Here is a 57,671-nt window from a genome sequence, read left to right as displayed (position 1 = left end):
CCAAAAGAGCAATCACGATTAAGATAAGAGCTAGGAAAACAAGTACCATGGCAATCGGACGACGCAACTCTGCCTTTACCTTCAATTTAACTAAGTACTGTTCAATTTTTTTCATGGGAACATTGAGCACAAAAGCAATAACAGCACCATAAATCAAGGTTGATATTACATCAAAGAGAGAGATTGCTCCTGATATAAAGCTCGATGCATTCAGAATTACAAGAGCAACCAGCCCTATAAAAAGTATTAACGGGGTGTATTTTTTTACTAAGTTCATAAATTCTCCTTAATAAACATGTTTAGATACGACTATACTATTTGGTTTTTCAAACTCTCGATTAAGGTAGGCTTGGTAAGTTCCTGGAGCGATAAATCCTTTGGGTGAGAGGATATCGGTGCCAGCCTGACCGACTATGGTATCAGCCAAGAGCACACAGTTTGTAGATAAGACAAAGTAGGATTTAAACTTAGATTTGATAAATTTATAAAGTTCCCCATCCGTCTCATGTCTGATTTTATAAGCGTAGGTGTAGTCTTCCTTACCATCTTCCGTTTTAATTTTATCTGCGCTTGGCTCCCAAGGAATCGTTAGTTGTTTTAATTCAGCTAATTTTTCCTGAACCGCTTCTTCCATTTCCGGTGTCAAATCTATTCCGTAACCAAATAGCGTTTTTTGACTCTCCCGTTTACATAAGTCAATGTACTTATCACGGTCGCAAAAATATAAAACACCATCTCCAACCATACCAAATAAGGTCTCAGATGACGGATCATAGTTTCCATAAGAAATCACACGTCCTTGATAACAAAGGTCCACATGACCAATAGCTGAAAATAGAGAAGTCTCCGCTGTATGAACGAAAATTTCAAGATCTGCTGTCTTACCAAACTTCACCATTCCAAGATAGATTTCCTCTTCCTCATCAGCATTTTCCTGCATGAATTTATTGATTTTTGCTAAAGTACTTGCAGGGATGAGAGCGGCTAGGGCAATAGGTAAGCTCATTCTGACACGACGTTTGAGATGGTTTTTCCCAATTTCCTTTTCAAATAAGAAACCGTCACGGATATTGGACACACCATAAAGGCAAAAATAAGCCCCTAAAACAAAGAGTTGAAAGACAGAATTTCCCGTAGAGGACAAAAGACTAGTCCCACCAAGAAAAACTAGTACGAGACCATCTAGTAAGAAACGAAAACGAGGTCGAATTTTGTTTTTGCGGTAGAGAACATAGGTGACAAGGTTGATACTAGCATGAAAAATCTGAGAAATTCCAATCACAAGAGCCAAAATATAAATTGGCACATCAGTAGCAAGATTCGAGCCTAGCAAATATCCCATCACTAACAATTTAACCAGTGCAACTCCCAAGGTGTCCGTTGACTGACTTTTTTTGAAAATACGTAATACTAAATCTAAGACCGTTGCTATCCAAGCTAAAAACAGAACCAGTCGAATAACCGTCACTGGCAACCAAGTTCCCGTGACCATCAAGATAAGACCTAGCAGAACAAACAAGAAACCCTGAACAAGTAATTTCTTACCTGTCAGACCTAAAGAAAGAATTTTTTCCATAAAAGACCTTTCAAAAATAATAATTAAGCCCTTTGATCAAATTGACTGGTAAATAGCTGACGGCACAAACAGCCTGTGCCAGCAAGACATGGCGACTGACTGTAGCAATGTCACCATCTTGTCTTTTGCACTTCTGAAATTTGTTTTATTGATTCGAAAACAGAGCTTATAAAAACTAGCTAAACTTGAGAGATAAGTACAATTGAGACGAAAAAATGTCTAACCAATACTACTTGTAAAGGTAAGAAAATATTATTTCTATTCTATTAATGATTTATATACTATCTATTATGACACAATACTCACTATAGTTCAACTTTTTACCTATTTAAAACCATAAAGCCTACATAACTCTTTGAAGAGAACAAAAATCTGAATGTAATAAGATAGTACCCATTACCCATATTATAATTAGATTATGAATTGAAGCTTTTTGGAACTAAAATTAGGAATAATTGAGAAAGTAGGGAGGGAAATTTTGCTTTTACCCCATTTTGAAATAATTTCATTTTAGATTTTTCTAAGTTTCTTTCAAAGAGCCTGCAGGGGGCATCTAAACAACAGGAAAAAGCCTTGATTTACAAGGCTTTTTTGTTTTTCTAAAAGATTTTCTCTAGATATTTAGCAGAATCCCAAGATAGTTTCTCAATGTTCCACTTCTTCCTTAAATCGTACTTTTCCTTGGCTGTATAATCTCATAATCTTCACAAAGCGAACTGGATTGTTTTGGTTATACAAAAGAAATACTGAAAAGAATAACAAGCCAGCAAACCACAAACCATAGCCTTCATCACCAATCGGTTGGCCAAATTTTAGAGGAAGAATCAAGAAATACAAAAAGTAATAGATAGACACTATATTTACTACAAAGCGGGCAAATCGATAAGGTAAAGCAGACAGTTGTCTAGGATCAAACTGGTTTTTTACAAACAAATTATGAGATGCTGCAAAGAAAAAGACTTTCTCTGTCGTTGGCTGGGCCTTTCGAACATTTTTATAAAGTGCTCGTTCAAGTATAGCAACCAACAAGGAAAACTGCATCAACCAAAATAGAAGAATACAGGCTAGACTGAACCAGTTATAGACACCAATAAACTTGAGGGAAAAGAAGCCCGAAATTGCAGGTCCACCTACTAGTAAGAGAATTACCAATTCAGGAATAAAAGAATTCGTTTCACCAGCTTTTTCAGTATTGAGCAACTTACTCTTTGGAGCAGCTAAAGCCTCTCCTGTCTTTTGGTCATAATAAACAGCCTGACCATTGCATTCGCCAATAAAGACACGACGGCGTCCGAGAAAAAACATACATACCTCTTTCTATTTATGAAAACAGATTCTCAAAGTTTGGAATTTTATTATCCTAGTATACCACAAACCATATGTATCAGCTCTGGTCAATCCACAAAAAAACCACCGCGAGGGTGGTTCTTTCTTTATCAATCGTCAAACACTCCGCCTGTGAGTTGGTACATGAGGTAAATGTGCTCCAGAACTTTGACTTTATCCATGTGTTCCACATCTTTAAACCCTCCTAATGCCAGGAGTGGAACAAAACCGAAACATTGGTCATAAGACAGAGTACCATGGTTTGACACAGCTTGTCTATATAAATCAAGTTCAAATTTTTTTGTAATATATTCGTTATCTAAATATTGAACGAATAAATCCATTCCCTTACAAATAATATCCAAATCTTGAATATTGTATTGAACAATTCCCACAAAGGCATTCTTTTCCCAAGTTACAATATCTCCAAATGCTGTTACGAACATAGGAAAAGCGATATCTCCTCTGAAATAGCTATCTCGGAGAAGTTCAAGATAGTCATCTGGATTGATGACTTTTAGATAACCATCTAAGAAGGTTCCTAAACCATCTTCCTGCCAAATTTGAACTAACTCAGCTGGTACTTGATCCTTGTATTTTTCAATCACTTCTTGGGGCATATCTGCCACTTTTACAAAGTTTTCTATCATTTTATCCTCCTTTTTTGAGTTCATAGACAAGACTATTAGATGTCATTCGTCATTCACTAGCTAGAAAATATAAAATAGGTTGCTTTTCTGTACCAAATAAAGTGACTATCTTTACGAAGCGGAAAAAATTTCCTCATCTTGTTCATTCAGAATCGCTTGAACTTCTCCACCATTAACCACTACTAAATAGTCCACTGGTAGAATCAAAGATTTTATTAGTTTTGGATTCTTTTTCAATATTTCAAAAGCATACATAGCAACAAAATCATCTGTATCTTGATTTTGATAGCCAATAAACCAGCCCGAATCACCTTTTCGATCAGTGTCTTGTCTCTGCAAATAATAATGTTGACTCTCAAAGACATCTTTGGCTAACACTATTTTCTCATCAAATCTAATATCAGAAACTTCAAAATCGAACTCTTTAACCAGTCTACTTTGTTCAGCCTGAATCCAAAGAGCCAAGGTTAAATCATCAGTAAACTCTTTAAAAGGATTTGTCTCATAGTTGACTGACATTATCCTAAATTGGTCCATATTTAATTGAACAAGTTTATATATACTAAAACCAATTTGTAATAGCAGACCATCTCGTATTCTTTCCTTTGAAGGCAGGACATTTACAATTTTAAGCCATTCCTCAAAGAAACCTTCTGAGAATGTCCCGTAAAAGAGTAAACCATTCTTCTCTACTTTTATATCAAGCACTTCAGTCATTTTTTCAACCTCCTTAAAATTTCATTTTGTAGCTTCGTTCTAGCTTCACGCTCCAAAGCTATCATTAATTTGCTTTTCCATTTTATCCTCCGATTTACTTGTATCCTTGTTTTCATTATAATCCTAGTATACCACATTCCATATGCTAGTTCATAGGATAACTAAGGTTGGAAGATTGCTAAAAGGTTGACAGAACTTCGCTCCATAGGATATGATGGGAATACCTAGAATTTTATCTCTGCACGACCTATACGCCTTCTACTGAGCGTTGGTGAGTTCAATTCTATATTTGGAGGTTTTATGAAAATCTATTATTCAAAATTTGTCGGTGTCGGCTATCTAGTCTTTGCGGCGGGTGTATTCTTTCAATTTTTCTTTTTCCTCGCGCATGGATTGATCGACTTTTCCCAGCTTAGTCTTCTTACTGTGGTTCCAACCATCCTCTTTTTCGCTGCTATCTATTCAACGATTGCAGGCATCAAAAGACTTTCTAGTCGTAGGCTCTCCTTTGAATTCACCTTTGAAGGTATTTATGTCTATCCTGGGTTATTCTTCTCAAAAGAAATTTTCATCCCAAAAGAAGAATTGTTGCGAGCATCGTATGTTGAAGTGGATGTCAGTGACCCCGACCATGTCAACAGCAAGGCTTGCTATTTAGATTTTGACCTGAGAGAGGTGACCCAGCTAGAAGATATTTCTAAGTCAAACGTCATCATCGATACAAGTGTTCTGATATTGCGACTCGCTCTTAGCCTCTGTCGATTTAGAGAGGAAGAAAAAGCCGAGTTGGCGACCTATCTAAAAGAAAACTACGGAATTGATTTCTTATATTAGCAAGTAAAGAAAGCCCTGATGTAGGGCTTTTTTGATATTATCCTTATTATCTTTCACTTTAAAGTGGACTTGTTCATTATCCAACTTAAACGTCATGTATAGTTGAATGATAAAAAATTTATGCTTTGAGAACATAGAAAAGCAAGGACATTTCACCACCCTTACTTCTGATTGATGTTCTTAGTTACGGTAAAACTGGTTATCTTTGTCGCTTACAGATTGACCGATAGACAAGACATCTTGACTGCCATCTGTACCTGTCACTTCGTTTTGGACTCCAGCTGGGGTAAAGATCAGTCGTGCCCCTTGCCCACCACCGACAAGATGAATACCTGTTGAGTAGTAGCCGTCTTTTTCCTCTACTTGCCCCATCTCGTATTTAAAGGTTCCATTTGAACTTTGGATCGTTACAATTCCATCTGCTGTGACTGTTGCAGTTATTCCCGCGTAGTTTTCCCAAGTCCCTACAAACTTAGCGTAAGCCTCTTGTGATTTTTGCTTATCTTCCTTTTGTTCTGCTTGAGTGGTTGTAGCTTCTGCCGCACTATTTGTTTCTGACTTCTGCTCCTCTTTTTGGCCTGCTTCAGTTTTACTTGCGGACTCTGTAATCACCTTGCTTGTTGTCTCCTTTTGGTTTGAAGATGACGTGTTCTTGTCAGTCTTTCCTCCACAAGCAGCTAATGTTAAGACCGCCAGCAAAGCAAGAGCTGAAAGACTAGTGTAACGCAATGTTTTGTTTTTCATAAAAATCTCCTTTTGAAATGGTGACCCAGTTTAGTCTGAATCTAAAATGGCTAGTCCGAAATTACATATATTTTTGACGGCTAACCTGTAGTTTTCAGTGTATCATTTATTTCCATATAATTCAATAGCTATTTTGGTAACTTTGTGTAAGATCAAGCAAAAAACTGATCCAAGAATGAATCAGTCTCTCTTTATATCTTCTTTGATTTTTCAATAGCTTTAATAGATAAACATGGCATCGCCAAAGCTAAAGAAACGATATTTTTGGTCAATAGCATGCTGGTAGGCTTCGAGGACCAATTCACGTCCTGCAAAGGCTGAAACGAGCATGACCAGTGTTGACTTAGGCAAGTGGAAATTAGTAGAAAAAGCATCCACAACCTTCCAGTCATAACCTGGCTTGATAAAGATATTGGTCCAGCCAGAGTCTGCTTGAATTTGACCGTCAAACTTGCTTCCGATAGTTTCTAGCGTACGGATTGAGGTTGTCCCCACGGCAATCACGCGACCTCCATTTTCCTTGACCTGACGCAAGGTCGCTGCAGCTTCCTCAGACAATTGGTAAAACTCTGAGTGCATCTCGTGCTCATCTAGATTGTCGACTGAAACAGGTCTAAAGGTACCAAGACCAACATGCAAGGTCAAGTAGACAAGGTGAACACCTTTTTGCTGGATTTCTTCTAGTAACTCCTTGGTAAAATGCAAACCTGCAGTCGGAGCAGCCGCTGAACCACTCTCCTTGGCATAGACGGTCTGGTAACGTTCACGGTCATCCAACTTTTCGTGGATATAAGGAGGCAAAGGCATTTCTCCAAGGCTTTCAAGCACTTCAAGGAAAATCCCCTCATACTCAAAGCGAACAATACGACCTCCATGGGTTAATTCCTCGGTCACAACTGCGCTTAGACGACCATCACCAAAGATAACGCGGGTGCCGACCTTGAGACGTTTAGCTGGTTTAGCCAGTACTTCCCACTCATCTCCTGCTGTATTTTTCAAAAGCAAGAGTTCAACATGGCCTCCTGTTTCTTCTTTTTGGCCATGAAGTCGAGCTGGCAGAACGCGTGTGTCATTCATAACCAGGGCATCCCCTGGCTCTAGCATTTCAATAATAGAGTGAAAATGGCGATCTTGAAATTCCCCTGTTTTGCGATTGACTATCAAGAGTTTAGAGGCATCGCGCTTTTCCAGAGGTGTTTGTGCAATCAATTCCTCTGGCAAGTGGAAATCAAAATCATTGGTATTCATTGGTGTCATTTTTCCTTTTCTTTTCTAATAGAATTCATTAGCTGTCAAAGCGAACTTCTTCAAGTAGGTATTCAATGAAGCGTTCACCCATCTTAGACAAGCTAGTTTTCTCATGCTGGATATAAACCAGTTCAATGGGATCATCAATATCAAGTGGAATCGAGACAATATTGTCTCCATTAAGATTACTATTAAGGATACCAGTCGCGATGGTATAGCCGTCCAAACCAATCAAGAGATTGAACAAGGTCGCACGGTCACTAACCACGATGGATTTCTTGTGGTGTTCCTGTGACAAAATCTCTTCTGAGAAGTAGAAGGAATTATGGGTTCCTTGGTCATAGCTCAAATATGGGAAGTCTTCTAGGTCTGCCAACTGCACCTTGTCTCTTTTAGCAAGAGGGTTAGTCTTGCTGACAAAGATATGGGGTTGGGCTGTAAAGAGATGGTGGGCAACTAGATGGTTGTCATCCAACATCTTCGAAAGAACATCTCGGTTATAGCTATTTAAAAAGAGAACCCCCACTTCACTTCGGAAGTTCTTGACATCATCGATAATCTCCCAAGTTCTCGTCTCACGCAAAAAAAGCTCGTACTTTTCCATATCGCTTTTCTTGAGCAAGGAAACAAAGGCATTAACTACAAAGGCATAGTGCTGCGAAGACACACTAAAAAGCTCGCGATGAGCGATTGGGTTCTTATAGCGTTCTTCTAGAAGTTGCGTTTGCTCGACAACCTGACGTGCATAGGATAAAAACTCCATCCCATCACGTGTAAGGGTAATTCCTTTAGGATTTCGGATAAAAATCTCAATTCCCATCTCATTTTCTAGGTCACGAACGGCATTTGATAGAGAAGGCTGAGTAATGAAAAGTTGCTTGGCAGCCTCATTCATCGAACCAGTCTCTACGATTTTGATAATATAGTGTAATTGTTGAATTCTCATGTTTTTATTGTACCATACTTGAGGCAATATAAAAAGAACCAGTAACTGAAAGCCAAGCTAGTCGCATATCAGTCTTTTTGCAGCTCATAAAAAAGAGGTTAGAAGATTTCCAACCTCTTTTTCTGTTCTAGCAAGTTAAAACTAGCTGTCTTTTCTCCAAAAGATGGCTAATAAAATCATGGCTCCCAAAACTGATGGGATAATAGCCGTATCAGCTAAGATAGGCCCCCAAGTTCCAAAAAGCATTTGACCCAGGAAAGCACCAATCCAACCCAGGAACATTTTCCCGAAGCATCCCATCCGTTCTCCACGATTGGTGATAGCTCCTGCTAATAGTCCGATCAAAAGACCGACAAACATACTTCCAATCATAGTTTCTCCTTAAATTGCCCAATCTCCATTGCGGAAGAGTGGTACGCGTGTTCCATCCTCACGGATACCATCGATATCCATTTGGTTCGAACCAATCATAAAGTCAACGTGGACGTCTGAACGGTTAAGTCCTGCAGCTTCAAGCTCTTCTTCACTCATCTCTGCTCCACCAACGACGCTCGTTGCATAGGCTGCACCAATAGCCAAGTGGTTAGAAGCATTTTCATCGAAAAGGGTGTTAAAGAAGGTAATGCCTGACTGTGAAATTGGGCTTGGATCTGGTACCAAGGCACATTCGCCCAAGGCACGCGCACCAGCATTCTTAAAGACAAGGTCCTTCATTACTTGATCACCCTTCTCAGCCGAAATATCAACAATTTGACCATTTTCAAAGGTCACCTTGATACCTTCGATGATGTTTCCATTGTAGCTAAGAGGTTTTGTAGAAGTGACATAACCATCTGCGCGACGGAAGTCAGGGGCTGTAAAGACCTCTTCTGTTGGCATATTTGGCAAGAAACCTTCGCCTTGGGCATTGATCGCTCCGGCAGATTCCCAAACGTGGTTCTTAGGCAAGCCAAGTGTCAAGTCTGTTCCAGGAGCAGTGTAGTGAAGAGCTGAAAATTGCTCTTTGTTGAGCATTTCCGCCTTGCTCTTCAAGATAGCTGCATGTTTTTCCCAAGCCTTAACTGGATCTTCTTCGTAGACACGGCAAGTCTTGAAGATTTGGTCCCAAAGGAGATCGACTGCTTCTTCGTCGCTTGCAGCATTTGGAAAGACCTTCTTAGCCCACTCAAGTCCAGCAGCAGCTGCTACAGTCCAGCTAACCTTGTTAGATTGAGTTGCGATACGCATTGGCTTCATTGCAATTCCCATAGCTTTTGCATAAGCTGAGAGCTTTTCAGCATCTACTCCATTCAAGGCACCCGGGTCAGAAGAACGAACACCGAGACGACTCGCTTTGTTTTCAAGAAGGTAATTCATCTCAGCAATCTTGTATTCTGGTACATTGTCCAAACGCTCCATTGGCGCGTGGAGGAATTTCTCACGGTTTACAAAGTCATCTGCCCATTGAACAATAACTTCGTGCGCTCCAAGTGCATAGGCTTCTTTGACGATCAAGTGAGCCAACTCGCGTTGCTCCACATCGATAGAGAGAGCCAAGGTATGACCAGGTTGCACGTTCACTCCGTTTGCAACCAAAAGCTTAGCGTATTTTTCTAGATTTTCTTTAAAATTTGGTAAAACCATCTTGTTTCTCTTTTCTATTTTTATTTCAAAGCAGAAAGTAGCCCTGCTAGTGCAATAGTACCTGACAAGAGTGCTGTCGATAGAAGGATTGTCTGATCAGCAAGTTCCAATTGGTACTCAAAGACTTTTTCAGCTGGCTTGTCTTCCGCAAAAATTCTTAGTTTCATGAAATGTCCTTTCTTATTCTTCGTACTCTCCTAGATAGAGATGTCGTGCCTCTGGACTATTTGTAAGGATATCTATATAGGTTTCATAGTCATCAAGCAGAGGCTTTCCTAAAGAGATATCTTGTTCTGGATTTATATTTTTTCCATAAAGAAAGCAAAGATAGAGGCGTTCGTTGAGTGTTGGAAATACTTCAATAGACATAAGTTCAGCCTGACCTACCCGATCCCAATCTTTTTCTTTGATATCTGGTATGATATAGGCTTGGAAAAGTCCCATAAGTGGATTATCTTCTGGTTGTCCACTGTCCTTATCCGCCAGAACCAAAGAACAGCGTTGACCAAAACCAACTACTTGGCGCTCCCTTCCCTTTACCGAAATAGTAATATTATGCCCTCCAATATGACTATAAATCCATTCTTTAGGCAGTTCATAATCTAACAGGGGGGTAACTTCTTTGACAATCGCTACAGGACTATAGCGTAGAAACTGGCGAGTAACAGCCTTGCAAAAGAGGATATCCTCCTCTTTCAAGGTCACTCCCTTCCAATTATTTTCCTCGTCAAAATGGTTGAAAAATACCAGATAGGGATCACGCACCATTTGTGCTAATACATAAACGCCATTTCGCAAACGTATGGAAATAACTTTCCCTGGTTTCCAGGGTGTTGCTCTTTTTTTCTTTTCCATCATGATACAACCTCAAACCTACACAAGACATTTCAAACTATTAAAACAAATCATCAAACAAACTCAACTGATTATCCTCTGGCATATTGCCGAGAATTCCCATTTCATCCATCTTTTCAACCAAGGTTGATGAGAGTCCACCACGCTTGCGGAGTTCAGTTTTAGAGAGGAACTCACCTTCTTGACGAGCTCGCACCAATTGCTTGGCAACGTTCTCTCCTAGTCCATCCATAGCGACAAACGGTGGGATGAGAGTATCTCCATCGATGATGAATTCAGTCGCATCACTGCGATATAGGTCCAATTTACCAAACTTAAAGCCACGTTCCCACATCTCATTGACGATTTCAAGTGTTGTGTAAAGGTCAATTTCTACATTAGAAGCTTCATTGTTCTTGCGTTTTTCAGCAATTTCTTGCATCTTACGTTTGATAGCATCCAAGCCTGCACCCATGGTCTTGATATCAAAGGCCTTGGCACGGATGGAGAAGTAAGCACAATAATAATAAATCGGGTGGTGAACCTTGAAGTAAGCCACACGAAGGGCCATCATAACGTAGGCTGCCGCATGGGCTTTAGGGAACATGTACTTGATTTTTCCACAAGATTCGATATACCACTCAGGCACATTATTGGCCTTCATGGCTTCGATATAACCATTGCGCTCTTCTTCTGATATTTTGAGCCACAATCCCTTACGCACTCGCTCCATGATGGTAAAGGCCATCTTAGGATCTAAACCTGCGTGCATGAGGTAAACCATGATGTCATCCCGACATCCGATAACGGTTGATAGGTCCGCTATTCCAGCCTTAATCAAATCTTGGGCATTTCCCAACCAAACGTCAGTACCGTGAGACAGACCAGAAAGCTGAAGCAACTCCGCAAAGGTCGTCGGATGGGTTTCATCCACCATCCCTCGAACAAAGTTAGTACCAAACTCTGGAATACCAAGCATACCAGTTGAAGTCCCGATTTGATCAGGGGTCACTCCAAGGATATCTGTACCTGAGAAAAGGTCCATGACACCAGGATCATCCATAGGAATATCATTTGGATCAATGCCTGACAAGTCCTGGAGTTTGCGAATCATGGTCGGATCATCGTGTCCCAGGACATCGAGTTTGAGGACGTTCTCATCGATATCGTGGAAGTTAAAGTGAGTGGTCTGCCATTCAGCAGTTACATCATCTGCAGGATACTGCACTGGAGTAAAGTCATAGACGTCCATATAGTTTGGAATAACAACGATTCCTCCTGGGTGTTGACCGGTCGTCCGTTTAACACCAGCAGCTCCTTGGGCTAGGCGCTCCACTTCAGCTTCTCGGTAGAATTTGCCATAATCACGCTCGTAACCCTTGACAAATCCATAGGCTGTTTTAGCAGCCACCGTACCAACCGTTCCTGCACGGAAGGCATATTCTTCCCCAAAGATATCACGAACATCCAAGTGGGCGCTTGGCTGGTCTTCACCTGAGAAGTTCAAATCGATATCAGGTACCTTATCCCCATCAAAACCAAGGAAGGTCTCGAAAGGAATGTCCTGTCCATTCTTGCTGAGTTTATGGCCACATTTTGGACAGTCTTTATTTGGCATATCAAATCCTGAACCGTAGGAACCATCCGTGATAAATTCACTGTACTGACACTGACCACAGACATAGTGAGGAGAAAGCGGATTAACCTCGGTAATTCCAATCATGGTCGCAACGAAACTGGATCCAACAGACCCACGTGAACCAACCAAGTAGCCTCGTTCGTTTGAACGGTGTACTAACATTTGCGAAGCCAGATAAATCACGGCGAATCCATTCCCCAGAATAGAGGTTAGTTCCTTTTCAATCCGCAAATCAACGATATCTGGCAGTGGATTTCCATAGATTTCAAAGGCTTTTTTATAGGTTAACTCGGCGACCGTTTCTTCAGCCTTGTCAATGAAAGGCGTGTACAAATCACCCTTTACAACCTCCACAGGCTCAAAGATTTCTGCCAAGGCATTGGTATTTTCAATAACAATTTTGCGAGCCAAGTCTTCCCCTAGAAAGGCAAATTCATCCAACATTTCATTAGTTGTTCTAAAGTGTGCCTTTGGTAGCGGAGCAGGCTGGGCAGCTTCTCCATGGCCGATCGTTCGGTTAATCATGGCACCCTGACCGAGACTTCGCACGATAATCTCGCGATAAATCTCATCCTCAGGTTCGATATAGTGGACGTTTCCTGTCGCAAGAACTGGCTTACCGAGACGGTCTCCGACCTCAATCAAGCTCTTGATAATGGTCTGGAGTTCCTCCATATCCTTGACCTGCTCTTTGGCAATCAGAGGTGCATAGATAGCCGGAGGCATCACCTCGATAAAATCATAGTATTTAGCTACTTCGACTGCCGCATCTACCCCTTGTGATACGACTGCATCAAAGACTTCCCCTTCCGTACAGGCTGAACCTAAGATCAAACCTTCTCGATGGGCATCCAGCACCGTACGTGGAATCCGTGGAACTCCTTCAAAATACTGGGTATTAGAGAGGGACACCAGCTTAAAGATATTTTTCAAGCCCACCTGATTTTTCACATAGATTGTCGCATGCTTGACACGAGCTTTTTTATATGAATCTGGACTGATTAAATCAAGGTTTAATCGTGCTAAGTCCGTCACACCGTGTTTTTCTGCTACTTCTTTGATAAAGATAAAGAGCAGACGGCCAGTTGCTTCCGCATCATAGTTGGCCATATGGTGGTGTTCTAGGGCTACACCAAAACGTTTGGTCAATGGTCCGAGACCATGGCGTTTGTACTCAGGATAGAGATTTCTAGCGAACTCTAGCGTATCGATGACAGGTTGACTAATTTTTGGTAGGCCATGACGCTCATAGTTAGCATTCATAAAGCCAACGTCAAAGCTTGCATTATGGGCGACAAGAACGGTATCTTTACAGAATTCTTGGAATTCTTTCAGAACTTGAACCAAAGGTTTAGCATTTTTTACATGGTCATCAGTAATCCCAGTCAATTCAGTTGTAAAAGCTGACAAGGGATGCCCTGGATTGATAAATTCATCAAACTCAGCGATGATATTGCCCTTATACATCTTGGAAGCCGCCACCTGAATCAAATCATTATAGATAGCTGATAGACCTGTCGTTTCCACGTCAAAGACCACATAGGTAGCTTCAGAAAGGTCCATCTCCACTTCGTTATAAACGATAGGAACACGATCTTCAACGATATTGGCTTCCATACCATAGATGAGCTGAATACCAGCTTTCTTGGCGGCCTTACAGCCGTGAGGGAAAGATTGAACATTGCCATGATCTGTGATAGCTACTGCTTTGTGACCCCATTTGGCAGCTGTCGCAACGATTTCTTCCACCTCAGGAAGAGCATCCATAGTCGACATATTAGTATGGGCATGAAACTCAACGCGACGCTCACCTTCTGGCATCAAGTCTTTCCGTTCATAATGAACTACTTCCTGCACATCTTGCACATTCATGGTCAAATCTCGTGTGAAATTATTGACCTCGACATTTCCACGAACACGGAGCCATGAATTTTTCTTAATGATATCAAACTTCTGAGCTTCCTCTTCGTTTCGGACCCATTTTTGCATAGAGAAACTAGATGTATAGTCAGTCATCTTGAAATTAATCAAGACACGACCCGTTCTAGTCACTTTATGCTCCACATCAAAGACAACCCCTTCAAAAACCAATCGATTTTCTTCGGTATTGACCTCAATCATTGGAGTAATCTCAGCCTTGTCGAGTTTAGGCTTAGCAGCTGCCTTCTTGGCTTGGAAATCAAAGACAGGTTTATCCTCAACTGGAGGAGGCGGTGCCATCTGTTCTAACTGTTCCATAGCTCGAAGGGTCTCATCATTGGCAGCCTGAACAATCATTTGATTTTCAGAATGGAAAGCTTCCTGCTCTTCCTTTGTCAAATCTTCATTTTTCTCTAAATGGCATGTAAACTTAGGAAAACCAAAGAGCTCAAGTTGTTTGCTAAGATTTGGCAAATGGTTTTTTCTGAAATGCTCTGTATCTGCTGCTTCAGAGGCCTCAATAATCAATTGATCATTTTCAAATCGAACCTGAAAATCCTGATACATGGTCCGAAATCCTTGGCTAGAACAAGGCCCATCTGAAAAAGCCTCCCGATAGTAGGCCTGTAAAAGCTCTCTTGAAAAATCTTGATCTTTCGTTTTAATCTCGAAAGTCGCTTGATTTCCCGTTTTTGAAAATTCTTCTTTCAATCCCTTCTTCAATGCTAAAAAGAGTTCAAAGGGGAGGATATTCTCAAATACAAAACGAAACTCCCAAATGTTACTTTGTTTGTGTACAATAACTTGTTCAATTTCAGCCCGGGAGAAGGCCTCATAATTTCTTATCTCAGCAGGGATACCCAACTGATTCATTAAAATTTCAAAAGTGGTTGACATCCATTTTCCTCACAATATACTCCTTCTATTTTACCATATTTGAGGCAATTTTAGCTATTTCTACCAAACAGAAAAAGAAGCCACAAAGTGACTTCTTTTAAAGTGACGGTGAATTATTCTTCACCTTTGTTTTTCTTAATGATTTCTTCTTGTACTGACTTAGGTACATCTTCGTAGTGGTCGAATACCATCATGAATGTACCACGTCCTTGTGATGCAGAACGAAGAACTGTTGCGTAACCAAACATTTCAGCAAGTGGAACGTAAGCACGAACGATTTGGCTGTTACCGTGTGCTTCCATACCATCTACACGTCCACGACGAGCAGTTACGTGACCCATAACATCACCAAGGTTTTCTTCTGGAACAGTGATTGTTACAAGCATCATTGGCTCAAGGATAGCTGGTTGTGCAGTCTTAGCAGCTTCTTTAAGTGCAAGAGATGCAGCGATCTTGAAGGCAGTTTCAGATGAGTCGACATCGTGGTATGAACCATCGTAAAGCTTAGCTTTAACGTCAACCATTGGGTAACCAGCAAGAACACCGTTAGCCATAGATTCTACCAAACCTTTTTCAACCGCTGGGATAAATTCACGAGGAACCACACCACCGACGATTGCGTTTTCGAATTCGAATCCTTTACCTTCTTCGTTTGGAGTAAATTCAATCCATACATCACCGAATTGACCTTTACCACCAGACTGACGTTTGAAGAATCCACGTGCTTGAGTAGAAGCGCGGAATGTTTCACGGTAAGATACTTGAGGAGCACCTACGTTCGCTTCAACTTTGAACTCACGACGCATACGGTCAACAAGGACGTCAAGGTGAAGCTCACCCATACCAGAGATAACTGTTTCACCAGTTTCAACGTTAGTTTCAACGCGGAATGTTGGATCTTCTTCAGCCAATTTTTGAAGGGCGATACCCATCTTGTCTTGGTCTGCTTTAGATTTAGGCTCAACCATCAATTGGATAACTGGTTCTGGAACGTTGATTGACTCAAGGATGATTTTAGCTTTTTCATCTGTCAATGAGTCACCAGTTGTAGTGTCTTTCAAACCAACGGCAGCAGCGATATCACCTGAGTAAACAGTGTCGATTTCTTGACGGCTGTTAGCGTGCATTTGAAGGATACGTCCGATACGTTCACGTTTACCTTTAGAAGTATTCAATACGTAAGAACCTGATTGAAGAACACCTGAGTAAACACGGAAGAATGTCAAACGACCTACGAATGGGTCAGTCATGATCTTGAAGGCAAGAGCTGCAAATGGCTCTTCATCAGATGCTGGTCGAGTTTCTTCTTCTTCAGTATCTGGGTTGATACCTTTGATCGCAGGGATATCAAGTGGGCTTGGAAGGTAGTCGATAACCGCATCAAGCATCAATTGAACACCCTTGTTCTTGAAGGCAGAACCACAAAGTACTGGGTAGAATTCAACGTTGATAGTCGCTTTACGGATACCAGCTTTCAATTCTTCGTTAGTGATTTCTTCACCTTCGAGATATTTCATCATCAATTCTTCATCAGTTTCAGCAACTGCTTCAACCAATTTTTCACGGTATTCTTGAGCTTGGTCAAGGTATTCAGCTGGAATATCTTCTTCAAGGATATCTGTACCAAGGTCGTTAGTATAGATTTCAGCTTTCATCTTGATCAAGTCGATGATTCCACGGAAGTCATCTTCAGCACCGATTGGCAATTGAATTGGGTGTGCATTTGCTTGAAGACGATCGTGAAGTGTGCTTACTGAGTAAAGGAAGTCAGCACCGATTTTGTCCATTTTATTGGCAAATACGATACGTGGAACCCCGTACTCAGTTGCTTGACGCCAAACTGTTTCAGTTTGAGGCTCAACACCTGATTGTGAGTCAAGAACTGTAACCGCACCGTCCAATACACGAAGAGAACGTTGTACTTCGATTGTGAAGTCCACGTGTCCTGGTGTGTCGATGATGTTTACGCGGTGGTTGTTCCATTGAGCTGTTGTCGCAGCAGATGTGATAGTGATACCACGTTCTTGCTCTTGCTCCATCCAGTCCATTTGTGACGCACCTTCGTGAGTTTCACCGATTTTGTGGATTTTACCAGTGTAGTAAAGAATACGCTCAGTTGTAGTTGTTTTACCAGCATCGACGTGGGCCATGATACCGATATTACGAGTTTTTTCAAGTGAAAATTCGCGTGCCATGAGGTTTATTTCTCCTATATTTTTTATTTCTATTCTATTATAACACGATTTCAATAAAAACGGATAGGCAGGACCCACCCGTTCTCAATGTTTATCTTGTTTAGTTGGTTTCAACTTGTGAGATGGGAAGTTGAATTGTACTTAAGAACGGACCGAGCTCAATTGAACCCGGGCTAAAAGCTCAAGTTAACTGATTTGAACCCGAGCGAGGCCCGGTGCAAAAAAGATAAACTGCTTTGTGTTCACGGAACACTGCATCAGTTTCCTATTTTTGCCTTGGGCCTTTGCCGCTCTTGGTATCATTTTCTTACCAACGGAAGTGTGCGAAGGCACGGTTAGCTTCAGCCATACGGTGAGTGTCTTCACGTTTCTTAACTGCTGCACCAGTGTTGTTAGCAGCATCCAAGATTTCTTTTGCAAGACGGTCTTGCATTGTGTGTTCACCACGAAGGCGAGCGATTGTTACCAACCAACGAAGTCCAAGTGTTGTACGACGTTCTGGACGAACTTCAACTGGGACTTGGTAGTTTGATCCACCAACACGACGTGCACGTACTTCAAGTACAGGCATGATGTTTTCCATAGCTGTTTCAAATACTTCAAGTGCATCGTTACCAGTAGCTTCTTTGATTTGCTCAAAAGCACCGTAAACGATTGAAGCAGCTGTACCACGTTTACCATCAAGCATAACGCGGTTGATAAGACGAGTAACTAATTGTGAATTGTAAAGCGGATCTGGCAATACTTCACGTTTTGGAGCTCTATTTTTACGACTCATTTCTCTTTATCCCCTTTCCTTATGCTTTTGGACGTTTAGTACCGTATTTAGAACGGCCTTGTTTACGATCGTTAACACCTGCAGTATCAAGTGCACCACGGACGATATGGTAACGTACCCCTGGAAGGTCCTTTACACGCCCACCACGAAGAAGCACCACGCTGTGCTCTTGCAAGTTGTGTCCGATACCTGGGATGTAGGCAGTAACTTCGATAAGGTTGCTCAAACGTACACGAGCAAATTTACGAAGGGCAGAGTTAGGTTTTTTAGGTGTCATAGTTCCAACACGAGTTGCTACACCACGTTTTTGTGGTGAAGAAACGTTTGTTTGAACTTTTTTATGACTGTTGTAACCAACGTTCAAAGCTGGTGATTTAGATTTTTCTACTTTTGATTTACGCGGTTTGCGAACCAATTGGTTAATTGTAGGCATCTACATTCTCCTGTGTTTTTTTATTTTTGGTGATGATACACTTGGTGACAGCTATCATCTGTGTGTACTTTTGCAACATTTGTCAGCACGTCCCTGTACACTCTTGAGAGACCAAAAGTAAAAAGTACCGTCTAACATTGTACCACTTTTTTTCTATTTTTGTCAATATATTTCTTCTTATTTTTTGACTTCTTTACTCTAAAATCTCTTTGAAAACGGTCACCTACCAGATAGACTCTTCAACCGACCACATAGACAGAGCTTCTTGTATTTGTCGACAAAATGGTGTTTAATAGATTTGTAAGTAAGAGATCTCTATTACAACTTTATAAAGGAGAAATTATGAAACTCAGACTTGATATTGATCAGCAATACACCGAAGAGCAAATCATCATAGAGGCACCGACCTTGTCCCCTAGAGTTCAAAAGGTTCAGGACTTTGTACAAAATCTTGAACAAAAAGAAACTCTTAAAGGAAAATACCAAGACCAGGTCTACTTGATTCAGATTAGCAAGATTCAGCGTGTATACATTGAAAATCGTAAGGTTCTGGCCGAAACGGATAGCCAAACCTATGCACTTGACATTCGTCTCTACCAAGCAAGTGAAATTCTACCTGCTTCCTTTATCCAAATTTCCCAATCGGAAATTGTCAACATTGATGCAATTAGTCATCTAAAACTAACCTCTAACGGCTTGATTGAAATCTATCTAAAAAACGAAAGTTTTACCTACTCATCTCGCCGTTACCTCAAAACCATTAAGGAGAAATTAGAACTATGAAAAAACAAGTATTCCACGATGCCACAACTGGTATCCTCATCGGCCTCACCCTATCTATTATCTTTTCTTTTATCCACTCACCAAGTAACTACGCACCTCTCAGCCCCAACTCTTTAATTGGGCAATTCATGACCCAACATCAGGTGCATGGATCACTCGTCTTACTTTACTGTCTGCTTATCTGGTCAGCTATTGGAGTACTCTTTAGTTTTGGTAGCCGTCTATTCGCTCAAGATTGGAGCCTTCTTCGTGCGACTGTCACTCACTTCTTCCTCATGCTACTAGGCTTTGTACCTTTAGCAATCCTAGCAGGCTGGTTCCCTCTTCACTGGACTTTCATCCTTCAACTCATCCCAGAGTTTGCCATCGTCTACCTCATCATCTGGACGATTCTCTACAAAAGAGAATCAAAGAAGGTTGCCCACATCAACCAACTATTAGCTCAGAAAAAATAAGACCTAAAAACCCACTCACAAAACGAAGTGGGTTTTTGCTTATAATTTTTGTTTTAGCTCTAATAAGAGATTCATGGCTTGCATCGGTGTCATATTGTACACATCTACTTGGGCCAACTCTGCTAGGATAGGATTTTCTTCTTTTTCATCAAAGAGAGACATTTGCTCATTGACAACATTCCTTTGATTGATAGAAATTGGATTTTCCTGGCCTTGGCTCTCTAGTTGAGTTAGAATCGCATCCGCTCTTTTTAGCAAGTCTGCTGGCAATCCTGCAATCTTAGCAACGTGAATACCGTACGATTTGTCTGCTGGACCTGGTTCAATCTTATGAAGGAAAGTGACCTGACCATTTTGCTCAAGCGTAGCCACGTGTACATTTACTAGATGTTCAAGACTAGCTTCCAGACTGGTTAATTCATGGTAGTGCGTGGCAAAGAGAGTCTTGGCACCAATATGCTCATGGATATACTCGATAATAGACTGGGCTAGAGCCATACCATCATAAGTTGCGGTTCCTCGACCAAGCTCATCAAAAAGAATCAATGAATCCTTTGTCGCATGACTAATGGCATTATTAGCTTCCATCATCTCTACCATAAAGGTGGACTGACCTGAAACCAAGTCATCTGCCGCTCCGATACGTGTAAAAATCGCATCAAAAATTGGCAGTCGAGCACTTTCCGCAGGGACATAAGAACCCATCTGAGCCATAACCGCTGTAATGGCTAGTTGACGCATGTAGGTTGACTTCCCGCTCATGTTCGGACCTGTAATTAGTTGAATACTAGTATCTTCATCCATCTGAATACTATTGGGAATATAGGTCTGAGCTCCCATGACCTTTTCAACAACTGCGTGACGACCATTTTGGATATCAATTCTAGACTCTTGCCCAAACTCTGGTCGAATCAGGTGTTGTTTTTCTGCAACTACTGCCAAGCCTTGCAAGACATCGACAGTAGCGATTCCTTGAGCCAGAGCCTGTAGGCGTTGGATATACTTGCCAACCTCCTCACGAATACGCATAAAGATTTCGTACTCTAGGTTTGCTGATTTCTCACGCGCCTCTAACATTTCTCCCTCTATACGCGCCAATTCCTCTGTCCCAAATCGTTCAGAGTTTTTCAGCGTAGCCTTACGGAAAAAGTGGGCTGGTACGTTACCTAGCTGCGAGTTGGTTACATGGAAATAGTAGCCGTCTTTTTTATTGTAGTCAATTTTGAGAGTATTGATGCCAGAGTTTTCTCTTTCCTTGGCCTCAATCTCAGCAATCCAGCTGGTCCCTTCCCTCAGCACACGACGGTATTTATCCAAGGTCTCATCAAAGCCCGTTCGGATAATACCACCTTCGGTAATCACGTGGGGGGCCTCTGGGGCAATGGCTGCACTAATGAGATTTTCCAACTCTGGGATAGCATCCAGTTGTTCAATTAGATAAGCGAGAGCTGGTTGCTCCATTCCTTCTAAAATGGTGCGAATTCGTGGAACACTTCCCAAGGTAGTCGCTAATTGCAAAAGATCTTTAGGATTACTTTTCCCAAAAGAAACACGACTAGCAAGACGTTCGATATCGTAGACTCCCTTGAGACTTTCTGTCAAATCACTGCGCTCAAAGAAATAATCCAGAAAGACTTGCACAACTTCCTGACGTTCTAAGATACGGTCCTTATCAATCAAAGGGCGTTGAATCCAAGAACGTAGAAGACGCATCCCCATGGCAGTTTTAGTCTCATCTAGCAACCAGAACAGGCTCCCTTGTTTCTTACCTGAGCGAGCATTTTCAACCAAATCAAGACTAGCCTTGGTCGCAAAATCCATCTGCAAGAAATCTTTGATTTCATAACGAATAACAGGTTTTAAGTGATTCAACTCTCGCATCTGCGTCCGATGAACATACTGAAGAAGTTTCCCACTAGCTGCTCCTTCAACAGTTGCCAATCTTGAATCCAACAGATGAACGTCTTCATATGTTTCTTGTTCATAGGAAAGCACTAGATTCATCTGACAACTGAGAATCTGTTCTTCTGCTTCAGACAAGTCGTAACCAATCACCACTTCTCTGGCCTTTAGATTACGGATTTCACCACAGACTAGAGAGAAATCTGATAATCCCGTTACATAGAAATCACCTGTCACTAGGTCCATATAGGCTAGTCCATACTGGGAACCTTCACGATCAATAGCCACTAAAAAGTTATTGTGACTATCTGGCTTACTACTATCAACCACTGTTCCTGGTGTAATGACCTGAACGACCTCACGCTTAACGACACCAACAGCTTGCTTAGGGTCTTCCATCTGTTCAGCGATGGCAACCTTGTAGCCACGCTCAACGAGGACATCAATATACTGTTGGGCAGAATGATAGGGGACACCTGCCATGGGAATCGGATTTTCAGCATTTTTATTGCGACTGGTTAGTGAGATTTCTAGTATCTGTGCAGCATTGACTGCATCTTCATAAAACAACTCATAAAAATCACCCATACGAAAAAGCAAAAAAGCATCTGGATATTGTTTTTTGATATCCACATACTGTTGCATACCAGGTGATAATTTTTCAGTAGTCATTTACTCTCTCCTTGTAAAAACAGTCCTGAGAGAAGCTCTCAAGACCTTATCTATCTTCCATTAACTCTAGCAAGCGTTCTTCCATGACTTTAGCTGCATGTTGATCTTTACAGATAACCAACAAGGTATTCGCTCCTGCAACAGTACCTAAGATCCACCCATCTTTATTTGAATCTACTACATTGGCTAAAACGGATGCTTCTCCAAGTTTAGTGTGGAGAACCAAGGTGAATTCGGCTCTTGCAACACCCTCTAAGTGATGTGAAAGGAATTCGACCAGATCAATCTTCTCTGTCTCATTTGCTAGCACATAGTAAACAACATCGTTTTTCTTAACTTTGGTTAAGCCAAGCTCTCGCAAATCACGGGATAATGTCGTTTGTGTCACAAAGACATCACAGGCTTCCAATCGATCTTGAATTTCCTTTTGAGTTCCTAATTTTTCTTCTGTAATCATTCGCTTGATGAGCTGATGACGTTCTCTTTTTCTCATAAGATCCTTTCAATTGCATATTTATAACATTTTACATTTTTTTAGTAAGAACATTATATCAAAAAAACTGGATATTTCAAAAAATATCTCTTCTTTCAAAAAAAATGTAGTAAATTATGATAAAATAGTAGAAAAGCCCTAAAGGAGCCTTAAATGAATACAAAAGAATTGATTGCTAGCGAGTTGGCTAGCGTCATTGATAGCCTGGACCAAGAGGCTATTTTAAATTTACTAGAAACACCTAAAAACTCAGATATGGGAGATATCGCCTTCCCTGCCTTCTCATTGGCAAAGGTCGAACGTAAAGCTCCTCAAATGATTGCTGCTGACATCGCTGAAAAGATCAATAGTCAAGCCTTTGAAAAGGTTGTAGCAACAGGTCCTTACGTCAACTTCTTCCTTGATAAGGCTGCAATTTCTGGTCAAGTTCTACAAAACGTTATCACTGAAAAAGAGCACTACGCTGACCAAGAGATTGGCAATCAAGAAAATGTTGTCATTGACATGTCTAGCCCTAATATCGCTAAACCATTTTCAATCGGTCACCTTCGTTCAACAGTTATCGGAGATAGCTTGTCACATATCTTCCAAAAAATCGGCTATAAAACTGTCAAGGTCAACCATTTAGGAGACTGGGGTAAACAGTTTGGGATGTTGATTGTTGCCTACAAGAAATGGGGTAACGAAGAAGCTGTCAAAGCTCATCCAATCGATGAACTTCTCAAACTCTATGTCCGCATTAACGCTGAAGCTGAGAACGACCCAAGTTTGGATGAAGAAGCACGCGAATGGTTCCGCAAGCTTGAAAACGGCGATGAGGAAGCTCTCGCTCTTTGGCAATGGTTCCGCGATGAAAGCTTGGTAGAATTTAACCGTCTCTACAATGAGCTACAAGTTGAATTCGATAGCTACAACGGAGAAGCCTTCTACAATGATAAAATGGATGCCGTTGTAGACATCCTTTCTGAAAAGGGACTATTAGTCGAATCAGAAGGTGCTCAAGTTGTTAATCTTGAAAAATATGGAATTGAACACCCAGCTCTTATCAAGAAATCTGACGGCGCAACTCTCTACATCACACGTGACTTAGCTGCGGCCCTCTACCGTAAAAACGAATACCAATTTGCAAAATCTATCTATGTCGTTGGTCAAGAACAATCTGCTCACTTCAAACAACTCAAGGCTGTCTTGCAAGAAATGGGTTACGATTGGAGCCAAGATATTGTCCATGTTCCGTTTGGCTTGGTAACAAAAGAAGGGAAAAAACTTTCTACTCGTAAAGGGAATGTTATCTTGCTAGAACCAACTGTTGCAGAAGCCATCAGCCGTGCTAAAGCGCAGATCGAAGCCAAAAATCCAGAACTTGAAAACAAAGACCAGGTCGCTCATGCTGTTGGGGTTGGGGCCATTAAATTCTATGACCTTAAAACTGACCGTACAAATGGATATGACTTCGACCTTGAAGCTATGGTATCCTTCGAAGGGGAGACTGGCCCTTATGTTCAATACGCCTACGCTCGTATCCAATCAATCTTGCGTAAAGCTGATTTCAAACCTGAAGCAGGTGCCAACTATAGCTTGAACGATGTTGAAAGCTGGGAAATCATTAAGCTAATTCAAGACTTCCCACGTATTATTAAACGTGCAGCTGATAATTACGAACCTTCTATCATCGCTAAATTTGCAATCAGCTTAGCTCAAGCCTTTAACAAATACTATGCCCACACTCGTATCTTAGATGAAAGTCCAGAACGCGATAGCCGTCTAGCCCTTAGCTATGCAACAGCAGTCGTCCTCAAAGAAGCGCTTCGTCTGTTGGGTGTAGAGGCGCCAGAGAAGATGTAACTCGCCAAAGTTACTTGATTGCAAAGCAATCTAAGTAACTAACGCCAAATCCTATTCGGACTTTGGCTAGGCGCCTCACTAGTCTTTCGATAGAAATATTATCGATTTCTACCGAAAGACGTCGTAATCTTCAAGTTACTGTAACTAAAATTCCTAATTGTTAGACGCTAGGCGCTTACAATACTATCACTCGAAAGGCGAAGGATATTCGTTTTTCTCTAACCACTTACTTCTTTATCACCTAGGGAGAATTTTTATGAGCCAGTATGCTTATATTCTAGTTGTTATCAGTCTTCTTTTTCTCTTTCTTGTCAACAAATATGAAAAAGAGAAACTTCAAAGACTGCTTCAGGACCAACTATTGAAAGATCAAGATTTTCGTGCAACTATCAAAGAAAAAATCCAAACGATAGAAAATATCAATGATGTCATTGATTACGTGAATAAAGGCTACCGTTTAGGGATTCCCATTGCAAAAGAAATCGTTGACGAAATTCGCAACTAACAAAAAGACTCGAGATGACATTTCTCGAGTCTTTTTATTTATTTCTGACAGCTAAGATTCCTACCAGGATAACAATCCCTAAGGATACCATGGTTCCAACTGGTGCTACATTTTCATCAAAAATTTTCTCAGAGAACAGTAGCAGAGCAATCGCTAATAGTAGCAAGGCACTGCATCGCATAATATCCTTGAAGCTTGGTTTGCGTTTTATATACTTTAAAAATGATCTCTGTAATTTACTCATTTGAACTGTTCTCTTTTGAAATAATTCTATGAACTATGGGATAAAAATCTAGCCTAGCAACTCTATCCTCTTACAAGGATTCAAGTTCATAAAGCTCTGCAATAATCCCAGCAACCTTCTTGATATCTCCTAGCATACCACGCATTTCAAAGTCAGCTAGGACTGGAAAACCAAAGCGCTGGCTATATTGTTTGGCGGTCAAACAGTATTGGTTGTTAAAATTGCGATTACCCGATCCTACGACACCAAAACACTTGCTAGCATTATCACCATATGCGATAAAGTCACCTACTGGAGTGGTCAAGATTTCCACATCTCCATTGTCAACCCCATTGCCACCTTCGAGGTAAGTCGGTAGAAAAGCCACATATGGGTTGGTCATCTCAAAGAAGTCTTCTCCTTCCTTGACCAAGTCTTTAATATGAATTTTTTCTACTTCAATGTTCGCATACTGCTCCAACAAATAAGCTTTCAAACGTGTTACAAAACTCTCCGTGTTGCCGCTTAGACTGATATAAACTAAGGAAATTTTTTTCATCTTTTCCTCCCTCTTTCTCGAATCCAAAAAAATAACTACCAAGATTGTATCTTGATAGTTATCCTTTGTCAACTCTTAGGCGAGTTCTTCCTCTTGAGATTCTGTTAATTCCTTTTGCTGACGCCATATTTTATAGAAGACGATTCCCAAAAAGATAACATTGATGACGATGAATATGATAGTGGTTACTTTTGACATGACTTCCATTCCTAAACGTAGGGTGTCATCTTTAATCAATTGCATAGCATCTTGTAAATTCATATTATCATGGACTAGTCCAACAATGGCTAGCAAGGCATATCCAACATAAGTGTAGTTCGCCAACTGCAGGTTCTTACGAATTAAGAAAACAAAGGCTACTACAACTAGGATAGCAGATAGAATAATGAGTATCGTGTTAAAAATAGAGTGAGATGACTCTGACACTTGGTGGGCATAGTTAACAGCATCTTCTATTTGTTGAGCACTAAGTGTCCCAACATTTTCTTGGCTAGCACGAAGGGCGTCCTTACTAGGTACTGGAGTGAATATTCCAACTACTGCCAAGGCTGAATTAATCGCTGATAAGACTAATAATACCCATAGATAGATTGGTTTCTTTTTCATAAAAGCAACCTCCTCATATTTTTGAATTTATTATAGCATATTTTAAGATGGATAACAAAAGTTAGAGGGTGACTTCAACCTGCTTGCGGTAGGCTTTCGGAGACTTTCCACATAGTTTTCGAAAGACCTTGTAGAAATACCCTACATTACTATAACCAACCGTATAGCAAATATCCTCAATACTATCGTTTGTAGACAGCAAGAGTTGCTGGGCTGCCTTAATCCGTTGCTTATTGAGAAGCTCAGCAAAGGTTGAATTGGTTTCCTTCTTGATTAATTGACCTAAATACACAGGATTGATAAAGAGATCCTTGCTGATATCCTTGAGAGAAAGTTCTTTTTTATAGTCTCTACCAATAACTTCAAGTACACTGACGACATTCTCATTCATACGATATTGACCAAAGAAGGACGTCAAGGTTTCCTTGGTATAAGCCACTAAATCTTCAAAGTTTGTAATGGCATGGATTCTTTTGACAATATCTGTCATATCATCTGCTTTCAAATGCTCAAAGAGATGGAAAACATCCATCACAAACTGAGTAAAGAGTTGCTTGGTAATGGACACCCTCGGTGTGTTCTCCAACACAATCTTCTCAAGTAGATTCAACTCTTCGATAATCTGCTGAAGATTTCCTTGGATAATAACTCGATAGATGGGTTCATAATAAGAAAAGAGGCTTTCAGATTGATCGAGATTTACAGTTCCATAGAAGAGTGCTTTTTCAACGTCAAATTTCCATTTTTCAAAGTTTGCCTGATAAGGTGACTCAAAAGGCATAACGAGTAAACCATCGAATTTCTGAGCTGCAATCACAATCTGCCAGTCCTGACCTAAAACATAGTAAGGAATGACAAAATCCCCTTGTTTCTCTTGGGAGAGTCCAATCCACCAGTTTTCTTTTTGAGACAGGTGTGCTTTAAATGCTTCGTCGTCTAACTTTTGACTTAACATTTCTGGCTCATGCACTTTCTCACGAAGCTGACCAAGGATTTTCTCAAGTAAATGCTCCAGTTCAACCTTATCAACTGGTTTGACAAGATAATCTACAACATTGAGGTTCATGGCTTTCTTGACATATTCAAATTCTTGATAGCCGGAAAGAAGAATATAGTAAGCCTCTGGCAAGAGTTCCTTCATTTCCCCAATCATTTCAAGTCCTGTCTTGCCAGGCATGTTGACATCAGAAATGACGATGTCTACAGGATGTTCTCGAACATAGTCCAAAGCGTCATCAGCATGGTTGGCTGTTGCAACGACTTCCATATCCCATTTTTCAAAAGGGATCAAACGCTTAAGTCCTTCTGTAATCATGTACTCATCGTCAACTAATAGTACTTTATACATGTTTATCCTTTCTCTTCATCCTGAATGGTGATTCTATATTGAACACCTTTTTGTTCAGCTGATTCTACATTGATGTTATAGCGGTCTCCAAAGTAGAGCACAAAGCGTTCGTGGATATTAACAATCCCAATAGACTGTTGTTCCCCCTTATAATCTGCTGTGTGTTCAAAGGTTCTTTGAGCCAGTTTAGCTTGAATTTCTGCTAGTTTTTCAGCAGACATCCCACGACCATTATCGGTTACTAAGATTTCGACATAGCCATCTTTTTTCAAAGCCTTGATACTGATAACATTATCTGTTCTTCTGTGATCAACTCCATGGGCAAAATAATTTTCCACTAACGGTTGGAGGGTGAACTTTGGAATACGCATTTCTTCCAATTCAGGGTCAATCTTAAATCCATAGGCAATGGATTTTGGATAGCGAACCATACAGAGATAACTGTACTTCCGACAAAACTCCACTTCTTGTTTGAGGGTCGTTTCTCGCTCGTCAGAGATATTATTGCGCAGGAGACTACTGAACTCATAGATGATATCTGCTAGTTCATTTTGGTTCTCCATTACTGCGTACATCCGCAAAAATTCCAGAGTATTGTACATGAAATGCGGATTAATTTGAGCTTGTAAGGCTCGCATGTTGGCATCTTTTTGATTGAGTTCCAGTTGATAAATATCGTGAATATTACTTTCTAGTCGATCCAACATATCATTTGTCGACTCAGCAATTAGTAGCAATTCCTGGTCCTTTTTATCTGTGTCGATTCTCTTGGTCTGCTCTCCCTTAGTAATGGCTTGGATAGAGTCCACCAAGTCCACAACCTGACTTTGATAGTCAGAAAAAGTCCTTCTTAAGGTCATATATAAAATGATGATAAAGAGGGTGCTCAAACCTAAAATAAGTGCCGAACTCGCTAAAGTCCCACTCCAAACATAATCCTTTGGTACAGCTACTCGAACTTGATAACCATGGGCAGTTGTTCCTACCAACCAAGACTCATTCGTTCCCTTCGCTCCAATATAGAACATATCTGTTTCATATGGTGCAATGACAGTTACTGCTACAGGAATTGTTCCCCTAGTGTTGTCAATCGCTTTATAGAGGACTTCTGGTTCTACGGAAATATAAATGACTCCAAGAGCCTGGTCCGAGATGGGATCAGACACTGGAACAGCGAAACTATTAGCGTCTGGCTTGAAGTTCTCAGCTGGAATTTTCTGTCCACCTCTGTTTTCTCTTTTGGAAACAAATACGTCTGTTGAATCCTGTAGAACAATCGAAATACCTGTCACAAAATCGTTTCGCACGTAAATATCATCGATATTTTCATAAATAGAAACTGAAATATAGGGTGACGCCTTGCGTTCTAACTGCCAGTAAAAATAATCCGGCGTACTGAGGCTAAAATACTTGTAAATTCCTTCAATCCGAGCTTGATTATCCACTAAACTCTGGGCTAGGCGAGTTGACTCCCGATAGTAGTATTCAACTTCATCGACTGTTCGAGCGAGAACACGCTGACCGACACGATTGGCTTCCCTTTCACGCATATCCCAGTCTGCATAAGAAATCAAGAGAGCAAAGCAGGAAATGATGATAATCATCACCAGACTATAGATTCTTAGGAGTGAGTGAAGGCGGAATTGTTTGGTCTTATTTGGTTGCCAATTTTTCATGAATACTTTCATAAACAGGCTCCAATAAATCACTAATAAAGAAGTGCCACATCCCAATACCTACAAAAGCGATGAGGGCTGGCATATAGAAGCCAATAATGGCTAACAAGACGCTACCAAGGAGAACCTTGGCCACTGCTGATAAACTCATAAAAATTCCGATAAAGGCAAGCTTTAGGGTGTTTTTATAGGACAATTCAAAGTAAACCTGTAACTTTAAAGATACCGTGTAGGCCAAAAATACCAAGGCTACTAAAAAGATATTTAGAAATGTTGCTGCCAAGTGGATAATGGTCTGGTTTGGCAACTGAATCATCAGATACAAGCCATAAATCAAGATGAAGTCAATCCCTATAAAGGTGTAGAAACTGAGATTACTTTTGACAAAATTGCTCTTAAATAAAGCCCATGCTTCCTTGAAACGATAAGCACGGTAAGAATAGCCGTTTTCAGCAAATAAACTCATGAGAGTTGCACTAGCGGGTGCTATACCAAAGACCACTCCTCCTGCTAGTGTCAATAACCAAAAATAAGCCGTCGCAATCATCCCCAAAAAGAAACGATGAAAGACTAGCTCAATGAAATTTCCCACGGTTTTCCTCCAAAAATTTAATCTAGTTTCATTATAACATATTTCAAGCGCTCTCAAAAACAGGAGCACTAAAAATAAATACATTTATTGGTTTAATAAGGATCTTTGTACTATAATAAAGATAGATAGAGATACCGATTAATGACAAAAGGGGTTTATAGAGAAAATAAACATCTTTGCAGATTAACTACTGACAATTTAAATCAATTATTGGATTAACAAAATAACGAAAGGAGTATGGACCATGACTGTTTATACTTTAAGAACTATATTGATGTTTATTTCGCTTGGAATAACTTTTTTCTCTGATAAATTGTTCAAACAACATGAAAAAAGAGGGAGAATGATTTGTGGTACAATCTTAGTAGTCGCCTACTTATTAACATATCTGTTCTAAGTCATTTTAAGAATACAGGAATTTATTTGTCCTGTATTCTTTTTTCTCTATAAAACGTGTATTGATAAAAACGAATAACAAAAACACCCCCAGTTAGGGAGTGTTTTCAAGGAAAATAGCAAGATTAGCTAAATTTTATTATTTAGCGTCGTCTTTTTTAAAGATGTTTTTAACACCTTCAACAGCGCCTTCAATTGCGTCTTTTGCATCTTCAGCGACTTCTTTCACTTTAGAAGCAACTTTTTCAGCAGCTCCTTCGCTTTCAAGTCCTTTGTCACCTACCAATTTACCAACGCCTTCTTTAACAGCTCCTGCTGCTTGGTTGAATTTTTCTTCTGTAGACATAAGTATGTCCTCCTTTTATTTTTTCTAAATTAGTAATTAGTGAACACGTGGTTCTGCTTTGGCTGCAGCATCTTTAACATTGTCAACGCCTTGGCCAACTTTTTCTTGAACGAATTCAGCGCCTTCACTAATTTTTTCTTGTGCTGCTGCGACACCTGAACCGATACCAGATTTCACTCTAGACAATTGTTCTGACGCGAACTCGCCTGTTGATTCTGCCACGTCAGTTACACGATCTTGAAGGCTAACTGAGTCTGCTTCATATTGCTCTTTAGTTTTGATATCAACAACATTAACGTTCACTTCAACTACTTCTAGATCAGTCATTTTCGCAACTTCTGATACGATAACTTCTTTAATTTGATTGTATAGAGTTGGAACGTTTTTTCTGTACTCTACGATAACGTTCAAGTCAACTGCTACTTGTTCTTTACCAACTTCAACTTTAACACCGTGTGTTACATCGTTAGTATTAACAAGTTTTTCTGTAAGATTTGAGAAGAATCCACCGTCAACATGTAATAGTCCTGGGACTTTTTCTAGTGAAAGACCGATAATTTTTTGAATAACTTTATCTTCGTAAGTTAATTCTCCTCGAACATTTTTAGAAACGACTACATCTTTCTTTTCAGTATCTACATTTACATTTTTTTCTACGTTTGACATATAAAACTCCTTTATTTATTTAAATAATTTTTCTGAACATAGTATCCGAATCCAATCCCTAATGTCCCACAAATTAAAACAAATAGTGTTTTAAAAAATCCAAAGGACAGGATGAAGCAAGCTAGAAGAATACCTGCTATACCACATAGAATTGGATATTGGTATTTTTTAAACAATTCCATTTTTTACTTCCTTACTTTACACGACTAACAATCTTCTTGGTTGCTTTTTGAGGGTCATATTCTTTTACTGAAACTTCCAGTTTAACCTCTCGATCCATACCAAAGAACTCTTTTAAGCCTCGAGTTATTTCATTTTGGACTACTTCAAATTTGTTAGCAATGTTATCTGAAAGAACAGCTGTACCTTCTACATAAACGAAACATTTCTTTTTTCGAGTATGTACTTTGATTTTTGGTTCTTTAATTATTCGATGTTCATTCAGTAAGCATCGAACAAACCCTTCGATAGCTGAATTTTTTAATTTCAATTTATCGTCTTTAGTTCCAAGTTTTATTTCTAGATATTGTCTAGGATAAAACAGGATTACTAACATCCATAATAAAACGAAGATAGATAGGACTAGAAGTCCCCAAAAGATATATCTAGCAAGATAATATTCAATAGCAGTCTGTCTCCAGCTAGCTAATTGAATTCCTAAATCACTAACTTGTTGGTAATCTATCAAAATAGGAAGGAAAATTGTCAAGACTAGAATACAGAAAATAAGTAATACTATTTTCTTTGATTTTGACATATAAAATCCTTTCAATTAAAGCACTAAACTATAGGTTTACCCGTCAATACTAAATTTAAATCTATAGTTTATGATTGAGTAAAAAGTTAACCTTTTTTACCCAAAAAGAATGATACTACAGCGACAACAATCACCGCACCAGCAATCGATGGAATAAGTGACATTCCCGCTAGAGAAGGTCCCCATGTCCCAAAAAGCGATCGACCGACGGATGACCCAATTAAACCAGCAAAAATATTTGCGATAATTCCCATTGAACCACCTTTTTTAGTAATTGCTCCTGCAGCGAGACCGATAAAGCCTCCGACAATAATGGACCACAACATAACGAGCCTCCTTTCTTCTTTTAACCAAAAAACTGTCTTTTGTATTCATAAAATATCTTTTGATTACATTCAGTATATCATAATATGAGAGCGTACACAAATTGTATGCTCACGAATATATGCTTTAATTATTGGTACATCAATGTTTTTAGAATGCTACATAATAAAAGGTAGAGTGAATGGTAGAGTAGTAAAAATAGTTGTTATCCTAGTTGATTAAAAAAATCTCTGATTTCCTCATCTTTTATAAAATAATATATAATTTTCCCCTCTCTTCTAGTGTCCAAGATGTTTTGATTGGCTAGTTTACGAAGATGGTGGGAGGCAGATGCCATACTGAGATTTAGTAAACAGGCTATATCACAGACACAGAGTTCTTCAACAGCAAGGAGATAAAAGATGATATTTATCTGTTTATTATCGGTAAACTTTGATAAAATACGAAGTGATTTTTGGACTTTTTCCTTTTCAAGGTAGTTCGTTGCGGTTGTAACGTTTTGTTGATTAATAACATCCACTTGGCAGATACTATCTTTTTTCATAATTTTTTCTCCTAGCCGAACACAGTCCTTAGCATATCAAAGCTGTTGTTTTCAATCAAGATATACATCCCCAATCCTAAATAAACAACGGCAATAAACCATCTGCTATATTTTTCCAAAGTTTCTCCAACAGAAGGGACTTGTGCCAATTTTTGGGCAGAAAAAACCAAGAGATAAATCATGACTAGAAAGGTAAGTAAAGCCACTATCAAATTCGCTAAATTTAAGGTAATAAAATATGGGACAAAAACACCAATATTGTCAGCACCACAACTCGCAAAAGTAATCATAGCGACTAGAAAAATCAGGTTTTTATCATCTTTGCGCAAACCATCTTTTGCAATAGCTTCTCCATCAGAATCTCCTAAAAGCAAAACTTTGAGTCCTAGGAAAATTGGAATCAAACCGAGCAAACCTAAAATCTCTTTACTAGGAATATAATTTAAGACAAATGCAAAAAGTAGACTTAGCAATATTAGACTAACAGAGCCTAGAAATTGTCCTAAATAGATGTTAATGATGTCTTTTCTGCTTTTTCTTTTGGCAAAAAATAACATTAGAATAATAAGTAAGTCTACGGCTGTCCCAGAATACAGGATTATTGAAGTAACAATATTTTGAATCATAAAACACCTCATTCAAATACATTTTTGAATGTATTCTAACATTAAACTTTGTAGATGTCAACTTCAGCTCCATCAAAATATAGATAAGAAGGTAGTGTACCAAACATTAAAAAGCCCTGCCATCGAAATGATAGCAGGGCTTAACTTCAATATCCAGATGATATATTTATCTAAAAAAGGTAGAGAAAAAGGTAGAGTTTGGACTGAAATATAGTGAAATGTATTGAAATTGAAAAAAGAAAAAACGCTTGAAATCAGCGTTTTTCTTATGTATTGATTCGTATTGAATGCTTACTTCACTTCTGTAAAGGTTGTGAATGTTATTTTAGCACTCTTTAAACGCAGTTATATCAACGTTTTCAGATTGTTCTATAGAAAATGTAGTCATAAATGTAGTCATTTTGCTATGCTGTCAATTTTGCAATTTCTTTGAGATAGATTTCAACTGCTTCTGCCTTCTTTTTCGGAGCCAATTCAGCATAAGTGTCCATTGTCGTTTTAATCGACTTATGCCCCATCCTTATCTGGAGCTCTTTCCAGTTTGCACCAGCATTCAGCATTAAAGAAGCATGTGTATGGCGGAAAAGGTGGAAACCATAGTTTGGTAGTCCCAACTCAGTCAAACGCTTTTTAAGCGTTGCACGTTCATTTCTGTCACACATATAGTTCCCGTAAATTGTAGGGAAAATTAGATCCACAGTTGGTAAATCATGACTCATAAAGTAATCACTCATCTCAGCATGAAAAACTTTCAAGTCATCTAAGACTTGTCTCGGGACTGCAACTCTTCTGTTACCAGAACCAGTTTTGGTACTGTTCTTACAAACAATCTCACCCTTAATCCCAAGTTTCTTATTTCCAGCTTTCCACATCAGCGTTTTGTTAACGATGATTTCATTGGAATCAAAATCGAGATCATGGATTGATAAAGCCAGAAGCTCATTGATTCGAAGCGCAGAAGCTAACAGCGTGTCGCAGATAATCTTGAATCTTCGATTTGCTCGAGTATCAGGAAGAGTATCAAGATAGTTCAGCCAAGTAGCCAAGTCCTCTCCATGCAATACCATAATTCTCTCCTTTACCACCTTTGGTTTTGGAGGGATTTTTACTGTCCGAGCTGGATTATGAGAAAGTTCGAAATTCGTGATCCCATAATCGAAAATATCACTGAGTTTATAGATAACTGCACCGAAATCTTTTGCGTGTCCCTTTTTGGATTTTTTTACACCCGATTCAACAGACTTTTTAGATTGTTGAGCTAATTTATTAACCCAAATCTGAATATCCGCGGATTTTATCTCTTCAGGCCTATATTCTCCAAACTTAGGGATGATATAGGTATCAAGGTAACTTCGAACTCGATTAATCGTATTCTGAGAAGTCACCCAAGTTACAAAACTGACAAACCAGGCTTCAGCTAACTCCTCGAAATTATTAATTAACAATGTTTCTTTTAGAGTTGATCCCTTTGCTTCAAAATCAATACGAGCTTGAATGATTTTCCTATCAAGGCTTTTTAGAGTTTTAGCCGTTATAGAGGATGTAACTTTTTTTCCAGTTTTAACATCTAAACCAATATATACACCACGTTGCGTATAGCTAATAGTTCCATTACTCTTGGTAGTTTTAATGACTTTTCGATTGTTGTGAATGATAGTTTCTTTCTGCATAGTAGCCTTTCACGTTCGGATATATAAAAGGCTAAAATAACAACCTCACACTATTTATGTGATATTACTATTTTAGCACAATTTTATAATTAGGGAGTTAAATAGTTCAGCACATCCTCCATTTTGTAAAAAACAGTTCGAGTCCCCTCAATCGGTGGTTCTAGACGCTTGAGTCCCGTCTTCTCCCATGATTTTAAAGTGTTGGGAGAAATATGAAGAATGGAAAGTAGTTCTTTTTGGGTAAGAATATTACAATATTTACTTTTATGATTATAACGTTGAACTAGTGTCAACATGATAGTCAATAAGTTCTCAATATGGTTCAATTTTGTTAATTCACTAGAATTCATCTATCTAGTTCTCCATTCCGTTCTTTTTGAGTTTTTTTAAGTCGTGGAAGTAACTTATTCTTTTCAAGTTCTTTATATTGTTTTTCGTAGTTACTATACCTCTTTGAATCGATAAGCCTTGAAAAGAAATAGCTCTTATTCATGATCAACCGCAAAAGATTAGGATCGTGTGCGCGAGCATAGCTTACCAAACTACCAAATTCTACAAATCCCATTGTATCAATCACATCAATTGCCTGAGCTAAGAAGAATTCATGATCATTTTTTAAAATAAATTTTTCTCGATCAAATCCACAACCGCATTCAATATCATTGACATCATATCTAGTTTTTTCCGGATTATCGGCATGTGTGAAATAATTATACAACCCTGATGGAGACATCACAATCTCAATATGGGCTGGAGTATTCAAATTTTCAGTCAACAATTCAGAAACTTGAGAGTAGCTCTTGAGAGAATCGAAGAATAGCACACCATGTTTATGAGGTTTCTTAAATTCCCCCGTTTCTTTGTTTACATCTTTGTCATGCCAAGGACTTAAAGCATATGGAGTTCGCATGCGTTCAAGAATGTCTAGATAGTTTTCTGGCATACTATCTTTATAAAGTAAGAAGGTCCACTTACTAGCACGTCTATTTGTATTCATAGAAATTACCTCTTTTATTGATTTAATTTTCTCTATTATTCATTTCTAGGGACTCCCTTTATTCAATAGTGAGAAATATTTGTCAGATGATTTGTAGCTTAACATCATTTTCACCTATCACTAATATTTAAATGCAACAATCAAACCTTTTGATTATTGATTACTACTCTATTGGGGGCTGTCGTAGTAGCCCCAATAGGAATAAATATTTTTGGAAAATAGAGTGTATTTGACATTCACTACGTGTGTCAAACACTCTATTTTCACTATCTTTTTGAACCTTTGTAAAACAGTCTATTTCCAATTCTCTCTGGAGATGAAAAATAGAATTTAGGATTGTAATTCGAGATTTCTTCCTTAACATGTGATTCCATATTTCTAAAAATTTGCTGTGATTGCTGAGATGCAGGATATTTTAAAACAACTAGCACACTCTCATTTCGTACATCAACAATACAATTTGAGAGTGATTTATTGAAATCCCGTAAAATTTGATTTCTTTGAAAACTATTTGCAGAAGGTGATGAAGCTTCGTGTTGTATTAAAAAATAACGTAATCTCATAGTTTGTTTCACTGATTCAATATAATTAGATATTTTATCTGTTTTATACCTATCTATCAGCTCAATTATTAATAAAGTTGAAAGTAGCATAAACAGTAAAATGCCGATTAATAATAATAGCATAGAAATCAAATGTAGCTTACTTTGGATTATAGTAACTCTTTTGGAAAAAATTTCATTGTTAAGCAAAAAAATCAAGATGTGGAAAGTGAAACTTAAGACGATACTGAGAATTGCATAAATAGACAAATATCGTATTATGTTAAATGTCTTTTGATAAAAAGCCTTTTGCATTATAAAATTCCTTTTTTAGTAAAATACGTTGGGCACAGTAAAGGTAGCACCTGATAAGGATGCTCATTATCAATAATTTGAATTAATCCTGTACCTTTCCCAATAGGAATCACAATCCCTTCTGGATCCAGATCTGGAAATAAAAATTGTGTTGTTTTTTGGTTGATATTCCCAATTTGAATGAGTACATTCATTTGTTCTCGAACAGAGACCGGGATTGTGTTATGATCAAAACGCTGACTAACTAATAAAAGATGTACTCTGGTCGCTCGTCCGAGAAGTGCAACTTGGGATAAGAGGGAAAAGAAAGATTCTTTTATCGTTTTATTAACACCTTCAGAAAGCGCGAGAACTTCGTCTATTACAATAGTTAAATGTTTAAACTCTTGATCTGGATTATCATAGAGAATTTCTTGACGTTCTTGGATAAGATTCAAACATGAACTTAGATTTTCATTTATCTCTGATACAAAATCTGACTTAGATCGATTTCTTTGAGGATGGAGAACAGGAAATCCATTTTCCCGGGCCCAACGACTAGGTGTATCAAACTTAGGATCCACAATAATCAAGTCAGAAATATTTTTGAGCATAGTCATAAAATAGGTCAGAGCATAAGACTTACCAGAACCGCTGTTTCCTGCAATAGCCATCGAAGTTACTTTGTTGTAGTCAAGAGTAAGATTTTTCATGATTGGAATAAAATTCCCTTTTTGATTACCTACGAATTCTTCTAAATCAGAAATTACTAGGCGTTCAGATATACCGTTTTTCCAAGGAAAGAAGAGCCCACGCTGGACATGAATGTCATCTGTATCTAATGCCACAAAATATGCTGAATTTTGTTTAAGGAGAGTAAAACGAGGATAAAGAGCTGCATTAGCAATCAGAAAAATCTTCTGATAAAGTTCATCGTCAATGATATATCCCGCCGGTAATCGTGGGATAAATAGAAAACCATTTTGCATATTTTTTATAGTAAAAGAGTTAGTATAGCTTGTTTCTCCCTCCATAATACTGCCAAGCCCCATATTTAGGGCTTGGAGCAAATACTGAGCAAGTTCTTTATTAGTCATTATTTGACCTCTTTAATGCCATCCGCACGGAAATAGACATTGTAGCCTACCTCACAGGCTTCTAATCCATCAAAGTCAACCATCGCTAGATAAGACGGAAGAGCAACTTCAGATTCAAATTTCACTTGAAACGGTGGCAACCCTTTTTGAGAGAACCAGGCTTTGTGACCGATAATCTCACCAGTTGGTTGACCATCTTCAAACTTGATTTGCGGTTCAAATTCAGTACTCAAGCAATGAATCGCTTGCTTCTGATCAACATATTGCTTAGCTGTGTTGGCGGAATAGCCATTTTTACGGTTACGTGTTTTCATAGATTTCACCATTTATCTTTCTTTTTTTAATTTGAAATAATATTTTCATTTATAGGCCTGAGACGAGTTTACTCTAAATCATAATTTCTTACCTCCTATCTATTAGGAGAAAAAAAGCAGGAAATTGGTAATTCCTGCAAAAAATTTTTTATAAATATTTTCCTAGCTCCTCCTTCAAAAGTTTACAAGTAGCTTCATAATGAGTTTTAACTGTTTTATGACTCTTGAAAGATGTTTCTTTAGTCAGCTGTAAAGCAGATTTCCCATAAAGCGTCATTCCTAAAAAGATATGAAGATCATCTTTAGGGAGTTTAGATAATGCATTATCTAGATATTTATTGCGTTCGTTGACCAGCAATTGTTCAAGTGGATTATACGTGTTATCAGTATATAAATCTAAGAGTTCTGTATCTTTCCCTTCAGTTACAACTAATGTATTTAAACTACATAAATGATTTTGTCTGTCTTTTCGTTCAAGATTAGAAAGCGTTTGATCAAGCAAATGTGATACTGTTTTCCAATCATTCTTTTTGGCGGCCTCTAGCAGTTTAGTATTGCGACGTTCTTCAATTTTTCCCATATTGTCTCTTTTCTAACAGTCCAAATTAGATAGAAAGAAACATTTATGAGCAAACATCGAATGCCGAAAGATGGTGATGGCACACCAAAGAAACGGCGAAACAATTCTATGCAAGATATAATCATTGTTATCATATCGTCATATCAGTTTCAATCCGTCTATTTGATGCGCATCAAAAAGAACTGTAAATTTTTGAGGTAAAACTACCTCTTATTAAAATTATAAATAAAAAACATGGTATAATTATGGTTAATAACAAAAAAGAAAGATGGAAAAATACCACGTTTTTAAAAAAATGAAATTTAAGAATTGTAAAAAGTACTTAATAGAGTCTGCTTCTATAAGACTTGATTGTAAGATTGATGCTATTAACAAAGAACGTCGGGAAATAGCTAATACAGAATTTTTTTGGGAATATGGGAGAAAAAATAAAAAGAAACCAAAACCTAGATATCCCATGTTATCTAACCGAGAAATTTGTCCGACTAACGCTCCGTTAATAGGCCAAATTAGAAGTGGTAAAATTAATAAAAAAAATCCTTATCTATTTACTCCGACGACAATAATAGATATTTACAATAATTGTAAATTTAATCCTTGTAAATCTAGTGTAGGATTAAGAAAAGATGAATTACACCGATTTCGAAAAAGTAATCTAATGTATGAATCATATGATGAAATTTTTTTCGGAAGTTCAAAAGAGCAGCATTACTTAGACAAATTTTTCCCTACTGCGTTTGTTCTTGATATTCTATATGAAAAGTACGATGAAAATTTATGGAGATTAGTTTTAGGATACGTTCCACTGAACATAGTATTTGAAAAATTGATGATAGATGTAAATGATGTGAAGAAAATTTATCAAATACTAATTAGGGATCACTGGGAGCTTCTAATGACTGGAGTTTTTAGGTTTATTAATCGATTTTACTTGTTCAATAATGGTAATATTTTTTCGATAGACATAAAAAATTTTATTCAATACTATAACTCAAACTTTCCTGTCAAATATGAAGGTGAGAACCGATTAGCAAAAATAGAAAACGTATTAATGTCCTACTATGATGATGTTTTGAAGGATAAATTAGAAGAGTATGTAGATGAATTTATCGATGTAGAATATTATAGTTTGAATTCTATTATTTCAATACAAAGAAAAATGGCAGAGATTCAAAAAGCTATAATTGATTCTGGTCGCTTGGAGTATATGGATATTTATTGTTCCCCAGAGGAAGAAATATTTTTATCAATACTTGAAGATAAAAATAAAGATGAAAAATTTTATGATGATGAAGCAAAGTTGCTTCATGCAACTAGGATAATAAATTATATAGATTGTATTCTTACGGAGTTAACGATATATCAAAGTGAAATAGAAGATAATGCCCATTGGGATGGGAACTATCTTGGATACGTTAAAAAATATGAACATGGAGAAGAAATACTCGATTATTTTCAAAATGGGAATCTGTCTTGTTTAAGAAAACTAATCAAAGAAACAATTAAATCTTATGGAGAGTTTCATGATTTAAATAAAGAGATGTATAAAAAACAACATCCAGATAGTTATATTTCAACAGAGAGTAGAAAATTTAAACATAGAAAATTTAAACATAAATAATTTAAGATGTTTTTCGATAATAAACTATGTTGTATTATAATTTATTCAAATTATTTTGCATTGATTATGAGATTTATAAGTAACAAAAAAAGCCAAGGCAATTTTTAAAATTACCTTGGCTCTTTGAAAATACTCAAAGTTTACTGATATATTTAAAATTTCTTGTATCGTTTAGTTATCCAGTTTGTACAACTATAGTCAACAAACTCGATTGGATTAGTTTTTAATAATATATTAAAAATTTTCAATGTTATAAATAGCAACTAAAAAACACAAAGTATAATATAAAAGGTTCATGAACTAACAACCATCATTTTACTCCTCCACCTCAAATTTAGGCAAACTATTAATTAATTCAACCGTTTGGATAGACACATTGATGATTCTTAATAGCAAATTGAAGATATACTTTTCATCATCACTATAATCATTTGGATCATCTGTAATTCCTGATTTTTTATCAGTTTTTACTTGATACTGATCAATAATCCATTCAATAGCAGAGCGTCCATTTACAACATATTCATACGCTTTTTCTGGAATATTACTAATGGTGATGTCACTGTTAAATATTATTGTCGATAAGTCATTCACCAATTTCCCATTCTCGTCACGTTTTTTAGCGAATCTCATCTTGGTTACTTTGTAATTTGGATTAACGAATGGTGTAATCTCCACACCTTCATAAACAGGAACTTCTTCATAGTTGAGATGTAATTCCATCAATTTCTGACCAACTTCAACATACTTTTCTTTATTCTTAACAATAGGAATTCGAGCTAAGTCTTTCTTCAAATCATTAGCATACTTTTCCTGGTATTCCCTAGAATTTAGTAATCCATATACATAAGCAAATGTTTCATCAAGACTTAATCCTAACTTATCAGCAAACGTTTGATTCATATTATCATTGTTTTTGAACAATGATATTTCATCAACTTCATTGTCATAACGCATAAAGCCTTGGCCATTCATTTGTAACTGGATATCAGGCAGTAAATTAGTTACAATAACAGAAAAGTCACGTGAAGTTCCACGACCAGTTGTTACAATCACAATATTCTCTTGTCCAAATTTTTTTGCCATTGACCTGGACTTTCAATTACTTCATTTTGATATGTAGGCTCATTTTGAAAATATGCACGTGCTAGATATTCAAAATATGTTCCTCGATCTCGCTGTGTTTCAGCAAGTTCATTAATCTGATGTACTAAATTATCAAAAGTCATTTTATTTCTCCGTTTTGAAAGATAAACTATTATTTAAATAGTAGCCAACCAAAAGCTTAGAATACTGTTTTTGTTACTATTATACCATACTTAGATAATTCATATTATTGCTATTTATAATCAGTAAAATAGCAACTATAAGAATAGTTGCTACAGAATTTTATGAAGGTGTTTAATTTATAGTTGGATTACTTTTAATAGCTTAGAATGAATTATTTTCCCATTAAAATACGATAATTTTTTTTCGATTTCAGAGATAAAAGCTATTCTAGCAGGAACAGATTTTTCCTTAGAATTATTTACATCGAAATCTTGCTCGCAAGGAATAAAGTTTAATTCATCCGATAAATGATTGAAAACAATTTTTGGAATTTTTAAACTACATAGATAATACCTAGTTTCATCATTTCGAAAAATTCTTAGGTAGAAGTTGTTCCACTTATCTTGCACTAGAAACAATCTGCATTCTCCATAATACATTACAAGATGGTCAGATTCTTCCATTTTTCTTAACTGTAATGATCTTCGAGGCAAGTATTTTCTAATACCATTTTCATTTGTCAATTCGTAATTTTCATCATCACCTTCATCAACATCAACATCATCATTAGGATTTTGATTTTGATGTAGATTTACCACAATTATTCTATCATCTAAAATACGTTCTAACATTTGTTCAGCTCTGTCAGGAGCGATTTGATCATAGAATACTCTTAATTCTCTTCTAGCAGCAGGTTTAAGTAAGTACTCACAATTTTCTGTATGAACAGAGTTGGGGTAAGCAGCAAGGTAAATTCCATTACTATTCTCTTTTATAGATAATCGTACTTGTTTACACCCAGGACATAGTAGTTGACCTCTGTATCTGTCTCTTGTTGCTTGTTTGTTTCTATAGAATTCCTCTTCTAGTACGTGAAGTTCAAGTATTTCATTGTTGCTTATACAGTACTGATATTTATTTGTTTCAGGCATAATTATTCCTTTTTAATTATATAAATGAAAGGTAAAGATGTTTGTATTTTATTATACCATAATAGTACAAAATACTCTAATACATAAGGTATCCATAGTTGTTACTAAAGGGTAGGTGGTAGCATAAGCTAGTGAACAAAGAAATTATTTGTTGTAAGTGTATTAAGTGTAAAAATTATAAGATGTTAATGTTATAATAAACTGGAGGAATTTTTATGGAAGAAAATTTAAACCCTAATATTGACCCACGTATAAAATTCAAATTGTTACCACCAGCTACTATTATTAAAAATTTTGTTGATGGAGAGCCCGACTGTAATTATGAGAACTATTTACTAGAGCTACTTAATAAGTCATCTCATTTTAAAGATAAAGGGAAATCTCCTTTCTCTAAACCGTTAAATGAAAATAATGGTCAATGTGATGCAATATCGAAAAATTATGAAATAGACTTTAAATTATTATCATCTAGCACTAGATTACAAGCTAGTCATTTGTTTTCTCCGAGCATTAGCAATTATGGCGATGGTATAATTGGTATTCATGAAAGTAAAAAGAAATTCGGTGAAGTAAAAGCTACTCAGATTCATGTTGCATTCCGAACAAGAGATATATCAGAGCTCACTCGATTAGGGGAAAACTTTTTAAATATTAGAAAGTATGGTATTGAAAGAGATATCATAAAAGTGTTGAAAATGCTTGAAAAACAGAAAAACCTTTTATTATTTTTTCCATATTCGTTTGAGCTGATTGATATACTTGAGACAGATAATCCGGATGATATTATTGTAAGCGCGTTAAATTATGATTTCCACTCACTATTTGAATACAGAAGTTTAAAAGCGAAGGGATTTGATACCTATTTTGTAACTATATTTCAAGATAGATTTTATATTTTTTCTATTCTGGACGACACCCTCTGTTTAATTGAGAAAGTAGATTGTATGTTACTGCCTACATTTATTAAATTAAAGAATTACCATCTATAAGGAGGACGAGTTATTGATCAATCCAGATTTTTACAAAAGACTAGCAAAGATATTCTGTGGAGATGAGACAGAGCTGTTTACTTATAAATCAGGGCCTCAGCTAGTTTCTTTTTTCAATACCCATTTCCATACTCAAGATAGTTATGGTCAGGGTTTTCCTACAAGATGGATATATGTAAATGACAAGCTGTTGGACTTTTCATCTAGAGGCATTATCAATTCATTTTTCAACCTTATACTCAGCAAACAATATCTTTTAACAGAGCGTCAGATAAGTGAAGTGGATGCTATAGAGCATCAGCAGAAAATAATAAATGAATTAGATAAAATTTGTTCTGTTTATTCTTTAAAACTGTCAAGAAAGGGAAATGAATTTTATTTAGTAGAAATTGATTTAGATTTAGTTGAGATTGGAAAGGGTGGCTTTGCTGATATTTATTTCCAAAAATCTACAGGATTAGTGGTAAAAAAACTAAATGAGGAATCTGTGAGACGCCAATCGTTGAGAAGTAGGTTAAAAAGAGAGTATGAAATAACTAAGTCTTGTTCGGATATTGAGAGTATTATTCGAGTGTTTGATTTCGATAGTAGTAATTGTTCATACACAATGGAAAAAGCCGATTATACATTGGAAAATTATATTGAAGGAAGTGAGCTGACAGAGGATTCTAAGCTCAATATATTACGTCAAATACTTTATACTATGTCTCTTGTCCATCAAAGAGATGTTCTACATAGGGACTTGAGTCCGACTAATGTTTTCTTCGTGAATGGGATAATTAAGATTGCTGATTTTGGCTTAGGAAAAAACCTAAAAACTCTGACTTCTCATCAAACAATGGACACTACTTCCTTTGGTCAACTATTTTATTGCGCACCTGAGCAACTATCTCTTTTAAAAGATGCAGATAAACGAAGTGATGTGTATTCACTGGGACGTATTGTTAATTTTGTTATGACTAAAAATTCTAATATTTTTTCACACTCACTTCGTTCTGTTAGTGAAAAAGCTACGAATTTAGAACCTGATTATAGGTATCAAGACGCTACTGAAATGTTAAATGCATTAAACGCATGGCTGAGTATTAGAAGCAACGAGACTTTTAAGAAAACAATCTGGGAAAAAATTGACCACGGTGTTTTTGATGAAGACATAGAAAACTATATTTATGAAATGTCAGCAAGAGAGTTATGTCAAACATGTATCAAAAAGGATAATATTTTTATTGAAAGCTTAATGGTCTTTATGAAAATAGATGATACACACGCGATTTATATCATTCAAACGATTCATTCTAACTACGAACAATATTTGAAACGATTTGAATATGCAGACCCTTTTGCTAGCCTTTCTTTTAGAGTTTTAAAAGGACAATTTTCATTCAATGTTAAAGAAGTGGCTGCTCAGATTCTACACTATATAGCCTATGTAGTTGAGCGCTTTTCTGCTCAGCATATGATAGAGTACTTGATTGAAAATGGAATTGAACCAATGATTGAATCCATATTAGAAAGATAGATTAGGAGGAAATCTAATGACAAATGATGAGTATTTCAATGAAATAGAGACATATTTCAATAAATTAAGAGAATATCGTGAAAAATCAAAGACAATAGCTGAAGGTATTATTGGTGAAAATCTTACTGAGGATGATATTTTTTTTCTTTCAGCACTCAACAGACGAGTTCAACTTATTGATGGAATAATAGACTTACTAAGAATGAGAAATCTGACTTGTGTAGGAATTTTAGTACGAACACAACTTGATAATCTTATGAGAGTCTTCGCAGCTTTTATATCAAAGGATAGAAGAGCCTTTATTAAAGAGAGTTTAAATGGCAAAACTATTAGAAATATGAGAGATAATCAAAACAGAAAGATGACTGATTTCAATCTTAAGAAGAGAATTTCGGAGTATTATCCTGAGATTGAAGAAATATACAATAAATCATCTGGCTATGTTCATTTGTCTGAAGTCGCATTTCATGAAGCCTTTTGGTCCGAACATTCTGAACAAGTAGGAAAAATTAAATTTTCAGTTGGATTGCCCCCAAGAGAAAAACTAAATCCTACTTTAATTGAATGTGCTGAGATATTTTGTTATTTTACTGAGATTGAATATGAACTTTTCCAAATTGTTGTTGACTCAAAAAAAATTTTTGACAACAAATACAAATGCCTTTAAAATTGGTAAAAACTGTATTGAACTTAATTAATAAATTTTAATGAAATAGAAAAATCAATAATAGGAGTAAATAATGTATGACAATAGAAAATAACGATTTAGAAATCACATTGGAATCATTTATTCATAACAAATATGGTAGTAAGTTGAACATTGGTAGTTGGAATTATGAATTTAAAAATTTGAAAATGAAGAAAATCACAAAAGGTCAATATTACACGTTCTCAAATGGTGTAAAAGAGGATTGTCAAGTTGTTAAAACACCTCTATTTCGTGACAATCCAATAATGTGGAAGGTTATACTTAGAAAAAAACCAAACGCTAACTATTTCGTATCTAGCCTAAATATTGTGAATCATAATATTACTGGGAGTAATAATACTGAAATAAATTCTACTTCAGAAGAGATCATTAAGGACAAAGGGCATTTTATTGCCGATTCATTTGATAAATTCCTACTTACAGAGAATGAACTTAAGGAAAATAGATTCAAAGTTCAACAATTTTTTGGTCTAGGGAATAAAAGCAACGTCTCACCTCAAGATTATAGAGCAAATAGAAATTCTAAAGCATATACTGGACAATTGAAATTTGAACAAAAAATCTTAAATTTCTTAAACAAAAGTACTAATATGGATGATGAAATATACTATGAAATAGAAGAAATCAAGTTTAATCAAAACGTATTCGGTCGGAGAATATTCATAAAATGGCCTTCTGAAAATCCTGATTTTACTCATGTTTTTATTCCAGAATGCCGTAAATAGATGTTATTATTAAACATATCAATAAAAAAAGAAATTTTACAACTTTGTGTTTGGATATATTAAAAAGCTAATACTATTTTGATAATTGAGAGGAATTAAACAATGAAATATACAAAGGAAATAGATAGTTTAAAAGATTACATAGATTTTATTATAGAATATAGTTTAGAATCTAATACGGAACTCTGGTATAGAGGGCATCGAGATGACTCTTGGTCCTTAAGACCTAATATTTTTAGGAATCAAATTTTAGATATGCCTGCTGATAATAAGGTTCACCCAATTAAGTATAAAAATTTTATAAATTTTAAAGATGAGATTATAGAATTTAGAAATCAATTTAAACATAAAAAAAATTATAACTCTGATTTCAATTTATTCCATTATACATTCATTGGTCAACATCATGGTTTACAAACACCTGCACTAGACTGGTCTACAGATCCTCTTGTAGCTTTATATTTTGCTTTGGATAACTATAAATATGTTGAAGATGGCCCATTTCCAGTCATTTATGTTTTACATCCTAATAAGTTAAATGAATATTCAAGGGTGGTTTCGAATGAGATTCATATTACAGAACCTCTAATTGTTGATGAACTAAATGATGAGTGTTTTACAGAGTGGTTTGAGGATTTAAATAATACCCCCTTCAATCTTAGCCCACTTGCGGTCAAAAGTAATCTGGATTTGCAGTGTCAAAGAATTTCTAGACAATCTGGTGTATTTACGCTTCATGAAGCTAGACACTTGAAATCTCCCGATTGGTTTGCTAGAATTCCGGATTTTGGTATAGCACTTAAAATCAATCCCCAAAAAGCTGTAGAAATAAGAAAACATCTAAATTCATTAAACATTAATAAAGCTACAATTTATGGAACTGGAGTTGATAGTAAAGAGTTATCACAGATAGCAGAAGAAATTGCCAATAAAACTGACAAAATATAGGTTGGTTTTAACATTTAAACAAAATTTCTAGCATTTTTTTATAAGAAATTATCTAAATAATAGATTGAATAAATTTTATAATATAGAAAACGCCCTAGACAATATGACTAGAGCGTTTTCTATATATCCGAACATCTAATTTATTTCACAAAAAATGTAGTCATTCGGTTAATTTTTAGTGCAATACATTGAATTTTGAAAATTCAAGAATTGCTTTAAAGCAGGGGGTTTTAAACACCTAATAATATACGTTTCTTTTATTTTACTTTCTGCCTGACCTTATTTCATTATGAGATTTATTATCTACACTATTTGACTTTTTCTTTTGTCAACCAATATGTGATTCCTGCTGATGAAATTGCTGACAAAATAATCGCTAAAATAACCCATACTCTGTTATTATCCACTGAAATTGGCGCTTCATATGTTTCTTTTTTAGTTTCAATTGGATTAGATAAAAAATTCATCACATTTTGATTGGTCGTTCCACCATCACGAATATTCTTCATAACAGTTTTAAAGGACTCTGCGTAGTCTCTATTCCCTTGAATAACTTCTGCTTCATTAGATATCAAATCATTCGTAGTTGAAATAGTCTTATCAACATTACCTTTAATAGTCTGAACTTGGTCAACAAATTGAGTAAACTGATCCTTCATAGTTCCAACCGCCTCATGATTTTGACTAGTTTCTTTTGATCCATTAGAAGTTGTAGACACTAATGATTCAATTGAACTATATAAGCGATTTGATGACTCACTATCATTTATTAATGTTCCGCTATTAGCATCTGAAGCTGTACCCGTCACTTCCAATTGTTTCGCTTTCGTTTCCTTCCACTTATCGTACTCGGTTGATAAGGTCTTAATCGAATTGTTATACCAATCAGCTAAGTTTGTAATTTGATTTTTGAAATAATCATTTGGTAACTCAGATTCAGCCAATTCAGGCAATGTGTCACTTGATTTTTCTAATGACTCCAAAGAGTTTTGAATTTGTTCCAACAAAGCTATACCTGACTCTTTAAACTTAGCAACTTGATCTTCTGACAACTGAGCCGCTATATCATCACGACTGATATTACCATACATATTGTAAACAGAATCTGGTGATAAGGCAGAAAAATTAATAGAGGAACTACTTGGACTTCCATAAATTGCTTGAATCATACCAGTTGTACGATCGATTTTACTTAATTTATCAAAAATATGTTTTAAATCTTTTTTCACTAAAACATCTGACTCTTCTTTATCACTACGATAAATAGTTTTCTTGATAGGAATTGTAGTTTCACCAATGTGTACTTCAAATGAAATTTCATTTTTCCCATAATGTGGTTCTAAAGTATATTCAACCGTCATAGTATAAGGCTTATCATCTGTTATAGTTTGCTCTCCTCCAACTAAGGTAGCATCTCCTGTAACATAAACTTTAGCTTTAGGAGATAAATATTTTGTCCCTTCAGAACTGGTAGAAACTCCGCTACCCTCAACTACCGTTGATGATTCAGGCGAACTACTTGATGGTTTTGTCACAGATGCCTCGACAGTTTTAGACTCAGCTTGGGGTAATTTAACTGTCAATTCCATCGTTTCTGTTACTTTATCGAGCTTATCATTTTCAATCGATAAAAATTCAAAAACAGGTAATCCACTTATAGAAGTAGCCTTCTTATCAAATTTAGTATAATTCTTAAGTAAATCTATTTTTTCATTATATTCTTTAACTTGATCAGCTGTTAGAACATTGAGTTTCTCCAATTTACTAAATAAAGTTTGGTAATCAGTTGGTTCAATACTAATATCTGTTAGATTTGAACGAATTAAAGTTTGATAAGTTTCAGGCAAGTGATTTTCAGTAATCAAACTTTTATTAATCTGATCTACAAGTGTTGCTTTAGCATCCGAAGTAAGGTCCGATTTTAAATCAACATCTTCTTTACCAAAATAAAAGAGTGATATTTTCTTTTTCTCTGCTTCTAATTCTGTTTTGAGATGTTCAAATTCAGTTTTTCTATCTTTTGTTTTACCTTGATAATCAACAATAACCTTATGATAATCAGCTACTAAATTTTCTAGTTTAGCTTGTTCAGATTTTTCCTCAGCTGTACTATTTCCAAATCGATACAATGATTTAAGCATCGAATCATTTAAACCATCTATAATTTTAGAATTTTCTTCATGCTGTTCTTTCAATGTGTTATTGGTTGTTAAGACATTCTTCTCAAATATACCCTTCTGAAAATCAAAATAAGTTTTAACTTCCGTAAGTTGTTTGTCTAAGCCTATCCCTGTATTATTTAAAAGACTAACAACAGAATCAGAAAAAGCCTTTTGAGAATCTTCATAAGACGAATTCATTTTCTGTAGATTTGAAGCCAAGTCCAAAGTGCTTAACATAGACTGACTTGCTTCGTTTGACGGGCCATAGATATATTGAGAAATTTTTGTATGCGTGCCAGATTGTTCATTTACAATATTATCAACATTTCTTTTAGCATCATCTAAATTGTTGATAACACTTGAAAAATACATTTTTATAACATTTTGGTTAATAGTATTAAGGTGCTCACCTACTCGTAGCTCAACATTCTTAGATTTAACTGGATCTAAATTTGATTTAGTTTTATAAGTTATCTTTGCTCTATCAGGATTAAAACTTTCCAGTTGAGCTATTTTTTCTGAAAACTGTTGTTCGATATAAACAATTACATCAACCGATCCATTTTCAAATCGATTTTCAGCAACATTACGAGTCATGACAGTCCATTGATTTGTACTATCTTTTGATAATAAGGTTGTGAAATCGTTTCCTAAGTTATAGGCGTTACCATTTAATGTCCCTCCAGCATCTTCATTTACCAGAGCAATATTCAATTTACGATCATTAACCTTATTTGTTACAGAAATTTCTTGATTCTTTAAATAAATAAATGTCGCCCCTGAACCAACCAACAAAGTTACAAAAACACTACTACCTATAATTATTTTTTTCATAACAAACCTCTCTCATTTATCTCTTTATTATACCACGAATACTAGAGTCCAGCAAGGAATACTTATAATCTTTACTCTATGAATAACACTTAGCAATTCGTAACTTGCTTATGTACTGACTTGTATACTAAATTTCTAGTCGTTTCATTTTCTCACCATATAGAAAATCCTAGAATGAAATTCTAGGATTTGTATGTCATTTTTTGAAGTCTTCTATGGTGAAATGGTCATAAGTGATTTTTGAGACTTCCTCATCATAACGACTCAAAAAGTCTTGAAATCTACGATCGATGTAACCAAAGAATAGAACTTCATCTATATCCTCTTTGTTAAAGAAGATAATGTTTTGATTAATAAGCCCTATTGGGAGACTGACAGCTCCAAAGTCAAAATAACCTTGCTTGCCGTCTTTTTCGGTAACTGGACAATGATTAACAATCATGACAGGTTCTACACCTTCTCTCACTCGAACAACACTCCCAATCGGTAAAGCTGTACGTTCTGACATCACTTTTCTCCTTCTAAATATTTCTTCGCTTCCTGAACATAAAAGAGTTCTGGATTTTCATGGACGATGCTTTCAAACAAACTGCGAGCACGAGCTTCATCTCCTTTTAATTGGGCATTGAGAGCTCCGTAATAAGAGAACATGATTCGAGCTAACTTATTTTCTGGTTCAGTGGTATCGAAGTAGTCGTTCACTTCTTGATTAAACACAATGTCTTTTATGGCTTGAGCTTGAGCAACCAGTTTAGCCTTACCACCTTTCGAATCTGGCGCCTTGGACAATTGTTCCTCAAAGAAAGCAATATCTTGTGCATCTTGAAGATGAATGGAAACTAGCAATTGATTGGAGCTTGTTCTTAGAAATAAGTCTCCCCTGAATCTCTTCCAAATTTTTTTAAAATTAATCTTTGCTAGATTTTCTTTTGCAGACTGAAAATCTCCTTTTAGGAAACTGACTTGCCCCTTAACAAAATGGAAATTTTCTTGGTACGTTGCTTTATAGGGTTTGATAGATTTCTCTGCTTCAACCTGGAACATAGTCTCATACAGTTCAAGATTGATAGCTTCATGTAACATTAAATAGATTACTCTATTGGAAATAAATCGTAAATATATGACTAAAATAAGAGCAACCCACATTAATGATATAAATATTATCGCCCATATTTTTGTATCATTTTTAGTATTTAAGCATAATGCTAACACTCCTACAACTAATCCTAGAATTGAAGTAAGTTGACTAATAGTCTCTATTTGTAAAAGAGTGTTTTCTGTCGCCCTACTTACTATTTTTTTTACTAATTTCATATGTTACTCCCCTTTATCATTGTATAATGCTACCCCAATCAAAACACTAACAGCTGTTGCAAAAAATCCAGCAACACCTAGCGCCGAGCCTACAACTGGAGCTGCTACTATACAAAGTCCTACTGCAGCTAAAACAAACGCAGACTCAACCGGATGCTCTGCGACATAGTCAAATGTCCTTTGGAGATGATCCACACTTCTCACCCCTGTTTCAGTGGTCGTTTTAACTGTTCCGTAGTCTTGTTTGACCTGATTATGCTCTTTCACATAAGTCACGCGGTAGCCATCTTCTGACTTGGTACCAACCTCAAGAGAGCGATTCTTATAACCAAAGCCAATGGAAAGGTTGGGTGCGAGTCTCCCGTACTTCGAACTAATCTGGTCTGCTAGACTGAACTCACTCGTTATAGAATAGTCCTTTAACCCTATCTTCGTCTTATAATTGGCCTTTTCATCTAGAAAATCTGTACTCAGCCCTCCAACGCTATACTCTCCTTCTTGACTTAACTTACCATCTTTATATTTAGTGTTAAAAGTGATGGCACTTTCCCCTTTAAAATGCCCTTTTATCTGGATTTTGCTCTTAAGGTAGTGTTGACCATCGTCATATACTGTTATCTCCTTCTCAAACGTAACTTCATTCCCTTTCAAGAAATCAATCAGTTCCTGAGGTTTCTTACCGCCATTTCCATGGGAGGCAAGAGAGATCGTACGACCCAAGGTCTGTAGTTCCTGCCCACTCATTTGGCTCAAGTCAAAGGCCGTTTCTGGATTATAATGTCGAATATAATGGATTAGTTCTTCGTGTAGAGTTTTAGAATTCTCGATCTGTTGATCCCGTAACTTCGTGTCCTTAAAAATTGCAAGGGCTTCCACATTGTGATAAGGGTCTGTCATACCAACAGCTTTCCGAGACCGACTCAAACCACTTGCGATTGTGGAGAGGGTAGTGGTCACGCCGCTCCCCAACAGTTCACCATTAAATGATTCCATCCGACTTTCAGTTGTACGAAGAGATTGCAGGGCTTCTTCCTTATAGCTTTTGATATCTGCGGAAGAAGGATTGCTGATGCCAACCATACCCCCAATAGCAGAGTAAGCTATTGTCAGGTCTGGATATTTATGTTTACATCAGTGGGTATTCTACCTAATCTTCATTATAACATTTTCTCACCATATAGAAAATCCTAGAATGAAATTCTAGGATTTGTATGTCATTTTTTGAAGTCTTCTATGGTGAAATGGTCATAGCTGATTTTTGAGACTTCCTCATCATAACGACTCAAAAAGTCTTGAAATCTACGATCGATGTAACCAAAGAATAGAACTTCATCTATATCCTCTTTGTTAAAGAAGATAATGTTTTGATTAATGAGTCCTAGCGGAAGACTGACAGCTCCAAAGTCAAAATAACCTTGCTTGCCGTCCTTTTCAGTAACTGGACAATGATTAACAATCATGACAGGCTCTACACCTTCTCTCACTCGAACAACACTTCCAATCGGTAAAGCCGTACGTTCTGACATCAGTTTTCTCCTTCTAAATATTTCTGCGCTTCCTGAACATAGAAAAGCTCTGGATTTTCATGGGCGATACTTTCAAACAAATTACGGGCACGATCCTCATCTCCTTTTAGCTGAGCATTAAGGGCTCCGTAATAAGAGAACATGATTCGGGCTAGCTTATTTTCAGGTTCTGTGGTATCGAAGTAGTCGTTTGATATTTTATTACAATAGATGTCAACAATAGCCTTTAAACTCAAAATTTCTTCCTGATATTTTAAAATTTGCGATTGAACATTACTTGTTAGCCCTTCAATTTCTATCATCAATTCTCTCAATTCTAAACAATCATTCAAATGAACCAAGTTTAGGATGCTATAATACTTGATATTAAATACATAGTACAGATTTTTGGATTTTTTTAGATTACTATTTTTTATTTTATTCAGCAATTCTAAACTATCTTGGAAGTGTCCTCTATAAAAGGATACTCTTGCATTTGCCAAATATTTTGGAAGAACTTGAACATTTCTATTTAAAGAATTTTCCTCAGCTCTAGCAACTATTTCTTGATACTTTGCTAAATTGATATCTTGAGATAAAATATCAATTAAAGCCTTATCAAGTAATAGTTTAGATAGAAGAATAAACAATATAACAAAGACAAGAAATATTGATAATACCTTTGTGTAAGTGGTCGATGAATGGTTAAAAATATAGACATAAACAATTACTGTTGAAAACACTAAAAAATACAGCAAATATTTAAATATAATTTTAAGAAAAATTAATTCTATTTTATCAGCTGACCATGTTCTAATAATTTCTATAGCTCTTTTCATATAACACTCCATAACTAGCTATTAAATAACGCCGTAATCCCTACAAATAATGCAACTACAGCAGTTGCTACCTCACCAACCCCAGTAGAAAAAGCAAGAATTGTCCCAACTGTTACAAGAGTAAGTCCAATCGTTTCAACTGGATGCTCTACAACCCAATTAAAAGCACTACCAACTACCTCACCAGTTGTATTAAAAGTTTGAGTGAGATGATCCACCGTTCTCACCCCTGTTTCAGTGGTTGTTTTAACTGTTCCGTAGTCTTGTTTGACCTGGTTATGTTCTTTTACATAGGAAACACGATAACCATTCTCTGACTTGGTCCCAACCTCAAGAGAGCGATTCTTATAGCCAAAGCCAATGGAAAGGTTGGGTGTGAGTCTCCCGTACTTCGAACTAATCTGGTCTGCTAAACTGAACTCACCCGTTATAGAATAGTCCTTTAGCCCTATCTTCGTCTTATAATTGGCCTTTTCATCTAGAAAATCTGTACTCAAACCTCCTACGCTATACTCTCCTTCTTGACTTAACTTACCATCTTTATATTTAGTGTTAAAAGTGATGGCACTTTCCCCTTTGAAGTGACCTTTTATCTGGATTTTGCTCTTAAGGTAGTGCTGACCATCGTCATATACTGTGATCTCCTTCTCAAACGTAACTTCATTCCCTTTCAAGAAATCAATCAGTTCCTGAGGTTTCTTACCGCCATTCCCATGGGAGGCAAGAGAGATCGTACGACCCAAGGTCTGTAGTTCCTGCTCACTCATTTGGCTCAAGTCAAAGGCCGTTTCTGGATTATAATGTCGAATATAATGGATTAGTTCTTCGTGCAGAGTTTTAGAATTCTCGATCTGTTGATCCCGTAACTTCGTGTCCTTAAAAATTGCAAGAGCTTCCACATTGTGATAAGGGTCTGTCATACCAACAGCTTTGCGAGACCGACTCAAACCACTTGCGATTGTGGAGAGAGTAGTGGTCACACCGCTCCCCAACAGTTCACCATTAAATGATTCCATCCGACTTTCAGTTGTACGAAGAGATTGCAGGGCTTCTTCCTTCTGGCTTTTGATATCTGCTGTAGAAGGATTGCTGATGCCCACCATACCTCCAATTGCAGAGTAGGCTATTGTCAGGTCTGGATGGGCAAATTTCACCAGTGACTATTCTACTTAATCTTCATTATAACATTTTCTCACCATATAGAAAATCCTAGAATGAAATTCTAGGATTTGTATGTCATTTTTTAAAGTCTTCTATGGTGAAGTGGTCATAGGTGATTTTTGAGACTTCCTCATCATAACGACTCAAAAAGTCTTGAAATCGACGATCGATGTAACCAAAGAATAGAACCTCATCTATATCCTCCTTGTTAAAGAAGATAATGTTTTGATTAATGAGTCCTAGCGGAAGACTGACAGCTCCAAAATCAAAATAACCTTGCTTGCCGTCCTTTTCAGTAACTGGACAATGATTAACAATCATGACAGGCTCCACACCTTCTCTCACTCGAACAACACTCCCAATAGGTAAAGCAGTACGTTCTGACATCAGTTTTCTCCTTCTAAGTATCTCTGCGCTTCCTGAACATAAAAGAGTTCTGGATTTTCATGGGCGATGCTTTCAAACAAACTACGGGCACGTTCTTCATCTCCTTTTAATTGAGCATTGAGAGCGCCGTAATAAGAAAACATGATTCGAGCTAGATTACTTTCTGGTTCAGTGGTGTCGAAGTAGTCGTTCACTTCTTTATTGAACACAATATCTTTTATGGCTTGAGTTTGGGCGATTAGTTTAGCCTTACCACCTTTCGAATCTGGCGCCTTGGACAACTGTTCCTCAAAGAAAGCAATATCTTGCGCATCTTGAAGATGGATGGAAACCAACAATTGACCATAAGTTAATCTTAGGAACATGTCTGTACTAAATCTCTTCCAAACTTTTTTTAAATTAATTTTTTCAAAATTTTCTTTCGCAGCTTGAAAATCTCCTTTCAAATAAGTCACTTGTCCCTTAACAAAATGGAAATTTTCTTGGTACGTTGCTCTATAGGGCTTAATAGATTTTTCAGATTGAACCCTAAACATGTCTTCATAGAGTTTAAGATTAATAGCATCGTTTAACATTAGATAAGCAACTTTGCTAGATATAAATCTTAAATAAAATACAAAGACAAGAGCGAAAAAGTCAATAACTAATAATATGAGTCCCAATATTTCCAAATTACTTTGCAATACTAAACACACTGCCATCACATCAACAACCAAGACTAAAAATAAGCAAATTAGAATAGCCCTATCAAGTTGTAGAAGAGTGTTTTCTGTCGCCCTACTTACTTTTTTTTCTACTAATTTCATATATTACTCCCCTTTATTATTAAAAATAGATATTCCAATAAGGATGCTAGTAGTTAACCCTCCTAGTAATTTTAGAGTTCCAAAAGCAGATAGAGCAGCGATAACTGAAGGAGCAAATGCTACAGCGGCACCTATAGCAATTACTGCACCAAAAGCTATTGCTACCGACGCAACTGGATGCTCTGCGACATAGTCAAATGTCCTTTGGAGATGATCCACCGTTCTCACCCCTGTTTCAGTGGTTGTTTTAACTGTTCCGTAGTCTTGTTTGACCTGGTTATGTTCTTTTACATAGGAAACACGATAACCATTCTCTGACTTGGTCCCAACCTCAAGAGAGCGATTCTTATAGCCAAAGCCAATAGAAAGGTTGGGTGCGAGTCTCCCGTACTTCGAACTAATCTGGTCTGCTATACTGAACTCACCCGTTATAGAATAGTCCTTTAGTCCTATTTTCGTCTTATAATTGGCCTTTTCGTCTAGAAAATCTGTACTCAAACCGCCAACGCTATACTCTCCTTCTTGACTTAACTTACCATCTTTATATTTAGTGTTAAAAGTGATGGCACTTTCCCCTTTGAAGTGACCTTTTATCTGGATTTTGCTCTTGAGGTAGTGTTGACCATTGTCAAATACTGTGATCTCCTTCTCAAACGTAACTTCATTCCCTTTCAAGAAATCAATCAGCTCCTGAGGTTTCTTACCGCCATTCCCATGGGAGGCAAGAGAGATCGTACGACCCAAGGTCTGTAGTTCCTGCTCACTCATTTGGCTCAAGT

63 protein-coding genes (2 of these 63 running past the window's edge) are annotated in these 57,671 nt (G+C 37.0%); 12 read left to right on the top strand and 51 right to left on the bottom strand.

Annotated features, from left to right (window positions below; translation table 11 throughout):
• From K1I61_RS06805 to K1I61_RS06785, 5 genes are all read right to left on the bottom strand, one after another.
• Positions 1-277 carry the 5' portion of an AI-2E family transporter gene (locus K1I61_RS06805; RefSeq protein ID WP_036758387.1) on the bottom strand. It extends 812 nt beyond the left edge of the window, so 277 of the gene's 1,089 nt are visible here — the first part of the coding sequence; it begins with the start codon at positions 275-277; its stop codon lies off the left edge, out of view.
• Between the two features lie 9 nt (positions 278-286).
• Positions 287-1,576 carry a hypothetical protein gene (locus tag K1I61_RS06800; protein ID WP_075229763.1) on the bottom strand — a complete coding sequence of 430 codons (1,290 nt, stop codon included), beginning with the start codon at positions 1,574-1,576 and terminating at the stop codon, positions 287-289.
• A gap of 645 nt (positions 1,577-2,221) precedes the next feature.
• Positions 2,222-2,881 carry a hypothetical protein gene (locus tag K1I61_RS06795; RefSeq protein ID WP_004250746.1) on the bottom strand — a complete coding sequence of 220 codons (660 nt, stop codon included), beginning with the start codon at positions 2,879-2,881 and terminating at the stop codon, positions 2,222-2,224.
• Between the two features lie 131 nt (positions 2,882-3,012).
• On the bottom strand, positions 3,013-3,552 hold the full coding sequence (locus tag K1I61_RS06790; RefSeq protein ID WP_223333899.1) for a T6SS immunity protein Tdi1 domain-containing protein: 540 nt from the start codon (positions 3,550-3,552) through the stop codon (positions 3,013-3,015).
• Between the two features lie 111 nt (positions 3,553-3,663).
• Positions 3,664-4,269: an immunity protein Imm33 domain-containing protein gene (locus tag K1I61_RS06785; RefSeq protein ID WP_223333901.1), complete on the bottom strand. Its 606-nt coding sequence runs from the start codon at positions 4,267-4,269 to the stop codon at positions 3,664-3,666.
• 300 nt (positions 4,270-4,569) lie between these two features.
• On the opposite strand from K1I61_RS06785, the gene K1I61_RS06780 reads away from it, so the two are divergent.
• The gene (locus tag K1I61_RS06780; RefSeq protein ID WP_074324530.1) at positions 4,570-5,103 is read left to right on the top strand and encodes a hypothetical protein; all 534 of its coding nucleotides are present in this window, start codon (positions 4,570-4,572) and stop codon (positions 5,101-5,103) included.
• A 180-nt stretch (positions 5,104-5,283) separates the two neighbouring features.
• On the opposite strand, the gene K1I61_RS06775 is transcribed toward K1I61_RS06780, so the two are convergent.
• The 11 genes from K1I61_RS06775 to rpsL all read right to left on the bottom strand — a co-directional run bounded on the left by K1I61_RS06775 (position 5,284) and on the right by rpsL (position 18,360).
• A complete protein-coding gene (locus K1I61_RS06775; protein ID WP_223333903.1) occupies positions 5,284-5,847 on the bottom strand; it encodes an ABC transporter substrate-binding protein in 564 nt (187 codons plus the stop codon).
• Between the two features lie 219 nt (positions 5,848-6,066).
• Entirely contained in the window at positions 6,067-7,095 is a 1,029-nt protein-coding gene (gene queA / locus K1I61_RS06770) for a tRNA preQ1(34) S-adenosylmethionine ribosyltransferase-isomerase QueA (RefSeq protein ID WP_223334165.1), read from the bottom strand.
• 37 nt (positions 7,096-7,132) lie between these two features.
• Entirely contained in the window at positions 7,133-8,041 is a 909-nt protein-coding gene (locus tag K1I61_RS06765; RefSeq protein WP_049504432.1) for a LysR family transcriptional regulator, read from the bottom strand.
• Positions 8,042-8,182: 141 nt separating this feature from the next.
• Positions 8,183-8,413, bottom strand: a complete 231-nt coding sequence (locus K1I61_RS06760) for a GlsB/YeaQ/YmgE family stress response membrane protein (protein ID WP_006149365.1) — start codon at positions 8,411-8,413, stop codon at positions 8,183-8,185.
• A 9-nt stretch (positions 8,414-8,422) separates the two neighbouring features.
• Positions 8,423-9,664 carry an aminopeptidase gene (locus K1I61_RS06755; protein ID WP_223333904.1) on the bottom strand — a complete coding sequence of 414 codons (1,242 nt, stop codon included), beginning with the start codon at positions 9,662-9,664 and terminating at the stop codon, positions 8,423-8,425.
• A gap of 20 nt (positions 9,665-9,684) precedes the next feature.
• Positions 9,685-9,831 carry a hypothetical protein gene (locus K1I61_RS06750; RefSeq protein WP_223333906.1) on the bottom strand — a complete coding sequence of 49 codons (147 nt, stop codon included), beginning with the start codon at positions 9,829-9,831 and terminating at the stop codon, positions 9,685-9,687.
• A 13-nt stretch (positions 9,832-9,844) separates the two neighbouring features.
• Positions 9,845-10,522, bottom strand: coding sequence for a hypothetical protein (locus tag K1I61_RS06745; protein WP_223333909.1), 678 nt, complete (start codon positions 10,520-10,522; stop codon positions 9,845-9,847).
• 37 nt (positions 10,523-10,559) lie between these two features.
• A complete protein-coding gene (locus tag K1I61_RS06740) occupies positions 10,560-14,954 on the bottom strand; it encodes a PolC-type DNA polymerase III (protein ID WP_223333911.1) in 4,395 nt (1,464 codons plus the stop codon).
• 113 nt (positions 14,955-15,067) lie between these two features.
• Positions 15,068-17,149 (bottom strand): elongation factor G, encoded by a 2,082-nt coding sequence (gene fusA, locus K1I61_RS06735; protein WP_004250723.1) that lies wholly within the window; start codon positions 17,147-17,149, stop codon positions 15,068-15,070.
• Between the two features lie 307 nt (positions 17,150-17,456).
• Positions 17,457-17,927, bottom strand: a complete 471-nt coding sequence (gene rpsG, locus K1I61_RS06730; protein WP_004250722.1) for a 30S ribosomal protein S7 — start codon at positions 17,925-17,927, stop codon at positions 17,457-17,459.
• Positions 17,928-17,946: 19 nt separating this feature from the next.
• A complete protein-coding gene (gene rpsL / locus K1I61_RS06725; RefSeq protein ID WP_001142332.1) occupies positions 17,947-18,360 on the bottom strand; it encodes a 30S ribosomal protein S12 in 414 nt (137 codons plus the stop codon).
• A gap of 342 nt (positions 18,361-18,702) precedes the next feature.
• On the opposite strand from rpsL, the gene K1I61_RS06720 reads away from it, so the two are divergent.
• Both K1I61_RS06720 and K1I61_RS06715 read left to right on the top strand, forming a co-directional pair.
• Positions 18,703-19,143 (top strand): LytTR family DNA-binding domain-containing protein, encoded by a 441-nt coding sequence (locus tag K1I61_RS06720; RefSeq protein WP_223333913.1) that lies wholly within the window; start codon positions 18,703-18,705, stop codon positions 19,141-19,143.
• Entirely contained in the window at positions 19,140-19,598 is a 459-nt protein-coding gene (locus tag K1I61_RS06715; RefSeq protein ID WP_223333914.1) for a DUF3021 domain-containing protein, read from the top strand. Before K1I61_RS06720 ends, K1I61_RS06715 begins: the two co-directional genes overlap by 4 nt.
• Before the next feature lie 39 nt (positions 19,599-19,637).
• Here the strand turns inward: K1I61_RS06715 and mutS are convergent, their stop codons facing one another.
• Positions 19,638-22,172, bottom strand: coding sequence for a DNA mismatch repair protein MutS (gene mutS / locus K1I61_RS06710; protein WP_223333916.1), 2,535 nt, complete (start codon positions 22,170-22,172; stop codon positions 19,638-19,640).
• A gap of 46 nt (positions 22,173-22,218) precedes the next feature.
• Entirely contained in the window at positions 22,219-22,665 is a 447-nt protein-coding gene (argR, locus tag K1I61_RS06705; protein WP_004250715.1) for an arginine repressor, read from the bottom strand.
• A gap of 153 nt (positions 22,666-22,818) precedes the next feature.
• Here argR and argS point away from each other — a divergent pair, with 153 nt between their 5' ends.
• Positions 22,819-24,510 (top strand): arginine--tRNA ligase, encoded by a 1,692-nt coding sequence (argS, locus tag K1I61_RS06700; protein WP_223333918.1) that lies wholly within the window; start codon positions 22,819-22,821, stop codon positions 24,508-24,510.
• A 256-nt stretch (positions 24,511-24,766) separates the two neighbouring features.
• Positions 24,767-25,015 carry a hypothetical protein gene (locus K1I61_RS06695; protein WP_024054288.1) on the top strand — a complete coding sequence of 83 codons (249 nt, stop codon included), beginning with the start codon at positions 24,767-24,769 and terminating at the stop codon, positions 25,013-25,015.
• Positions 25,016-25,049: 34 nt separating this feature from the next.
• On the opposite strand, the gene K1I61_RS06690 is transcribed toward K1I61_RS06695, so the two are convergent.
• From K1I61_RS06690 to K1I61_RS06630, 13 genes are all read right to left on the bottom strand, one after another.
• Positions 25,050-25,259, bottom strand: coding sequence for a hypothetical protein (locus K1I61_RS06690; protein ID WP_223333920.1), 210 nt, complete (start codon positions 25,257-25,259; stop codon positions 25,050-25,052).
• Between the two features lie 70 nt (positions 25,260-25,329).
• The gene (nrdI, locus tag K1I61_RS06685; protein WP_223333922.1) at positions 25,330-25,797 is read right to left on the bottom strand and encodes a class Ib ribonucleoside-diphosphate reductase assembly flavoprotein NrdI; all 468 of its coding nucleotides are present in this window, start codon (positions 25,795-25,797) and stop codon (positions 25,330-25,332) included.
• 75 nt (positions 25,798-25,872) lie between these two features.
• Positions 25,873-26,403: an ABC transporter permease gene (locus tag K1I61_RS06680; protein ID WP_223333924.1), complete on the bottom strand. Its 531-nt coding sequence runs from the start codon at positions 26,401-26,403 to the stop codon at positions 25,873-25,875.
• 61 nt (positions 26,404-26,464) lie between these two features.
• Positions 26,465-27,751: a response regulator transcription factor gene (locus K1I61_RS06675; RefSeq protein ID WP_223333926.1), complete on the bottom strand. Its 1,287-nt coding sequence runs from the start codon at positions 27,749-27,751 to the stop codon at positions 26,465-26,467.
• 2 nt (positions 27,752-27,753) lie between these two features.
• On the bottom strand, positions 27,754-29,427 hold the full coding sequence (locus K1I61_RS06670) for a sensor histidine kinase (protein WP_223334167.1): 1,674 nt from the start codon (positions 29,425-29,427) through the stop codon (positions 27,754-27,756).
• Positions 29,405-30,019 carry a YesL family protein gene (locus K1I61_RS06665; RefSeq protein ID WP_042759558.1) on the bottom strand — a complete coding sequence of 205 codons (615 nt, stop codon included), beginning with the start codon at positions 30,017-30,019 and terminating at the stop codon, positions 29,405-29,407. The genes K1I61_RS06670 and K1I61_RS06665 overlap by 23 nt, the downstream gene beginning before the upstream one ends.
• Positions 30,020-30,554: 535 nt before the next feature.
• Entirely contained in the window at positions 30,555-30,761 is a 207-nt protein-coding gene (locus K1I61_RS06660) for a CsbD family protein (RefSeq protein ID WP_004250682.1), read from the bottom strand.
• A 36-nt stretch (positions 30,762-30,797) separates the two neighbouring features.
• Positions 30,798-31,427 carry an Asp23/Gls24 family envelope stress response protein gene (locus K1I61_RS06655; RefSeq protein WP_223333927.1) on the bottom strand — a complete coding sequence of 210 codons (630 nt, stop codon included), beginning with the start codon at positions 31,425-31,427 and terminating at the stop codon, positions 30,798-30,800.
• 11 nt (positions 31,428-31,438) lie between these two features.
• Positions 31,439-31,609 (bottom strand): DUF2273 domain-containing protein, encoded by a 171-nt coding sequence (locus tag K1I61_RS06650; protein ID WP_142558776.1) that lies wholly within the window; start codon positions 31,607-31,609, stop codon positions 31,439-31,441.
• Positions 31,610-31,620: 11 nt separating this feature from the next.
• Positions 31,621-32,184, bottom strand: coding sequence for an alkaline shock response membrane anchor protein AmaP (gene amaP, locus K1I61_RS06645; RefSeq protein ID WP_223333928.1), 564 nt, complete (start codon positions 32,182-32,184; stop codon positions 31,621-31,623).
• 86 nt (positions 32,185-32,270) lie between these two features.
• Complete coding sequence (locus K1I61_RS06640; protein ID WP_223333929.1) at positions 32,271-32,510, bottom strand: GlsB/YeaQ/YmgE family stress response membrane protein; 240 nt, start codon at positions 32,508-32,510, stop codon at positions 32,271-32,273.
• A gap of 203 nt (positions 32,511-32,713) precedes the next feature.
• The gene (cadX, locus tag K1I61_RS06635) at positions 32,714-33,052 is read right to left on the bottom strand and encodes a Cd(II)/Zn(II)-sensing metalloregulatory transcriptional regulator CadX (RefSeq protein ID WP_000711078.1); all 339 of its coding nucleotides are present in this window, start codon (positions 33,050-33,052) and stop codon (positions 32,714-32,716) included.
• A gap of 11 nt (positions 33,053-33,063) precedes the next feature.
• Positions 33,064-33,678, bottom strand: coding sequence for a CadD family cadmium resistance transporter (locus K1I61_RS06630; protein ID WP_006155128.1), 615 nt, complete (start codon positions 33,676-33,678; stop codon positions 33,064-33,066).
• A gap of 28 nt (positions 33,679-33,706) precedes the next feature.
• On the opposite strand from K1I61_RS06630, the gene K1I61_RS06625 reads away from it, so the two are divergent.
• Positions 33,707-33,892, top strand: coding sequence for a FanG protein (locus K1I61_RS06625; RefSeq protein ID WP_134805420.1), 186 nt, complete (start codon positions 33,707-33,709; stop codon positions 33,890-33,892).
• A 190-nt stretch (positions 33,893-34,082) separates the two neighbouring features.
• On the opposite strand, the gene K1I61_RS06620 is transcribed toward K1I61_RS06625, so the two are convergent.
• The 7 genes from K1I61_RS06620 to K1I61_RS06590 form a co-directional block, all read right to left on the bottom strand.
• A complete protein-coding gene (locus tag K1I61_RS06620; RefSeq protein ID WP_223333930.1) occupies positions 34,083-35,348 on the bottom strand; it encodes a tyrosine-type recombinase/integrase in 1,266 nt (421 codons plus the stop codon).
• Positions 35,349-35,437: 89 nt separating this feature from the next.
• Positions 35,438-35,698 carry a MerR family transcriptional regulator gene (locus K1I61_RS06615; RefSeq protein ID WP_223333932.1) on the bottom strand — a complete coding sequence of 87 codons (261 nt, stop codon included), beginning with the start codon at positions 35,696-35,698 and terminating at the stop codon, positions 35,438-35,440.
• On the bottom strand, positions 35,695-36,345 hold the full coding sequence (locus K1I61_RS06610) for a replication protein (RefSeq protein ID WP_223333934.1): 651 nt from the start codon (positions 36,343-36,345) through the stop codon (positions 35,695-35,697). The genes K1I61_RS06615 and K1I61_RS06610 overlap by 4 nt, the downstream gene beginning before the upstream one ends.
• Positions 36,346-36,611: 266 nt before the next feature.
• Entirely contained in the window at positions 36,612-37,031 is a 420-nt protein-coding gene (locus K1I61_RS06605) for a hypothetical protein (RefSeq protein WP_223333936.1), read from the bottom strand.
• 170 nt (positions 37,032-37,201) lie between these two features.
• Complete coding sequence (locus K1I61_RS06600) at positions 37,202-38,278, bottom strand: cell division protein FtsK (RefSeq protein ID WP_223333938.1); 1,077 nt, start codon at positions 38,276-38,278, stop codon at positions 37,202-37,204.
• Complete coding sequence (locus K1I61_RS06595; RefSeq protein WP_223333940.1) at positions 38,278-38,592, bottom strand: hypothetical protein; 315 nt, start codon at positions 38,590-38,592, stop codon at positions 38,278-38,280. The genes K1I61_RS06600 and K1I61_RS06595 overlap by 1 nt, the downstream gene beginning before the upstream one ends.
• A gap of 148 nt (positions 38,593-38,740) precedes the next feature.
• On the bottom strand, positions 38,741-39,172 hold the full coding sequence (locus K1I61_RS06590) for a sigma-70 family RNA polymerase sigma factor (RefSeq protein WP_223333942.1): 432 nt from the start codon (positions 39,170-39,172) through the stop codon (positions 38,741-38,743).
• Positions 39,173-39,440: 268 nt separating this feature from the next.
• Here K1I61_RS06590 and K1I61_RS06585 point away from each other — a divergent pair, with 268 nt between their 5' ends.
• Positions 39,441-40,793, top strand: a complete 1,353-nt coding sequence (locus tag K1I61_RS06585; RefSeq protein ID WP_223333944.1) for a hypothetical protein — start codon at positions 39,441-39,443, stop codon at positions 40,791-40,793.
• Positions 40,794-41,108: 315 nt separating this feature from the next.
• On the opposite strand, the gene K1I61_RS06580 is transcribed toward K1I61_RS06585, so the two are convergent.
• The 3 genes from K1I61_RS06580 to K1I61_RS06570 all read right to left on the bottom strand — a co-directional run bounded on the left by K1I61_RS06580 (position 41,109) and on the right by K1I61_RS06570 (position 42,994).
• On the bottom strand, positions 41,109-41,879 hold the full coding sequence (locus tag K1I61_RS06580; protein WP_317627984.1) for a type ISP restriction/modification enzyme: 771 nt from the start codon (positions 41,877-41,879) through the stop codon (positions 41,109-41,111).
• The gene (locus tag K1I61_RS06575) at positions 41,846-42,022 is read right to left on the bottom strand and encodes a hypothetical protein (protein ID WP_223333945.1); all 177 of its coding nucleotides are present in this window, start codon (positions 42,020-42,022) and stop codon (positions 41,846-41,848) included. Before K1I61_RS06575 ends, K1I61_RS06580 begins: the two co-directional genes overlap by 34 nt.
• Positions 42,023-42,199: 177 nt before the next feature.
• Positions 42,200-42,994: a hypothetical protein gene (locus tag K1I61_RS06570; RefSeq protein WP_223333947.1), complete on the bottom strand. Its 795-nt coding sequence runs from the start codon at positions 42,992-42,994 to the stop codon at positions 42,200-42,202.
• Between the two features lie 215 nt (positions 42,995-43,209).
• Between K1I61_RS06570 and K1I61_RS06565 the strand changes: the two genes are divergently transcribed.
• The 5 genes from K1I61_RS06565 (at position 43,210) to K1I61_RS06545 (ending at position 47,884) form a co-directional block, all read left to right on the top strand.
• Complete coding sequence (locus K1I61_RS06565; RefSeq protein WP_223333949.1) at positions 43,210-43,983, top strand: hypothetical protein; 774 nt, start codon at positions 43,210-43,212, stop codon at positions 43,981-43,983.
• A gap of 13 nt (positions 43,984-43,996) precedes the next feature.
• Positions 43,997-45,502 (top strand): serine/threonine-protein kinase, encoded by a 1,506-nt coding sequence (locus K1I61_RS06560; protein ID WP_223333951.1) that lies wholly within the window; start codon positions 43,997-43,999, stop codon positions 45,500-45,502.
• A 16-nt stretch (positions 45,503-45,518) separates the two neighbouring features.
• The gene (locus K1I61_RS06555) at positions 45,519-46,169 is read left to right on the top strand and encodes a hypothetical protein (RefSeq protein ID WP_223333953.1); all 651 of its coding nucleotides are present in this window, start codon (positions 45,519-45,521) and stop codon (positions 46,167-46,169) included.
• Positions 46,170-46,246: 77 nt separating this feature from the next.
• Positions 46,247-46,936 carry a hypothetical protein gene (locus K1I61_RS06550; protein WP_223333955.1) on the top strand — a complete coding sequence of 230 codons (690 nt, stop codon included), beginning with the start codon at positions 46,247-46,249 and terminating at the stop codon, positions 46,934-46,936.
• A gap of 102 nt (positions 46,937-47,038) precedes the next feature.
• On the top strand, positions 47,039-47,884 hold the full coding sequence (locus tag K1I61_RS06545) for an FRG domain-containing protein (RefSeq protein ID WP_223333957.1): 846 nt from the start codon (positions 47,039-47,041) through the stop codon (positions 47,882-47,884).
• A 308-nt stretch (positions 47,885-48,192) separates the two neighbouring features.
• On the opposite strand, the gene esaA is transcribed toward K1I61_RS06545, so the two are convergent.
• From esaA to K1I61_RS06495, 10 genes are all read right to left on the bottom strand, one after another.
• Complete coding sequence (esaA, locus tag K1I61_RS06540; protein WP_223333959.1) at positions 48,193-50,880, bottom strand: type VII secretion protein EsaA; 2,688 nt, start codon at positions 50,878-50,880, stop codon at positions 48,193-48,195.
• Positions 50,881-51,076: 196 nt separating this feature from the next.
• Positions 51,077-51,388 (bottom strand): DUF4176 domain-containing protein, encoded by a 312-nt coding sequence (locus tag K1I61_RS06535; protein WP_223333961.1) that lies wholly within the window; start codon positions 51,386-51,388, stop codon positions 51,077-51,079.
• Positions 51,388-52,194 (bottom strand): hypothetical protein, encoded by an 807-nt coding sequence (locus K1I61_RS06530; RefSeq protein ID WP_223333964.1) that lies wholly within the window; start codon positions 52,192-52,194, stop codon positions 51,388-51,390. Before K1I61_RS06530 ends, K1I61_RS06535 begins: the two co-directional genes overlap by 1 nt.
• Before the next feature lie 3 nt (positions 52,195-52,197).
• Positions 52,198-53,274: a hypothetical protein gene (locus tag K1I61_RS06525; protein ID WP_223333966.1), complete on the bottom strand. Its 1,077-nt coding sequence runs from the start codon at positions 53,272-53,274 to the stop codon at positions 52,198-52,200.
• Between the two features lie 134 nt (positions 53,275-53,408).
• On the bottom strand, positions 53,409-53,720 hold the full coding sequence (locus tag K1I61_RS06520; protein ID WP_125841265.1) for a DUF4176 domain-containing protein: 312 nt from the start codon (positions 53,718-53,720) through the stop codon (positions 53,409-53,411).
• Entirely contained in the window at positions 53,720-54,538 is an 819-nt protein-coding gene (locus K1I61_RS06515) for a hypothetical protein (protein ID WP_223333969.1), read from the bottom strand. The genes K1I61_RS06520 and K1I61_RS06515 overlap by 1 nt, the downstream gene beginning before the upstream one ends.
• Positions 54,539-54,552: 14 nt before the next feature.
• On the bottom strand, positions 54,553-55,692 hold the full coding sequence (locus K1I61_RS06510) for a hypothetical protein (RefSeq protein ID WP_223333970.1): 1,140 nt from the start codon (positions 55,690-55,692) through the stop codon (positions 54,553-54,555).
• 82 nt (positions 55,693-55,774) lie between these two features.
• Positions 55,775-56,086 (bottom strand): DUF4176 domain-containing protein, encoded by a 312-nt coding sequence (locus tag K1I61_RS06505; protein WP_084925287.1) that lies wholly within the window; start codon positions 56,084-56,086, stop codon positions 55,775-55,777.
• A complete protein-coding gene (locus tag K1I61_RS06500) occupies positions 56,086-56,892 on the bottom strand; it encodes a hypothetical protein (protein ID WP_223333972.1) in 807 nt (268 codons plus the stop codon). Before K1I61_RS06500 ends, K1I61_RS06505 begins: the two co-directional genes overlap by 1 nt.
• A gap of 3 nt (positions 56,893-56,895) precedes the next feature.
• Positions 56,896-57,671: the 3' portion of a hypothetical protein gene (locus K1I61_RS06495; protein WP_223333974.1), read on the bottom strand. It continues 724 nt past the right edge of the window; the window shows 776 of its 1,500 coding nt (coding positions 725-1,500); its start codon lies off the right edge, out of view; the stop codon is at positions 56,896-56,898.

It is taken from the genome of Streptococcus infantis (assembly GCF_019929665.1).
GTDB lineage: Bacteria > Bacillota > Bacilli > Lactobacillales > Streptococcaceae > Streptococcus > Streptococcus infantis_H.
The sequence above is the reverse complement of the archived record's forward strand: the minus strand, read 5'-3'. Positions and strand labels throughout refer to the sequence as shown.

Bases quoted from the DNA above. Each gene is read 5' to 3' on its own strand.
- K1I61_RS06575 (WP_223333945.1), bottom strand. From the start codon at position 42,022: ATGACTTTTGATAATTTAGTACATCAGATTAATGAACTTGCTGAAACA.
- K1I61_RS06610 (WP_223333934.1), bottom strand. From the start codon at position 36,345: ATGAATACAAATAGACGTGCTAGTAAGTGGACCTTCTTACTTTATAAA.
- K1I61_RS06745 (WP_223333909.1), bottom strand. From the start codon at position 10,522: ATGATGGAAAAGAAAAAAAGAGCAACACCCTGGAAACCAGGGAAAGTT.
- K1I61_RS06675 (WP_223333926.1), bottom strand. From the start codon at position 27,751: ATGTATAAAGTACTATTAGTTGACGATGAGTACATGATTACAGAAGGA.
- K1I61_RS06605 (WP_223333936.1), bottom strand. From the start codon at position 37,031: ATGCTATTATTATTAATCGGCATTTTACTGTTTATGCTACTTTCAACT.
- K1I61_RS06785 (WP_223333901.1), bottom strand. From the start codon at position 4,269: ATGACTGAAGTGCTTGATATAAAAGTAGAGAAGAATGGTTTACTCTTT.
- K1I61_RS06800 (WP_075229763.1), bottom strand. From the start codon at position 1,576: ATGGAAAAAATTCTTTCTTTAGGTCTGACAGGTAAGAAATTACTTGTT.
- rpsL (WP_001142332.1), bottom strand. From the start codon at position 18,360: ATGCCTACAATTAACCAATTGGTTCGCAAACCGCGTAAATCAAAAGTA.
- K1I61_RS06715 (WP_223333914.1), top strand. From the start codon at position 19,140: ATGAAAAAACAAGTATTCCACGATGCCACAACTGGTATCCTCATCGGC.
- queA (WP_223334165.1), bottom strand. From the start codon at position 7,095: ATGAATACCAATGATTTTGATTTCCACTTGCCAGAGGAATTGATTGCA.
- K1I61_RS06580 (WP_317627984.1), bottom strand. From the start codon at position 41,879: ATGGCAAAAAAATTTGGACAAGAGAATATTGTGATTGTAACAACTGGT.
- K1I61_RS06570 (WP_223333947.1), bottom strand. From the start codon at position 42,994: ATGCCTGAAACAAATAAATATCAGTACTGTATAAGCAACAATGAAATA.
- K1I61_RS06670 (WP_223334167.1), bottom strand. From the start codon at position 29,427: ATGAAAAATTGGCAACCAAATAAGACCAAACAATTCCGCCTTCACTCA.
- K1I61_RS06750 (WP_223333906.1), bottom strand. From the start codon at position 9,831: ATGAAACTAAGAATTTTTGCGGAAGACAAGCCAGCTGAAAAAGTCTTT.
- argR (WP_004250715.1), bottom strand. From the start codon at position 22,665: ATGAGAAAAAGAGAACGTCATCAGCTCATCAAGCGAATGATTACAGAA.
- K1I61_RS06590 (WP_223333942.1), bottom strand. From the start codon at position 39,172: ATGGGAAAAATTGAAGAACGTCGCAATACTAAACTGCTAGAGGCCGCC.
- K1I61_RS06765 (WP_049504432.1), bottom strand. From the start codon at position 8,041: ATGAGAATTCAACAATTACACTATATTATCAAAATCGTAGAGACTGGT.
- K1I61_RS06625 (WP_134805420.1), top strand. From the start codon at position 33,707: ATGTATTCTAACATTAAACTTTGTAGATGTCAACTTCAGCTCCATCAA.
- K1I61_RS06755 (WP_223333904.1), bottom strand. From the start codon at position 9,664: ATGGTTTTACCAAATTTTAAAGAAAATCTAGAAAAATACGCTAAGCTT.
- rpsG (WP_004250722.1), bottom strand. From the start codon at position 17,927: ATGAGTCGTAAAAATAGAGCTCCAAAACGTGAAGTATTGCCAGATCCG.
- K1I61_RS06680 (WP_223333924.1), bottom strand. From the start codon at position 26,403: ATGAAAAAGAAACCAATCTATCTATGGGTATTATTAGTCTTATCAGCG.
- K1I61_RS06615 (WP_223333932.1), bottom strand. From the start codon at position 35,698: ATGAATTCTAGTGAATTAACAAAATTGAACCATATTGAGAACTTATTG.
- K1I61_RS06620 (WP_223333930.1), bottom strand. From the start codon at position 35,348: ATGCAGAAAGAAACTATCATTCACAACAATCGAAAAGTCATTAAAACT.
- K1I61_RS06640 (WP_223333929.1), bottom strand. From the start codon at position 32,510: ATGTTGTGGTCCATTATTGTCGGAGGCTTTATCGGTCTCGCTGCAGGA.
- K1I61_RS06565 (WP_223333949.1), top strand. From the start codon at position 43,210: ATGGAAGAAAATTTAAACCCTAATATTGACCCACGTATAAAATTCAAA.
- K1I61_RS06525 (WP_223333966.1), bottom strand. From the start codon at position 53,274: ATGGTTGGCATCAGCAATCCTTCTTCCGCAGATATCAAAAGCTATAAG.
- K1I61_RS06695 (WP_024054288.1), top strand. From the start codon at position 24,767: ATGAGCCAGTATGCTTATATTCTAGTTGTTATCAGTCTTCTTTTTCTC.
- K1I61_RS06760 (WP_006149365.1), bottom strand. From the start codon at position 8,413: ATGATTGGAAGTATGTTTGTCGGTCTTTTGATCGGACTATTAGCAGGA.
- K1I61_RS06550 (WP_223333955.1), top strand. From the start codon at position 46,247: ATGACAATAGAAAATAACGATTTAGAAATCACATTGGAATCATTTATT.
- K1I61_RS06555 (WP_223333953.1), top strand. From the start codon at position 45,519: ATGACAAATGATGAGTATTTCAATGAAATAGAGACATATTTCAATAAA.
- mutS (WP_223333916.1), bottom strand. From the start codon at position 22,172: ATGACTACTGAAAAATTATCACCTGGTATGCAACAGTATGTGGATATC.
- K1I61_RS06585 (WP_223333944.1), top strand. From the start codon at position 39,441: ATGGAAAAATACCACGTTTTTAAAAAAATGAAATTTAAGAATTGTAAA.
- K1I61_RS06650 (WP_142558776.1), bottom strand. From the start codon at position 31,609: ATGGAATTGTTTAAAAAATACCAATATCCAATTCTATGTGGTATAGCA.
- K1I61_RS06795 (WP_004250746.1), bottom strand. From the start codon at position 2,881: ATGTTTTTTCTCGGACGCCGTCGTGTCTTTATTGGCGAATGCAATGGT.
- K1I61_RS06630 (WP_006155128.1), bottom strand. From the start codon at position 33,678: ATGATTCAAAATATTGTTACTTCAATAATCCTGTATTCTGGGACAGCC.
- K1I61_RS06520 (WP_125841265.1), bottom strand. From the start codon at position 53,720: ATGTCAGAACGTACGGCTTTACCGATTGGAAGTGTTGTTCGAGTGAGA.
- K1I61_RS06740 (WP_223333911.1), bottom strand. From the start codon at position 14,954: ATGTCAACCACTTTTGAAATTTTAATGAATCAGTTGGGTATCCCTGCT.
- K1I61_RS06690 (WP_223333920.1), bottom strand. From the start codon at position 25,259: ATGAGTAAATTACAGAGATCATTTTTAAAGTATATAAAACGCAAACCA.
- K1I61_RS06720 (WP_223333913.1), top strand. From the start codon at position 18,703: ATGAAACTCAGACTTGATATTGATCAGCAATACACCGAAGAGCAAATC.
- amaP (WP_223333928.1), bottom strand. From the start codon at position 32,184: ATGTCAAAATCAAAGAAAATAGTATTACTTATTTTCTGTATTCTAGTC.
- K1I61_RS06500 (WP_223333972.1), bottom strand. From the start codon at position 56,892: ATGAAATTAGTAGAAAAAAAAGTAAGTAGGGCGACAGAAAACACTCTT.
- K1I61_RS06775 (WP_223333903.1), bottom strand. From the start codon at position 5,847: ATGAAAAACAAAACATTGCGTTACACTAGTCTTTCAGCTCTTGCTTTG.
- fusA (WP_004250723.1), bottom strand. From the start codon at position 17,149: ATGGCACGCGAATTTTCACTTGAAAAAACTCGTAATATCGGTATCATG.
- K1I61_RS06530 (WP_223333964.1), bottom strand. From the start codon at position 52,194: ATGAAATTAGTAAAAAAAATAGTAAGTAGGGCGACAGAAAACACTCTT.
- K1I61_RS06505 (WP_084925287.1), bottom strand. From the start codon at position 56,086: ATGTCAGAACGTACTGCTTTACCTATTGGGAGTGTTGTTCGAGTGAGA.
- K1I61_RS06655 (WP_223333927.1), bottom strand. From the start codon at position 31,427: ATGTCAAACGTAGAAAAAAATGTAAATGTAGATACTGAAAAGAAAGAT.
- nrdI (WP_223333922.1), bottom strand. From the start codon at position 25,797: ATGAAAAAAATTTCCTTAGTTTATATCAGTCTAAGCGGCAACACGGAG.
- K1I61_RS06515 (WP_223333969.1), bottom strand. From the start codon at position 54,538: ATGAAAAGAGCTATAGAAATTATTAGAACATGGTCAGCTGATAAAATA.
- K1I61_RS06600 (WP_223333938.1), bottom strand. From the start codon at position 38,278: ATGACTAATAAAGAACTTGCTCAGTATTTGCTCCAAGCCCTAAATATG.
- K1I61_RS06780 (WP_074324530.1), top strand. From the start codon at position 4,570: ATGAAAATCTATTATTCAAAATTTGTCGGTGTCGGCTATCTAGTCTTT.
- K1I61_RS06595 (WP_223333940.1), bottom strand. From the start codon at position 38,592: ATGAAAACACGTAACCGTAAAAATGGCTATTCCGCCAACACAGCTAAG.
- K1I61_RS06535 (WP_223333961.1), bottom strand. From the start codon at position 51,388: ATGTCAGAACGTACAGCTTTACCGATTGGGAGTGTTGTTCGAGTGAGA.
- K1I61_RS06790 (WP_223333899.1), bottom strand. From the start codon at position 3,552: ATGATAGAAAACTTTGTAAAAGTGGCAGATATGCCCCAAGAAGTGATT.
- esaA (WP_223333959.1), bottom strand. From the start codon at position 50,880: ATGAAAAAAATAATTATAGGTAGTAGTGTTTTTGTAACTTTGTTGGTT.
- cadX (WP_000711078.1), bottom strand. From the start codon at position 33,052: ATGAAAAAAGATAGTATCTGCCAAGTGGATGTTATTAATCAACAAAAC.
- K1I61_RS06545 (WP_223333957.1), top strand. From the start codon at position 47,039: ATGAAATATACAAAGGAAATAGATAGTTTAAAAGATTACATAGATTTT.
- argS (WP_223333918.1), top strand. From the start codon at position 22,819: ATGAATACAAAAGAATTGATTGCTAGCGAGTTGGCTAGCGTCATTGAT.
- K1I61_RS06660 (WP_004250682.1), bottom strand. From the start codon at position 30,761: ATGTCTACAGAAGAAAAATTCAACCAAGCAGCAGGAGCTGTTAAAGAA.